The sequence below is a fragment of the Planktothrix serta PCC 8927 genome (assembly GCF_900010725.2).
Lineage (GTDB): Bacteria > Cyanobacteriota > Cyanobacteriia > Cyanobacteriales > Microcoleaceae > Planktothrix > Planktothrix serta.
Genome location: NZ_LR734829.1, coordinates 1 through 57,671, shown reverse-complemented (window position 1 = coordinate 57,671; position 57,671 = coordinate 1). Strand labels below are relative to the sequence as shown.

Below are 57,671 nucleotides of genomic sequence, written 5' to 3'. Positions count from 1 at the left end.
AATTAGCCATGCGTCTGCGTCAGACTTACCAAACCGAATTTTCCCTGCCCCAATTGTTTACCCACCGCACCCCACAAGCAATTGCTCGCTTACTCCCAACTTCTGCAACGGGGCAAAAAACAACCACCAATATCCCCAAAGCAGAACGCCAACGCCGTTTTATTCACTTAAGTGATGATGGCTTATTTCAAAAAGGAGACTCAAAACCATGAATACTAACGAACAAGATGACAACACGATATATCTCGTAGTGGTCAATCATGAAGAACAATATTCAATTTGGCCAAAATGGAAACAAGAATTACCATTAGGATGGAAAAGTGTTGGTAAAGAAGGTTTTAAAAAGGAATGTTTAGACTACATTGCCGAAGTATGGACTGATATGCGTCCTTTAAGTTTACGTCAGGCAATGAAAGAATCTGAAGAAGTTTCCCATTAAATTCTATTACCGTCATCCAACTGGCGGAGTGTCGGAAACTGATATCCAATCAAAGGTATTATCAACAGGAAAAAACCAACAATGACAAAGAGTAAACCAATACCACGACCTGGACCTGAGCCAATTAACTGACCGACCAGTTCTTTAGACCAAGGACCATCAAAAGCCATCAAAGGCTCGAAAATATAGTCAGCTAAAGGCCCAGCAAAAAGTGCTGCTATTGGTATAGCAGCACCCGATATTGCACCTGTTAAAGCAAAAACTCTTCCTTGGACATTTTCAACGACTCTTGTTTGAAAGAAGACTTGCACTAAGCCATTAAGAACAGGAGTAATGAAGAAGAATAATAAAGTAGAAAGACTAATTTCGATAAGAGAGGGACGAAATCCAGCAAAAGCAATACATAGCCCACTCAACGACATAGCAAATAGAACTAGGTTAATTAAGTTTTGTAAATTATATTTCCAAGTACTCATGACTATACTACCCAAAAGCATACCAACACCGCCGAGGAATGTGATTTTTCCCAAATTGCTTGGAGTCGTCATACAAAGAATTAGAGGGTAAACTAATACACTTACGAAGCCAATCAAGAATTGGTAAATAGTGTAGAGAATCAGAAAGCTCGGTAGACCGGGACAATTAATCAAATAAGTCCAGCCATAAACTATTTTTTCCCAAAAGGAAGTAGAATGAACATTCTCACCAATATCATTTGTTTGACTTATTTCACCAAACCGTAGTAAAAACAGAGGAACAAGGGCAATGATTAACGCAGATAAGTCTATCATAAGAATACCTTTTAGGCCGATAAAATCCAATAGAATCCCTGCAATTAAAGGTGAAATAATTTGCTGAATACCTATTCCCAATTGAACCATACCACTAGCTCTTCCTAAATCCTCCTGAGAGACTATAGAAGTAATGGCAGTTTTATAAGCAGGTGCATGAAAAGCACCAATGAGGGAAGCAAAGATATTTCTCAAATAGATGTACTCAATTTGTAGTTGACCACTGGTCACGATGAGTATCAAAATTAGACTAGATATACCTGCAAAAAGATGAGTGATAATCATTGTCCAACGACGATTCCAATGATCCACCAATGTTCCTGCTACAGGAGAAATGATAACGAGTGGAACTGTAGACGTAATTATTAGGAAGGCAAATTGAGTGGCTGAACCAGTTTGCTTAAACACGGATATATCGAGAGCAAAACCAGTCATCCAGATACTAATTAGAGACACTAGCTGACCGAACCAAATAAATGTAAAAATACGCATTTTTTTTGGGGACGAATTTTGGCAAGCAAAATTCATTGTAGCTTACAACAAATTTAACTATGAATCAATTTAGCTTAAGAGGGATTAAAGAGTTTTGGGGAATTGCCAAACTTTATTGGTTAGGCGATGAAAAACGAGGCGCACTCCTTTTACTTATCCTGCTTGGTGTTTTATTGCTCATGAACACTCAAGTCAAAGTATTATTGAACAACCTACAGGGAGATTTAATTTCTGCTCTTTCTGCCCGCGATCGGCTACGGTTTTGGCAAGGCATATTGTTTGCTTTTGGGGGTATAATCATTTTTGGGTTTCTCAACTCTGGCTATGGCTATGTCCGAGAGATAATAGGTATTTATTGGCGACGGTGGTTAACTCATCATTTACTTAACCAATATTTTAAAAATCGTGCTTTTTATGACCTAAATATCTTCTATAAGGAAATTGATAACCCAGACCAACGTATTTCTGAAGATGTTTCCAACTTCTGTCAGCAATCTGTGCAATTTTTGGTCAATTGTCTCGAATCTTTTTTTGTTGTTATTGCATTTAGCATCATTCTCTGGTCGATTTCTCAAAAGCTCGTTTTTGCTTTGGTCATTTATTCTCTATTAGCCTATATCATAACAATTGGTTTTTATGGCAAAAAGTTGACAAAATTGAATTTTGAACAGTTGAAAAAAGAAGCTAATTTTCGCTTTGGTTTAGTCCGTATCCGAGAAAATGCTGAGTCTATTGCTTTATATAATGGCATTTTGCCAGAATCTCATAAAGTCAAACTTATCTTTAATGAAGTTTTCAAGAATTTCAAGCAATTAATTTTATGGACAGAGGTTTATTTAAATATATTTAAGCATCAGTTTGGCTATCTCCCTTGGATTATACCAGCACTGATTCTGGGTAATCAAATTCTTTCAGGTGAAATTGAAGTAGGCAAAGTTACTGAAGCAGGAGGTGCTTTTGGACAAGTGGCTTTTTCTGTCAATTTGATTATGTATCAATTTGAAAAATTTACTAAATTTGCGGCTTCAATTAATCGTTTATATATCTTTTTAATCTATTTTAAACAACTGGAAAAAAATACTTCTCTTACTAAAAATATTGATATTGTCAACGACGATAATATAACCTTTACAAACTTGACTATTCAGACACCCAATTATCAAAAAACTCTCATAAGAAATATTTCTTTAACGCTGCCAATTGGTCAAGGATTATTAATTACAGGAAATAGTGGTTCTGGGAAAAGTTCTCTGTTGCGAACTTTAGCAGGTTTATGGGATTCGGGAACAGGTGTGATTGCCCGTCCGAATTTGGAAGAGATGCTATTTTTACCCCAGCGTCCTTACATGATATCAGGAACTCTGCGAGAGCAGCTTCTTTATCCTCGTGGTAAAACAGATTTGAGTGATGCAGAACTTTATCAAGTGCTTAAAAAGGTGAATTTGGCAGACTTAGTAGAAAGATTTGAGGGTTTGGATGTAGATAAAGATTGGACTGATATCCTTTCTTTAGGAGAGCAACAAAGATTAGCTTTTGCCAGAATATTAGTAACAAAACCCAAGTATGTCATTTTAGATGAAGCAACCAGTGCTTTAGATGCTGATAATGAAGAACAGCTTTATAATCTTTTAGTAGCAACAGGCGCAACGTTTATTAGTGTTGGTCATCGCCCTACCCTGAGAAAATTCCATCAGAGATTTTTCCATTTTTAATTTTGTTAACACTACCAGGTAATTTTTGTATGAGCCGTGTAATTATTATGAAATTTTAAACAGTGAGCCAAAGAACCAGTACGGTTCTAAAACTAGACCGAACAAAAATCTAATAATCTGATGTTTTGGAGGTAGCCAAGAAGTGGTCATGTGATGTATAGTATATGTCTGTGAGTTAGGTAAACTCTTAAAAATTTTCCCGTTAAGTTCCATAGGAGCACCTGGTTCAAATATGTATCCTGGACAAACAAGAATTTTGGGGCTTTCCTGTAATTGAGAAGCTATGATACAGTCATTTAACATGATCGGTCCGGTACTGTAGCCTATATAATAAGGCATTGTTTTATTGGCTGAATTGTCTTTGCGTTTTGGCAATTCCTCGAATACTTTTAGCCAAAGGGGATGCCCGGGAATGCTTCCCATAATAGCATTGCTAAAGCCAACTAATCTTGAGAGCACTAGCTCAAAATCTCCTAACAAACTATTAAGTGGCTTAAGGCATTCAATATCTATATCAATATAAAAACCTCCGTAGTGATAGAGGATAAAATAACGTATTGCATCCCAACGTTGAATGTTATAAGTGTAGGAATTATACACTGGGAGAAACCAGGAATAATGCTGTTCCATAAACTGATAAGATTTTGATTCATCCCAAAATTGATGTTCCCAATCCGGGTGATGTTGTAAAACTGTTTGATGATAGCGAAGATATTTTTGTGGTAGTGCTGCTGCTCCCGCAAAAAAAATCTGATGTATTATTTTGGGAATTTGGCTCATAAACTGCTATTTATTATTGATTTAAAATCGCACACCACCATCTACATCTATGATGCTACCAGTAAAATAGTCGCATTCAATAATGAAACGCATGGCTTGCCAAATTTCGTAAGGTTCAGCTATGCGACCCAGGGGAATTTGCTTAGTCATCTCAGCCAGTGCTTCGGTCGAAACTCGGCTCAGGATGGGGGTATTGGTTAATCCAGGTGCGATACCTGCTACCCGAAATCCAAACGGGGCTAACTCTAAAGCCCATGTGCGTGTGTCTGCATCTAATCCAGCCTTGGAAGCACTATAATTTGACTGACCGGGATTGCCTGACCTAGTGATAGAGGAAATATTGACTATCAAACTTGGCGTAATATTCTTCTCAATGACTGTTGCGGCAAATTCTCTAGCCATTAAAAAGGCACCTGTCAGATTCACATCAATGACTCGCTTCCATTGTGCTGTCGGTAGTTTACGGAGCCAACCTTCTTCATCTTGTGTGACGAGTAAGCCATCTCGTAGAATACCAGCGTTGTTCACTAGGGTATTAATATCTTGAATCTTTTCAAAAGCTTGGATAATAAAATCTTTTACTGATACTTCGTTAGCGACATCCAGATAAATTCCGTAAACTTTCCCGGAAAATTCGGCACTTTCTGCTTCCAATGCTTTTAACCCATCTACATCTAAATCACCACCTACTACCTTGGCTCCCGCACGGGCCAATTCTAAAGTTATGCAACGACCAATTCCGCTAGCAGAACCAGTGACTATAGCACGAATGTCTTCTAATTTCATAATGAATTTCTCTAGCCCTAAAATAATTTTTCTGATTGTGCTAAAAGCATGATAAGCTATTATAGTTCGATCAATAACATCTAAAGTCAGACTGTTGTTTACTAAACTTCTACTAAAGTAGTGTATACATGGAGAAACTATAGCTAAGTAACTTCCTGTATATTCTACAAAGTTGTTTACTGAATATTGAGAGCAATGTTTTCTGAATCAACGGATTTTGAATTTGTAGCTACCTTAGAAGCTAACTGGTTAATTATCCGCCAGGAGCTAGAGCAACTTCAGCCTAAAAATTTTATTGATTGGCCTGAGAAAGATATTTACAATCAAGGCTGGGAAGTTTTTGGACTGTATGCGTTTGGGCAAAGAATTGAAGATAATTGCCGCTTATGTCCCCAAACGACTCAATTGGTTGAAGGGATACCCGGTATGATGACTGCTGGATTTTCTTCCTTAGCGCCTGGAACTTATATTGGCCCTCACTTTGGCGTAACTCAAGCTGTACTCCGTTGTCATTTGGGTTTGATTGTGCCAGATGAATGTGGGATTAGAGTAGATAAAGAAACCAGAAGTTGGCAAGAAGGTAAATGCTTGGTATTTGATGACACATTAGAGCATGAAGCCTGGAATAAATCTGGGAAACCAAGGGTTGTTTTGTTGATAGATTTTCAAAGAGGCGAATTAAGGGCGAAAGAGCCGTTGGGAACTAACCAATCAGTTGATGAAGCGTATTGGTTAAAGATTTTGTCCCAAGTAGAAACTTCTGACAAACTATAAAAATTACGTTGAATTATGGAAGTTTATGTCCTACCACTGTCTTTAGCTCAAAGGCAAATATGGTTTAATGAAATATTAAGTCCAGGGAACATTGCTTACAACATTCCGATCGCTTTAAAGTTAGTTGGCGACCTTCATCAAGAAGCCTTAAAGCAGTCGTTCCATCAAATTATCTATCGTCATGAAGTTTTGAGGACGACATTTGCTATAGAGGATGGGGAACCTGTGCAACTTATCCATCCAGAAGGAGGATTTGAACTAGAGGAAAAAAGTCTGGAATTTTCTTTAGATGACCAGCCAGATCAGTTAAAAACAATCTTAGAAAGAGAGTCGCAAAGTCCCTTTAACCTTGTCAATGATTTTTTGATAAGGGGGGTCTTATATAGGATATCAAACCAAGATCATATTCTCCTAGTAAATTTACATCATATTATTAGTGATGGCTGGTCTTTAGGGATATTAGTACAGGAATTAGCGGAATTTTATCGTGCTTATTTGCAAGGCTCATCAGTTTCTTTACCCGAATTACCTATTCAGTATGGAGATTATGCTGAATGGCAAGTCACTTGGCTAAAAAGCCAGACTATTCAAGAACAAATAACATATTGGAAAAAAACTCTAACAACACCTCTGCCAAATTTAGAGTTACTTCTGGACAAAAAACGTCCACCATTACAAACTTTTCATGGTACGGTCTGGCGGCAAGTATTGCCTGTATCTCTCACCTCCAGCTTAGAAGCATTCGCAAAAGCGAATAATGCTACCTTTTTCATGGTAACACTAGCAGCTTATTACGTTTTGCTATATCGTTATACTGGTCAGAGTGATATTATCGTCGGTACAGTCAGCGCCAATCGACAACATAGCGAAATCACAACCCTCATAGGTTGTTTTGTTAACGCCTTACCCCTACGAGCAGATTTATCAGGTAGACCAACATTTCGGCAACTCCTGCAACAGATATCACTAACTTGTGTAGCAGCATTAGCAAATCAGGATGTTCCCTTAGAACTCATTGTAGAGGAACTCGAAATCCAGCGAAACCCTCAGCGATCGCCAATTTTTCAAACTCTGTTCGCCCTACAAAATGCACCTTTAGGGGAAATCCAGCTACCGGGAATCATAGCCACACCAATTTATATAGATAACGGCGGCGCTAAATTTGATTTGAGTCTAATGCTAGAACCGAGTGGATCGGGATGGCAAGTTGCACTAGAGTATAACACAGACTTGTTCACAGCACCAACAGCCCAGCGCCTCTTGACCCATTATCAACACCTGTTAACAGCAGTCCTGATAGACCCAGATGTTGATATTAACATATTACCAATATTAACCCACAGCGATCGCCAAGAACTTCTAACCTTGGGTTCGGGTCAAGAAACCACGCAAGAACAAGCAACAAACCTAGTAGAACTCTTTACTCACAGCGCCCATAAACACGCCAATCAAATTGCCATCAGCACCACAGACCAAGAAATAACCTATCAAGAACTCCACCAACAAGCTAGTCAACTTGCAGCCGTTCTGCAACAAAAAGGAATAGGAATAGAAACAAGAGTTGGCATTTACCTAGAACGAAGCACCAACTTAATCATAGCCTTACTCGCGGTATTGCTTTCCGGCGGGACTTATGTACCCTTAGACCCCCAATATCCTTCAGAACGGCTTAGGTTTATTGCTGAAGACAGTGGAATTACCCTGCTCCTAACCACAGAAAGTTTACTTTCTCACCTACCGATACAAGACCGCAAAATCTTAGTAATTGACCAGCTAGAACCTACCCAGGAATTCACTTTAACGACTCAAATCCTGCCTCAACAAGCAGCTTATATTATTTACACAAGTGGTTCAACCGGACAGCCAAAAGGATGTGTCATCACCCACAACAATGTTGTCCGATTAATGCGAAAAACAGATGACTGGTTTGGCTTCAATGAAAAAGACGTATGGACACTGTTTCACTCCTTCGCCTTTGACTTTTCCGTATGGGAAATATGGGGAGCATTATTATATGGTGGTAAACTCGTCATCGTTCAGTATTTAGAAAGCCGTTCTCCAGAAGCCTTTCGTAATCTTTTGCAGCGCCAAGGTGTCACTATTCTCAACCAGACTCCTTCGGCATTTCGGCAATTGATGCGTGCTGACCAAGCATTTCCAGACAAACTGGGATTACGAGTCATTATATTTGGTGGGGAAGCATTAGAATTGCAAAGCCTCAAACCTTGGATAGAACGCTACGGCGACAACTATCCCCGTTTGATTAATATGTATGGGATTACTGAGACGACAGTTCATGTAACCTATCGTCAAATCACGGCGGAAGATATTGATCAAAATCCGGGTAGCGTTATTGGGTTAACCATTCCTGACCTATCTCTACATATCCTAGATGATACTTTAGAACCTACACCTATAGGAGTAAGAGGAGAAATTTATGTAGGTGGTATGGGTCTCTCCAGAGGATATATCAACCAACCAACCCTCACTGCAACAAAGTTTATTCCCGACCCTTACAGTCTAGAACCAGGAGCGCGACTCTATCGCACCGGAGACTTAGCACGACGATTAGCATCTGGAGATATTGAATATCTGGGACGGAGTGACTTACAGGTAAAAATACGGGGTTTTCGGATTGAATTAGGGGAAATTGAAGCGGCTTTAACAGCATTCCCGGAAGTTGCAGAAGCCATAGTTATAGCTCATACTGTGACGACAGAGGATAAACGTTTAGTTGCATACATCGTCACAAATAGGCAAATGACAGCCGAGCAATTACGCACCACCCTCAAGGAGCAACTCCCTGATTATATGTTGCCCCAGGCATTCATGTTTCTCGACACTATGCCGTTGACTGCCCAAGGGAAAATTGACCGCCAAGCCTTACCGATTCCAGATTGGCATCAATCTGCCGCAAGACAAAGTTTCCTACCACCACAAACCGAAGCGGAAAAAGTGATTTGCGCTGTTTGGACGAAAGTTTTAGAAGTAGATGGGATTGGCGTTGAAGATAACTTTTTTGACCTTGGTGGTGATTCCATCTTAGCCTTGAAAGTTGTAGCAGAAATACGTCGCCAAGGGTGGCTATTAACGCCCAAAGAAATATTTCAAGAACAAACAGTCAAACGATTAGGAGTGGTTGTCGAAAGAGTTCATTCTTTGACCATTCCTGCCAGAACAGCTGAAGGAAGCGTTCTCCTAACTCCCATCCAAAAGTGGTTTTTTAGCCTCAATGTTGCCAATCCTCACCACTGGAACCAAGCCTTACTTTTTGAAGTTCACCAATCCTTAGAACCCACAACAATTGCCACAGCAATTCAAACGGTTGCTGCTCATCACGATACTTTCCGGTTACGGTTTGCAAAAGAGGAGGGAATTTGGCAGCAATTTTATGGGAGAAATGATGCCAATCTTTTTGCTTTTGCAACCTTAGATTTGAGCGACCAAGATGATTTAATGCAGAATGCAGCTAAGTCAAAAGCTGTTGAACATCTGCAAAAATCCTTGAATTTGAGTGATGGGCCTTTGGCTGCTGCTACTTATTTTTATCTAGGCTCAAACCGCTTACCTCAGCTTTTGGTCGTTATCCATCACTTAATAGTTGATGGTGTTTCTTGGCGAATTCTGCTGCAAGACATAAAGGAAGCAATCAATGGTAGCCAATTAGCTCCCGTATCCACATCTTTTCAGCAGTGGAGTGAATTTCTACAAAATTTTGCCAACTCCAGACATCTGCAAGCAGAAAGACAGTTTTGGATTGATACTGTCAAAACGGAAACTGCTACGTTACCTTTGGATTTTCCTAATGCTTTGATGGAAAATTTAGAAGGGACTGTTAAAAGAATTTCGCGGCAATTAACTACTGAACAAACCCAGATCTTTCTTACGCGAGCCAACAAAGCCTATCGGACTCAACCCCAAGAATTATTAATTGCTGCTTTGGGGAAAACCTTGAACCAAATTACCCAAAAAACGACTTTTCAAATTATCATGGAGGGGCATGGGAGGGATGAATTATCTTCAGATTTAGACATCACTCGCACCCTGGGTTGGTTCACAACTCTTTATCCTTTCTGTCTGGAGTTATCTAGTCAGGATTTGACTGTCAAGAATTTAGTCAGAACTGTTAAGGAGCAGGTACGTTCTGTTCCAAAATGCGGCTTTGGTTATGGTCTTTTAAGATATCTTAACCCTGAAACTGCTGATGATTTAGCTCTCGAATCACCAAGTCAAATCAGTTTTAATTATTTGGGTCAAGTACGAGGTGAGAGTGGTCAAAATAGGTTACTGAACTTATTAAATGAAGATGTAGAACTAACCCGTCATCCCGAAGGCAACTGCCCGCACATCATTGATGTTATGGCAATTGTTGTAGAAGGGCAATTGCGCGTTGATTGGTTGTATAGTTCTCAGTTGCATCAGGAAGAAACAGTGAATCAATGGGCCGAGAGTTTTCAGCAAAATTTAGCAGAAATACTTGCCCATTGTTGTGAAGTTAGTAAAAGTATCAGTGAATATACTCCCTCAGACTTTCCTTTAGTGCGGATTAGCCAGCCTAATTTAGATAGTTTGCAAGAAAGGTTTCCTCAACTGGAAGATGTATATCCTTTGTCCCCTTTACAGGAAGGAATGCTGTTTCATACAATTTTAAACTCAGAAGATGCGGTTTATTTTGAACAAGTAGCAGGCAAAATTACCGGAAAACTTGATGTTGAAAAACTTAATTCGGCTTGGCAGATAGTTATAAAAAGACATCCATCACTTCGTAGTGCTTTTATTTGGGATGGACAAAAAGAACCGCTACAAGTTGTTAATAAAGAAGTTAAATTTGACATTTTTCAACAAGATTGGTGTGATTTCTCAGTTGCAGAACAAGAAGGATTACGAGAGCAATATTTACTCAATGACCGTCAAAATGGATTTGTTTTGACGGCTGCGCCCTTGATGCGGTTTGCTGTTTTTCGCTTAGATAATTTTACTTGGCAATGGATTTGGAGCCACTGTCATATTATTCTTGATGGTTGGTCTTTACCAATAATTTTTAAAGAAGTGTTGACTGTTTATCAAGCCGCCTGTCAACAAACTCTGTTTTCTTTGCCACCTGTTCCTCCTTATCGGCATTATATTCAGTGGCTTTTAGAGCAAAATCCGCAGTCAGCTGGGGAATTCTGGCAAGAGGCTTTGGATGGTATTTCTACATCTACCCGAATTGCTTGGCAATTACCAAACGAGACAGAATCAGATACTTATGCGGAAGTAGAATTACGCCTTGATGCCCAACAATTTGCCCAGTTGCAACAGATGGCAAAAAGCTGTCGATTAACGCTCAATACGATCGCTCAAGGCGCTTGGGGACTCTGCTTACAAAAACATGGTGCAGGCGAAGATGTAGTATTTGGGGTCACAGTTTCTGGTCGTCCATCAGAACTGCAAGATGTAGAAAACATGGTAGGGTTATTTATCAACACTTTACCAATGCGAATCCGCCTCAACCCCGAAGTTACGGTAGCTACCTGGCTAGAAAAAATTCAGCAGCATCATACACAAATGAGGGAATATGAATATAGCAAGCTAATTGACATTCAAAAAGAGATTTCCGCTTCAGCAGGAGAACCCTTATTTGACAGCATTTTGGTATTTGAAAATTATCCAGTAGACAAAAGTTTAAAGGAACAAGGACGGGATTTTCAAGTCCATGATATCGAGTTCTATGAAAGAACAAATTACCCGTTAACATTAGGAGTTATTCCTGATGATGGTTTGTTGTTAAAGCTTAATTACCAGACAAAATATCTATCAGCGACAGCCGCAAATATTCTGCTGGGACGACTGCAAAATATCATGGTAAACCTGGCAAGATATCCAGATAGAGTGTTAGGAGAAATTACAGGTTTTTCAGCGCAAGATGCTGTAGACATGATAAATGCTGGAAAGGCAAAAAATATTACTTCGGGAGAATTCAAGGCAGCACATCAATTGGTTGAAGCACAAGCAGATTTAAGCCCTGATGCTGTAGCCTTAGTTTGTGATAACCAGGAAGTTACCTACGGAGAATTAGAAGAACGAGCAAATCAAATAGCCGCAAAATTGATCGAAGCAGGAGTTGGCTATGAAACTATCGTCGGGCTATATTTTCACCCATCAATTGCTTATATTATTGCTTTACTTGCTGTGTTGAAAGCAGGAGCAGCATTTCTCCCCTTGGAGAGCAGCTATCCAGAAGCGCGTCTGCAATTTATAGTGGAAGATAGTAAAACTCCTGTGATACTGACTTCAGAAAACCTATCACCAGGATTATTTTCTGATAAGGTCAAGGTCATAACTTTTAGCAAAGAGCCAGAAAAACCTACGCCTCACAGCACAAAACGTCTAAACAAAAAAATAAGTTCAGAAAACCTTGCTTACGTCATTTACACTTCTGGTTCTACAGGCAAACCAAAAGGAGTATTAGTTACCCATGCTGGGATTCAAAACTTAGTAAAAAGTCAAGCTTTGAGTTTTGGTGTCACAGCAGAGAGTCGCGTTTACCAATTTGCTTCTTTAAACTTTGATGCGGCTATATCTGAAATTTTTATGGCATTAGGGAGTGGAGCAACACTGTATCTCCAAAAAAATAACAACGCAGTGAGTTCAGCATTGTGGGCAAACCTCACAAAATGGCAAGTTACCCATTTAACTCTACCGCCTTCTCTTCTCGCCATCGTTGAACCATCAGAACTGCCTGAGTTATCAAGTCTGATTGTGGCTGGAGAAGCAGCAACATCTGAAGTGTTTCAACGTTGGGGAAAACGATCGGCAAGAGTGTTTAACGCCTACGGGCCGACAGAAGCAACTGTCTGCGCGAGTATCATGAACTGCTCCAATTTACTGGGTGAACCCAGTATTGGGAAAGCAATAGCCAATGTGGAAATATACCTCCTGGACTCTTTTTTGCAGCCAGTAGCACCGGGAGTTATCGGGGAAATCTATATTGGTGGTATTAGCCTAGCACGAGGTTATCTGAGTCGCCCTGAATTAACAGGGGAAGCTTTTATCCCTCACCCCTTCGCCACTAAGCCTGGGGCGAGACTGTACAGGACTGGTGATCGCGGCACCTACGACTCACAAGGAAATATCTGCTTTATTGGCAGAAAAGACTCCCAAATCAAACTGAACGGTTATCGCATAGAACTGGGTGAAATCGAGGCTACCTTAATTAAACACCCAACAGTAGACAGTGCAGTGGTGATGCTACGTCAAGACGTGCCAGGTCGCAAACGACTCGTTGCTTACGCCTGCATTACAAAAGATAGTCCCGCAACCAACGAATTACGAGACTACCTAGTACAGAAGCTGCCAGCCTATATGGTTCCCAGCACCATAGTACCCCTCAAACAATGGCCCCTTACCCCCAACGGCAAAATTGACCGCACTGCCCTTCCCACACCAGAACTAACAACTTTTGCAGCCACACCGAAAACTGCCACAGAAGAGATATTTGCTCAAATTTGGGTAGAAGTGCTGGGGTTAGAAACTGTTCATCCACAAGATAATTTCTTTGAGCTAGGAGGAGACTCAATCATGAGCTTGCAAGTTGTGTCTCGTGCTCGGACTGCTGGTTGGGAGATTAACCCGAAAGATATCTTTGAAGCTCAAACCCTCTCGCGCATAGCAGCAAGAGCCAAACCATTAAGCCAGCAAATCGAAGTTACGGAGCCCTTAACCGGGGTTGTTCCCCTTTCTCCAATTCAACACTGGTTTTTTGCTCAAAATTTACTCCATCCTCACCACTGGAATCAAGCAGTGGCTTTGAGTATTGACGAACCATTAAACATAGATGCCTTCTCTCGTACTTTAGACGCGATCGCATTTCATCACGACGTATTGCGGTTAAAATTTTCTCAAAATCAGGGTAAATGGGAACAATCTTACTCCGGTGCTGCAACTCGTCCCGCCTTGCGAGTCCTCGACTTTAGCAATTTACCGGAAGATGCTTTAACGGCAGCAGTGGAAACTGAGCACGAAAGTATTCAATTAGAGCAGTCGCCATTATTCAGAATTCTCTATGCTAAAAATCTTGCTAAGTATGGCAATGTCTTGTTTTTCTTGGCACATCATTTAATTGTCGATGGGGTATCCTGGCGAATTTTACTTGCAGATTTGAGCCAAGCTTACCAACAAGCTATAAATGATTTGCCTATTTCCCTACCATTGAAAACCTCTTCTTATCGCCAATGGACGACATCTTTAACAACCCTGGCTAACTCAAAAGAAATCATTGAGGACTTTCCATTTTGGCAAAACATTCTATCAACTCCGGTTGCAATTTTACCCGTAGATTATCCCTTATTACCCAATACCAATACAGTAGACAGTCAAGCGGTCAGATCTTGCCAATTGACTACCCAAGAAACAAACACTCTGGTCAAAGTGGCGATCGCCACCTATCATGCCAGCGTACAGGAAATTATGCTAGCGGCATTACTGAAAACTCTCTACGAAGTTTATCAATTAGAACCTTGGCTCATCGATTTAGAAGGACATGGGAGGGAAGAACTGCATGATCAATTAGATATTTCCAGAACCGTAGGCTGGTTTACTTCTATATACCCAATTCTTTTAAAGAAGCCTGCTGATTCAGACCAATACTCATTGCTCAAAGAAATCAAAACCCAATTGAGAACAATTCCTCATCATGGCATCAGCTTTGGATTGCTGCATTATCTGAATCAGGAAAAAAACTTACAGCAAATTGCCAACAATCAAAAAGCCTCGATTAGCTTCAACTACTTAGGTCAAATTGATAACTTAACCAAAAATCATTACCCATTCAAGATGAGTCATGCCCCCACAGGCACAGGTCTTTTTGGCAAACAAGAACGCTCCCACCTACTCGCAATTAATGCTCGCATCCAAAATGAATATCTCCAAGTGGATTGGTCTTATAGTCAACAGATTCATCATCCCCAGACTATCAATAGACTTGCTGAAGTCTATCTCAATAACCTCCGCTTGTATCTTACAGATTCGCCAGCGACAGATTCCTCATTTTATAGTGCTACTGACTTTCAATTAGTAAACTTGTCAGAAAGCGAACTAAATTCTCTACTAGAAGATCTAGAATAAATATTTAAAACAGGAGAAATTCTATGCCATTAAAAGCTCAAATCGAAGACATTTTCCCCCTAACTCCATTACAAAAAGGACTATTATTCCATTCACTTTATGAACCAGAATCAGGTATATATTTCGAGCAATTTCATTGCCGATTAGAAGGTGATGTCTCTGTTAGTGCTGTTCGCCAAGCATGGCAAACTCTCGTCAACCGTCATCCTATTTTACGGACGGCAATTATTACCAAAGGTCAAACAGAACCAGTACAAGTTGTCTTTCGTGAACTGGTATTTAATATTTTAGAAGAAGATTGGCGTGGTTTAAATAACTCTGCCCAAGCAACCCGCTTCACAGAATTTCTAGAAGCAGACAGAAGAAAGGGATTTATTCTTAATCGTCCGCCTTTAATGCGAGTTACCTTAATTCGTCTAGCTCAAGATTCTTGGCATTTAGTATGGAGTCACCATCATTTAATTTTAGATGGTTGGTCTTGGCCCTTGCTGTTACGCGAATTCTTAATGTTGCATAAAGCGAAGAGAGAAAATGTAGAAATCTCCCTACCAAATATCCGCCCTTACGGTGATTTTCTGGCTTGGCTCAAACAAAAAAATCCCCAGGATAGCGAAGCTTTTTGGCATCAATATATGGATGGATTTGAAAGTGCGACTCCGCTTTTAATGATATCTAAAACCAAGCCAGAAGGTGCTTTTCTTAAAGGAGAAATAAAACAACTATTGGCTTCAGAAGTAACAGAGTTATTGCAAAAATTAGCTCAAAATTGTCGGATCACTCTCAATACTGTGATTCAGGGGGCTTGGGCGATACTGCTAAACCGCTATAGCCGTAATCAAGACCTAGTTTATGGAATTACAGTAGCAGGACGACCCCCGGAATTACCAGGAGTAGAAGGGATGATCGGCCCCTTCATAAACACCTTACCATTGCGTGTTTTTATCTCCGAAAAAGAACCCCTTGATACTTGGTTACAAAACCTGCAAACACAGGTGGTTTTAATGCGTCAGTTTGAACACTCTAGCCTTTCAGATATTCAAGGATGGAGTGATGTGCCTAGAGGTCAGCCATTGTTTGAAAGTCTGCTGGCTTTTGAGAATTTTCCTGTTGATACATCGTTAAAAGCAGGAGACTTTGGCCTGAATGTGCCAGAGTGTTCTTTTTTTGAAACGACTCATTATCCATTAACTTTGGTAGTAGTACCGGGGAATGAATTATCTCTGAAATTAAGTTATAATGCCGATCGCTTTGATACGGTAGCTATGGAATTGCTGCTAAAGCAATTCTGTGATTTGCTCATTAATATGGCAAATAACGCTCAAGAACCTTTGCAGTCTTTATCTTTAAATGCTCAACTTATTCCAAAATTAGATCGGGAAGAAGAAACTCCAAAACCGATTTTAAAGAGTAGAGTAACCCTCAAAGAAAAATTTGCAAAAATCGTTAATCAATACCCTCAACGCACTGCACTCACGTTTGAAAATCAAAATTTGACATATCAAGAAATAGACACACAATCTAATCGCATTGCTCATTATCTCAAAAGGCAAGGTATTGGTGCAGAAAAACGGGTTGTGATTTGTTTGGAACGTTCTCCAGAATTAATTATTGCTATGCTGGCTGTTGTCAAAGCAGGAGGCGTATACGTTCCTGTTGACCCAGCTTATCCCCGTGAAAGAATTGAATTTACTGTTAGTGACTGTGAAGCAAAACTCATTCTCACCACAACCGCAATCCGTTCCCACCTACCAGAATCTCAGATCAAAATTTGTTTAGATGAGGAAGATGCACCTTTCTTAACAGAAAGCACTGAGCCTTTGTCAGAAACTCTTGATCCAAACTCAGGGGCTTATATCATATACACATCTGGTTCCACAGGACAACCCAAAGGCGTACTGATCACGCAACACAACCTTATCCGGCTGTTTCAGAGTACAGAACATTGGTTTGCTTTCAATGAGCAAGATGTTTGGACATTTTTTCATTCCTTTGCTTTTGACTTTTCTGTGTGGGAAATTTGGGGTGCTCTACTTTATGGTGGCAGAATAGCGATCGTTCCTCATTGTATCAGCCGTAATCCCCAAAGCTTTCTCCAACTCCTCCAACAAGAGCAAGTGACAGTTTTGAATCAAACACCCTCAGCCTTCGCTCAATTACTTGCCTGTAGAAGTCTTAGTGACAAATTATCTAAGTTACGCTACATTATCTTCGGTGGTGAAGCCTTAAACCTCCCAAGTTTGCGCCCTTGGTTTGAGCATTTCGGGGAAAATCAAACCCGCTTGGTGAATATGTACGGGATTACAGAAACCACCGTTCATGTCACCTACAGATTAATTACTAAACAAGATATAGACAACTCATCTGGTAGTTTAATTGGTCAACCTATACCAGACTTAGATCTCTATATCCTTGACCCTTATGGTAATCCCTTACCACCCGGAGTTATTGGTGAAATTTACATTGGCGGCGCAGGAGTTGCTAGTGGCTATATTAACCGACCAGAACTGACTGCTCAACGGTTTGTTAAGGACTGTTTTGCTGATTTATCAGTTAATTCAGATTCCCACTTGTATCGCAGTGGTGATTTAGGTCGCTTTCTGCCTAACGGTGATTTAGAATATTTAGGACGCATAGACAATCAAATAAAAATTCGTGGTTTCCGAATTGAAATCGGTGAAATCGAAGCTGCGATTTGCCAGTTCTCGGAAGTGCGTGAAGCTCTAGTTTTAACGAACTCCGACACTGAAACTGAGGAAAAATATTTAATTGCTTATATAGTTTGTTACCCAGAAAAGCAACCCAGCATCGAAACTCTACGAAAATACTTACAAACCAAACTGCCTGAATTCATGATACCAGCGCAGTTTGTCTACCTCGAAAAATTCCCACTAACTCATAACGGTAAAGTTGATAGAAAAGCTTTACCAAAACCAGAAACTAAGAGAGAAAATCTCGAAGTTTCTTTTATTCCTCCTGCTACACCTATTGAGGAAATTTTAGCGGATATCTGGCAACAAGTCTTAGGTGTAGAACAGGTCAGCAGATTTGATAATTATTTTGTCTTAGGCGGCGATTCTATCCGAAGTATTCGTGTTGTTTCTCTTGCCCAATCTCAAGGAATCAACCTAAAGCTAGAGCAAATTTTTTCTTATCCTGTGCTATCAGATTTAGCTGCTAGAGTGACTCAATCTGATGTGGTAGAAAATATAGATGACACACCCTTTGCTTTGATTTCAACAGCAGACCAAGAAAAATTGCTAGATTGGGCTGATAATGCTTATCCCTTAGCAAAACTGCAAACTGGGATGCTCTTTCATAGTGAATATTCAGAAGCTTCGACGACCTACCATGATGTTTTTAGCTTCCGCATTCGCATCCCCTTTGACATCAAAAATTGGGAAAAAGCATACACCCAAATAGTTGCTAGACATCGGGTATTACGGACAGCATTTTATTTAGCTGAATTTAGTCAACCCCTGCAAGTTGTTGTTAAACAAGTACCTGCAAAAGTTGGGTTTGAGGATATAACTCATTTATCAACAACAGCGCAGGATACTTATATTAAAAGTTTTATTGACCAAGAAAGAAAGAATCGCTTTGATTACAAACTTGCACCGTTAATGCGGTTTCATATTCATTTGCTTGATAAAAATGTGATGCAAGCAACTTTAACATTGCATCACGCGATCGCAGATGGATGGAGTTTAGCCAACCTCTTAACAGAATTAACAAGCTCATATCTCCATTTAACGAACAAAAATGTACCCCCCTTACCCCCCGCACCCCAATTAGAATATTCTCGGTTTATTGCTTTAGAACAACAAGCATTAAAAGACGACAAACAAAGAGAATTTTGGCAACAACAAATAGCAGGACTTCCCTTCACTCAACTACCCCGTCTGCATGAGACAAATTCATCAGAATCAAAACCAAAGACAGGGAAAATTGACATCATCTTACCAGATTCCCTTTCCCAAAGAGTAAAAAACCTCGCTCATCAATTGGGCGTACCTTTAAGAACTGTGTTATTGGCGCTCCATCTGCATATTCTGGCTGTTTTTTCAGGAGAAGAAGAAGTTGTTACAGGATTAGTCAGTAACAGCAGACCTACAGAAATTGATAGCGATCGCGTTTTAGGATTATTCCTCAATACATTGCCATTGCGTTTAAAATTACCTTCGGGGTCTTGGATTGACTTGATTCAAAAAACTTGGCGTGCTGAACAAGCATTAATGCCAAATCGTCATTTTCCTGCTTCAGAACTGCAAAGATTAAATGGGAATCAACCTTTCTATGAAACCTCTTTCAATTTTGTTCACTTCCATGTCTATGAAGGACTATTAAAATGGCGAGAAGTTGAACTGATTCAATCAGAATCTTTAGATGAAACAAATATTCCCTTTGCTGTTAGTTGGAGTGAGGAAGTCGCTACCGTTAGCCTAGCTTTAAATATCACATACAACACAGGGCAATTTAGCGATCGGCAAATCACCACCATCGCTCACCATTATCAACATAGCCTAGAAGCCTTAACCGCCGATCCTCACGCTCATCGCCTCATTTATGAGAATCATGAGCAGCTATGCGCCGATATTCCATATTCTCCCCCGCCTAGTCAATGGGTACATGAAAAAATTGCCCAACAAGCTGCCAAAACTCCAGATGCAACAGCAGTCATTTTTGAAGGTGACAGTTGGACTTATGCACAGTTAAATCAAAAAGCGAATCAGTTAGCCCGATTTTTGCTGAGTTGCGGTATTGGTCTAGATAAAGCGGTGGGTATTTGTCTAAAACCATCTTTAGAAATGATTTGTGCTTTACTTGCAGTCCTCAAAGTTGGCGGCTGTTATGTGCCGATCGATCCACAATATCCCCTTGCTCGCATTCAAAGAATGCTCCAAGATGCAGAAATCAGCCTTTTATTAAGCCACTCAGACTTACAAATCCCTGACCTAGCAGAAAGCGGGAGTCAAGTCCTTTTCCTTAATCACTGCACAGAAGAAATTAATCAACACCCTTCTGAAGACCTAAACCTGCCAATTTGGGGTGAAAATCTTGCTTATATTATTTTTACATCCGGCTCCACAGGACATCCCAAAAGCATAGCAATTTCCCATCAAGCATTAGCGTGTCATATAAACTGGTTTATTGACACTTTCAGTGTTAGTCCTCATGACATTATTTTTCAGAAAACTTCCCTTAGCTTTGACGCTTCCGTAGATGAACTTTGGGCACCTCTAATGGTTGGAGCAAAACTCTTAATTGGCAAACAAGGCGCACATCAAGACCCTGGCTATCTTGTGCAAAAGATAAAGAGTGAAGAAGTAACTTTGCTAGTTGTTGTACCGAGTTTATTAGAGGTGTTACTTGGGGAACCCGAATTTGCAGAATGCTCTAGTCTCCGTTTAATGTTTAGTGGTGGTGAAGCTCTAAAAACGAGAGTTTGGGAACAATTTTATAAGCTATTAGGGATTCCCTTAGTGAATATTTACGGCCCAGCAGAAACAACCGTTGAGTCAGTCTATCACACTTGCCGAGACAGGGAAAAAACAGCGACAATTCCCATCGGTCAACCAGTCAAAAATACGAGACTTTATATTCTCAACTCCCACTTACAACCCGTACCTATTGGCACCCCTGGAGAATTATTTATCGCAGGTTATCAGCTTGCTCGCGGTTACTGGAGGGCACCTCGAATAACCGCAGAAAACTTTTTACCAGACCCGTTTACAGAAAACGCAGGTTGCAGGATGTACCGAACAGGCGATCGCGCTCGTTATTTACCAGATGGAAACATTGAATTTCTCGGACGCGCCGACCAACAAGTTAAAGTCCGAGGATTCCGCATAGAAACTGGCGAAATAGTCGCAGCATTAGAAAAACAACCTTGGGTAACTTGCGCCGTTGTTAAAGCATTTTCTCTCCCCGACGAACCAAGCCGTCTCATTGCTTATTTAGAACTAAAAGAAACCCCAGCAAATTGGCAGAAAAAACTGCGGTTGGAGTTAGCCCAGAATCTGCCCAATTACATGATTCCTTCCCTCTTTATCAAGATTTCAAATTGGCTATTATTACCAAATGGTAAAATTGATATTAACTCTCTCCCTCATCCAGAAGCAAAAGATGCAGCTATTCGGGAGGAATATGTTGCTCCACAAAATGAAATTGAAAGTGTTTTAACCAATCTTTGGGAACAAGTATTACAAGTTTCTAGTATTGGTGTTAGTGATAACTTTTTTGAATTAGGCGGCGACTCAATTATGGGGTTACAAATTATTGCTAAAGCGAGAGATAAAGGTTTTTACTTTAGTCCCCAAGATTTGTTTAAATACCCCCAAGTTGCTGCATTGGCATCTCAAGTTAAGATATTAAATCATCGATCGATCGCAACATTGCCAAAAATTGAAGCAGGTGAAGTTCCTTTAACCCCAATCCAAAATTGGTTTTTTCAACAATCCCTCTTGGTTCCCGGACACTGGAATCAATCAATTCTATTAAATATCAAACCTGAGTTTGAATCATCGCAATTCCACACAGCTTTAACTCAAATTGCTAAAACTCACCCAGCTTTCCATCTACGATTTCGTCACACTGAAACTGGCTGGGTACAGGAATTAGCTAAAGATAATCATCCACTCAATTTTGATATCGTTGACCTTACACATATTCCCGAAAAAGAGTTATCCGAAAAACTGCCACCTATAGCCACTCAATTTCAAAGTCAACTTAATTTAGAAAGAGGGCCTCTGTTCCGTGCAGTCTATTTCAAAACAGAAGAAAACGCCCCTGACAAATTATTACTGATTATTCACCACCTGATTGTTGACGGTGTTTCTTGGCGGATTATTTTGCGAGATTTAGCATACTGTATTTTACATAACCCAGAGGAAATTGCTGCCAAGAGTGTGAGTTTTCCCCAGTGGAGTTATTATCTCCAGCATCAGACTCAAGATTATGATTGGGAGCAAGAACTTAATTTCTGGAAAACTCAAAGTGTAGATAATCCAACTTTACCGATCGACTTTCCTAAAAACATTTTAGATAACAAAGAAAGTTCGATCGGGCAAATTGAGTGTCATTTCACCAAAGAAGAAACCGACACTCTTTTATTGAAACTACCTCGTACCCACAAAGCACGCATACAGGAAGTTTTACTCACCGCCCTATTATTCGCCGTGACAGAATGGACAGGAGATCGGGAAATTACGATCGCCCTTGAAAGTCATGGAAGAGAAACTTTAACTAACCAGAAAACTTCCTCCGTTGTGGATATCTCTGATACTATAGGTTGGTTTACTTCACTATTCCCTTGCAAATTAGAAAAAATAGATAGTGATATTTTCAAAAATCTAGCAGCCATTCAAAAACACCTAGAGAACTTGCTGAATCACAGTTTTTCCTATGGAATTCTCAGCACAAAACCAGAATATTCCTTCCTGCTACCGCCAATTCCTCAAAGTATTTTGTTTAACTATTTGGGTCAGTTTGATGAAACTATCTCGAAATCAGCCCCCTTCACACCAGCAGTTGAAGAAGTTGGTTATTCTCGCCACCCAGAAAACCAACGCAGTGTTCCCCTAGAATTAACAGGATTGATCGTTCATGAAAAATTAGAGATCCGGTTTGTCTACAGCCAAGCATTACATCAAGAAGGAACGATTCGCCGTTTAGCAGATAGTTTTGATAAACATTTACATCATTTATTAGCAGAACGTCCCACACAACAATCTAGTTGGACTCCTGAAGATTTTCCCCTAGCAAAACTCAACTCAGAACAACTAATTATTGCCTTAGCAAAAACGAATGATGTTGAAGATATTTATCCTTTATCTTCAGTTCAAGAGGGAATACTTTTTCATACCAACTATCAATCTGGCACCGATGTTTATCTGCAACAGGTCAGTGGAGAAATTCAGGGTAAGTTAGATGTAGAAAAGTTTAAAACAGCTTGGGAATCTTGTATTAATCGTTATCCTAACTTACGTGCTTCCTTTGTTTGGCAAGATTTACCGCGATCGTTGCAACGAATACACCACTCGGTCAATTTACCTTTTATCTACGAAGACTGGCGCGAACACAGCACTGATGAACAAGTCAAAAAATGGTCGGTTTTATTAGCCACAGACCGCCAACAAGGTTTATTAACAGAAATAGCGCCATTGATGCGTATGACTTTAGTGAGAACTGAAGCAGAAAGTTGGCTATTCTGTTGGACTCATCATCATTTACTTTTAGATGGTTGGTCACTACCCCTAGTTTTCCGTGATGTCATTGCTTTTTATCAAGCGGATAAGAGCGATCGAGACTTGAACTTATCTAAACCTGCTGACTACCGCGATTTTATTGTTTGGTTAAATCAAAAAGAATCAGGAACAACTGAAGCCTTTTGGCGACAACAATTAAACGGATTATCCTCAGCAACAAGTTTTGGATTGGCATCACGAAAACCCAATGCTGTTGCTGAATATCAAACCTTACAAACAACTCTTAAAAAGGAAGTTTATACCCAACTCAAGGCTTATGCTCAAAAGAATCAAGTCACATTAAATACTTTGGTGCAAGCTGCTTGGAGTCTTTTGTTAAGTAAGTATAGCGGTGCTGATGAAGTCATTTATGGTGTTACTGTTTCAGGACGACCAACCGAATTATCAGGATTTACTGAGATGGTAGGTTTGTTTATTAATACCCTGCCTTTACATATCAAATTAAATTCAGCAAAACCTTTGCAAGATTGGCTCATAGAAATTCGTGACAGTTTAGCAGCAATCAATGAATATTCCTTCACTCCCTTAGTAGATATTCAAGCATGGAGTCAAATCAAGAGAGGAGAACCATTGTTTGAATCAATTGTCGTATATGAAAATTACCCAGTGTCAGAAGGTCTACGGCAACATTCAGGAGAATTGACGATTCATTCAATTGAATCTTTGGAAAAGAATCACTATCCTATTAGTCTTTACGCTTTACCAGGGGATGATTTAACTCTAAAAATTGCTTTTCAACCGCAGATTGGCAGTGCAACAGAACGAGAAAATCTCTTATCCCATTTAACGCAGATATTGACCAGTATTGCCATAGAAAAACCACAATTTCTGGGTGAAATTAACTTGTTATCGAAAGCAGCTGTAGATGAAAGCAATCAGTCTATTTTCCAACGCCCGATCGGATTAATACATCAACTCTTCAGCCAACAAGTTCAAAAGACACCCGAAGCGATCGCCATAGATCCTGACATAACTTACATAGAAATAGAGCATCAATCTAACCAAATTGCTCGCACACTCTTGCAACTAAATGTGACAAGGGAAACCTTAGTAGCAGTTTTTCTGGAACGTGAGGCAAGTTTGCCAATAGCACTGTTAGGAATTATGAAAGCAGGAGCCGCATACCTCCCTCTTGACGCAACCTTCCCTAGCGATACGCCTAACGGCACACTTGGCGATCGCATCTCTTGGATGCTTGCAGACAGTGGAGCATCTGTGATCGTTACCCAAGAGAAAATAGCCGATCAATTACCAAAAACCTCAGCAACAATGGTATTCCTAGATAAGCTATCTCCACAACCAGATACACCATTACCTGTGCTTTCTGAGAACAATCATTTAGCTTATCTCATCTATACATCTGGTTCCACTGGAAAACCCAAAGGAGTGCAAATTCAGCATGAATCCGTAGTTAATTTCCTCCTCAGTTTCCAAGAAAAACTACAACTAACCGATGGCGATACCTTAGTAGCAGTCACAACAGTTTCCTTCGACATTGCTGGCCTAGAATTGTTCTTACCACTCATAAGTGGTGCGAGATTAGTCATAGCTGATAAAGAAACCACCAGAGACGGCTTTAAATTAGCCCAACTCCTCCAAGCCAGACAAGCCACCATCATGCAAGCCACCCCAACCACCTGGAGACTGCTATTAGCAGCAGGTTGGCAGCCAGACAATGGTTTTCGTATTCTTTGTGGTGGGGAAGCTCTGCCAATAGAACTAGCTGAATCTCTGCTCAAATTTCAAATTCATCTGTGGAATGTTTATGGACCAACCGAAACCACAATTTGGTCTACTATCAAGGAAATTAAGAAACAAGAAGATGCACTTTCTATAGGTAAAGCAATTGCCAACACCTCAATTTATATTTTAGACAGCGCCGGAAATCCCGTCCCCGAAGGAATTGTTGGAGAATTGTTGATTGGAGGAATAGGATTAGCACGAGGCTATCGCCACAGACCAGATATCACAGCAGAAAAATTTATTCCCAATCCCTTTGCAGTCAATCCAGGCGAGCGACTGTATCGCACTGGAGATTTAGCACGTTGGCTACCAAATGGTGAAATAGAGTTTTTGGGACGCAGAGATTTTCAGGTCAAAATACGTGGTTTTCGGATCGAACTGGGGGAAATCGAAACAGTTTTAGAAAGTCATCCAGTTATTGCTCAAGCCATTGTCCAAGCTATTGACGATACTGACGCAGGTAAAAAGCTTGTTGGCTACTTGGTGATCAAAACCGAAGCTGAAAAACCGACCATAGAAGCTCTACAATCTTATCTATTGGCAAATCTGCCAGATTATATGTTGCCTTCAGCTTGGGTATTTCTTGAAGCAATGCCTCTGACACCTAATAATAAGGTCGATCGGCGATCGCTACCATCACCAAATCAGTCTACTTTTCAAAATGAATACATAGCACCAAGAAATACTGTTGAAGAAGTATTAACTTATATTTGGCAAGAAATTCTGCAAGTTGATCAAGTTGGAGTCATGGACAACTTTTTCCACCTTGGCGGGCATTCTCTCCGAGCCGCTCAAATTCATGCTCGTATTAAAAAAATCTTCTTGATTAATTTAGAATTACGTGAACTTTTTGACACCGTGACAATTGCAAAAATGGCAGAACTTTTACTCGCACGAGAACTCCAACCTGGACGTACTGAAAAAATAGCTAAGACATTTTTACGCCTCAAGCAAATGACACCAGAAGAAAAAGCCAAACTCCTCCAAGAAAAGCAGATGTCGCGGACTACGATATGTACAAGTGAACTAAAGCAGAAACAAAGAGAAGAGACTTAATAATAATCGTTCTTCTAGACTAAGGAATGAAAAATCAATAAATGGATTAATGAGTGAGTTGAGGTACGGCTCGATAGTTCCATTTGGGTAAATATTCATCAAAAACAATTTTCAGAGTTTTTTTGAAATGATCAGTTACCTTTCGACCCGTTTGATAGACTTGATCAACGACATTGACAACGACAGATAGCCCCGTATTGGTGCGAGTTTTTTCCATGAGAGTTTTGACCAAACCGAGACTGGTAAAAATCACTCCTTGACAAGCTCGAGTTAGATGAGGAAAAAGTCGATGTTCAATGGGATTATATTTATATGAAATCCTTAAATTAGTGCTACAGATGGCAAGGGAACAGGGAACAGGGAACAGGGAACAGGGGGAAAAGAAAATAGGGAATAGGGGATAGAAAAAATTGATTAGCCACCCGATCAAGTATTTGTAGCAAACATTTAAGAATTTCATATTAGATGTATAGGGAGGGTAATGAGCAATTCGGATCTCAATTCCAATTTCATCAACTAACTTTTGTAAATCTTGTTTAAAAATATAATGATTAGCATTATTACTACCACATTCACCAACCAAAAGAACAATCTTGAATTACTTTCGCAAGAGCTTTATTGATTTGACTATGCCAATAAAGATGATTCCGTCTAGGTTTAAGTGTTCGTAAAGTACGGAGGCGACTTCATCCTGTTTCCGCCATGTCTTAAAAAAGACAAAGTGTTAAAGCCTACAATCGAATCTCCAAAAGGAATTAAACCCAGTAAATAAACACAAAATAGACATAAAGGAAATAGTAAAGCAGTTTCGATTAAACCTGTCAATGCGTTGGTTGAAAAAGGAATTGCCAAGCTGTAGTGTAGCTCTCTTAAAATAAGAACATGAATTAAATAGATCCCAAATACGCTGGGAGTTAAAAATTTGCACCACTTAACTACCAGATTTTGTTCCGAAACAGATTCAGTGATGTAAACTAAGATACCAAAACATCCGATCGCTAGAGGAATAGTACTCACGCTGTTGTAATTGGTGCTGTAAAAATAGCCATTTGAATGAGTGGTGGTAATACACTCAACGTATTTTCCGCTTACATTACCTAAAAGACCGATGAAAAATAAACAAAGATATTGAATGATGGGAATTCGCTCAGATTGATACCGGATAAAATAATATCCGAATAGGTAGTATCCCAAATCAGGTATCCATTGGGTGGCAATGTTCCAGAGGAAAATACCGTTCATTACCTGGAAAATTTCCAAGATGGCCATCAAAGTGAAGATACCTGCGATCGCAAAAGCCTGTTGAGTTTGGGATAATTTAGCTAACCATAACCGCAGCCAAGGTGTTAACAGATATAAACCGATGATTGCTAATAGGAAGTAAAGATGCCATGAGATTTGGCCGATCCAAAAATCGTGCCAAATCTCAGTAGGGGTTTTGGAGAGATTCCAACGGAATTCCAATGGCATATAGATAGAGCCCCAAACGATCAAAGGAATTCCCACCTTTGGGAGGCGTTTTCGATAAAAATCAGACCAGGTTTCTTGATTGTTTTGGAACCCCATTAAAAGCATTCCACTGATAATGAAAAACGCTGGAACTGCCCAAATAAAAAGGCTCTGAGTGACATTGATAGACCACCAAGACCAGCCTATTTCAGTTGGATTGTATAAGCCTACTTGGACGACATGAATAAACATGACTCCCCAAATGGCTAATACCCTAATTACATCCCCACCCAACCAATATTTGCCCTGAAGTATAGCCATTGATTTCGTAGTCCTTTAAAAGGACAAAGCTAAATAAATTATTCAAAATTAACTTATTTTTGTAAATTGCCATAAACCTCCTGGCTCTATAGGAAATACAACTATTACCTTTAGAGCATAATTTTTATCTTGCTCTATTTGCTGAAATAAGCTATTGTTATGTTGCATAAAGAAAATCTGGGTATAATCTTGAGGAATAGGCTGAAAAACATCATTTACGACTGGCAACAAATCAACTTTTGACAAGTAATTGCTTAAAGCTAGTATTCCTCCCAAATTAACAGGAGATGGATTTATTACCAATAAGGAATTTTCTGAATTGTTAATAACCAAAGCTGTCTCAGTAATAAATTTTCCAGAGGTTTGCGTCCACCAATTTTCAGATTGAAAAAACTTGACATCAGAAATCAGTCCAACTGTCAACAGTATTGCTAAGGCAATTTGACTAATTCTTTTCCCTAAAATTGCTTCTTGCTCTTGGAAAAAGAGGTAAGCTATAAAGTAAGCTGTAAGAATTTCTAGACTCAAACACAAAGGTAATTGATAACGAATTTGAAGCGAACGTATTCCTCCCAAAAACAAGTCAGCGATAATTAATAATGTAGCAGGCAATCCACCAACTAAAGCAAGAAGTATCCAATTTTTATTGATCGATGATTTTACTAAAAAAGCTATCAAATAACTTACCAAAACTAAACTCAATACCAAAGCAAAAATAGTGTAAATCATAGATCCTTCTAGAGCAAAACTTATACCCATACCCAGATCTGAAGAAGTCAAATTAAAATCAAAAAATGTTCGAGCAATCCGAATCAAAAAAATAGCTATTAACTCAAAGGGATTTTCGACAAACCTGATTGACCAGCCTGAAGTTTGTTGAACTGCTGTATGAATGTAAGTTATCAGGACAACTAGCCAGGGCACAAACATAAGTAAGGCTCCACTGGTAAATAGTAAATAGTTCAACAAAGTTTTTGTGAAACGAAACTGTTGTTCAATAATGACATAAATACCATGAGCAATCATCACTAAAATTGTGAATAAATGAGTGTATAATCCCAGAGTCAATGTGAGTGTATAGGCAATCCAGTTTACTTTTCCTTTCTGCTTAACGGCTCGTAGTAAAGTAGCACTAGATAGGAGAATCTCCACCATCCATAAACCATATTGACGTGCTTCTTGAGCCAAGAAAAGCTGTAAGGGAGAAACAGCTATCAAGGCCATTGCTATCCACCCCACAACCGCAGATTCAAACATTTCTACACAGAGCCAATACGCACTGGGAAATATCAGTAAACTTAGGATAACTGATAAACTCCTTACCCCAGCAGGTGAATCTCCAAAGATTTGCGCCCATAATCTCACCAGGACATAGTAGAGAGGTGGATGTTGTGGGTCAGAAGTGATTAAATAATTCACAGTATCAAACACATTTTGATCGGGGTTTAGGTGTTGATATTTTTGTAATGCTGTAATAGGTATGAGGTCTTGGTGTTGGGCGAGTTCCTGTTGTATCTCTACCAGAGTATGACCAGAAATTGCTACGGATGTCCAGGTTTCATCGCCACAGTAAAACTTTTGGCCTAAATGAGCAAAGTGAAAAAATAACCCTAATCCGATGAGAATGAGTACTATGACTTTTAGTAGAATTGAAGGATGGGTCTTGATTCCTAACTGTGATTGAACCATTGCTGCTTCTTTATTCAACTTTTAGGGTTAATTATACTGTTTCAAACCCATATTCTTCTGAGTGTCGAAAATAAAAATAACTGTACAAACTAAGTGATACGATTAACATCAGTAAACCTTCTGTTATTAGCAGAAGTCCAATACCTCGGCCTGCACCAGTGCCAATGAGTTTACCGATAGTGGGAGCAAGTATACCATTCGATCGCAGCATAGGTTCTAAAATTGCATCAGCTAGTGGACTGGCACTAAGATTACCCAAAGCTGACCCTAAGCCCGTGATAGTGTAGAACAACGCTAGCACACGCCCCTGAACGCTTGGCTCTATACTATTTTGCCAAATTGTATTATTCGTACTTAAGACAATAGGCAGGGTAAAGAATGAAAGCGATATCCCTAAAGTAATCAGCCAGATAGATGGTCTTAAGCCTGCAATCATCAAAGCAATACCATTTAACGCAGAAAACAAAAACAAGGAAGAAACAGATTTTTTCTCTCCTCCCCAGACACTCATAACAATGCTACCAGCAACCATTCCACAGCCAGCAACTGACATGACACTACCAAAAGTTGTCGCTGTGGCAAAAGATAATATCAGAGGATTAATTAAGACTGTCGTCATCCCATTAATTAGGGAAACAAGCGTCATAAATATTAATATTATTTTTAAAATAAGGCGTGAAGAAATATTTTCCCAACCATAAATAATGTCATAAATAACAGCCATTATTCCCGTTTTTGATATCATTTTAGGCTCTGGCTGGGGAATGTTAATGATTGATAATGTTAATAATCCGATAAAGTAGCTAGCAAAATCAATGAGCAGTAGACCTTGAAGCTGTAAATTGACGATAATCACACCTGCTAAGACTGGTGCCGCTAGCTGTCCTACTGCTGAACTAAATTGTATCAAACCGTTAGCTCTGCCAATCTGTTCCCTAGGAACCATCATTGGTAAAGCAGCAGCTTTTGCTGTCATCTGAAAAGAACCACAGACTGATGTAAAAAATGCAGCTATATAAGTATGCCAAAGTTGTAGATTGTCAGTCCATAGGAGTAAAGCCAGTGTGAGTGTAATAATAGATGCTCCTATTTCACTCAATATAATTGTGGTTTTGCGATGCCATTTGTCTACTATAACACCCACAAATGGCGTAATGAGAACACCTGGTAAGGTAGTAAAAAATAACACTAAACTTAATTGGGTCACTGTATGAGTGGTTTGGTAAACCCAGATACCTAAACCAAATCCCGTCAAGCGTGTTCCAACTTCAGATAGGGATTGACCTAACCAAAACAGAAGAAAAGTACGGAATTCACGAATGAAAGACATAATTTGATTTTCACATTCCATAGCTATTAATAGTCTAAATTTGCCAGAAAAAACAGCCCAATTCTAAGAGAATGTAAATTCTCCTAGCTAAATTGTATACCAATAAGAATAACAACCTTTATTTTGCTTAATTCACTATCATACGACGGATAAACTCCAAAATCCTCATACCATGAAACAATCTCGTCAATGCCATCTTACTTGCTAAACAATGGAATGATGTTCTCTTAGATGTTTACATTGATATCTTTAAAGATATTGTGGTTGATGTCAAGCTTGGCATTCCCCCCTCGGTGGCGATTCGCTTTCAATAGTCTACTTTCAGTAGACCGAAAAGTTTTGCGATCGCTCCAGGAGATCGGGTTTTTCTCAGCTGAAAGGCTCAAGGAAATGTATTGCCGAATACATTTCCTCTGATAGAGCAGCGAAGTATTACACCCGACAATACTTGGGAAGTGTGGGCAAAATAGATCGGGGAATAGTATCAGTTAATGCTTACGGTGTTTATAAAAATGTATAGGCGATCGCTACCAACAAAACAAGACGAGTTAAGCGTTCAACTGATGCTTTAGATCCTTCAAGATTATAACCCCCACTTTTACAATCTTTGAACATCGCTTTGATCAATGTCCCTGACAATAATCTATTATACAAAAACTAACGGTTTGAATCCTCAGATATTGGGTTTTCAGTTTGCTTCTGGTTCTGATAAAATAGCCGATGTAGTCTCGGTTTTAATAAATGTGGTTTGGCTCAAATCAGTTCCCGCTAAATTGGCTTGATTCAAATTAACAGCAAAGAAAATTACCCCTTTTAAATTAGCGCCTTTTAAATTAGCATCCTCCAGATCCGTATAAATTAATTTAGCCCCTCTTAAATCTGCTCCTCTTAAATCTGCCCCTTTCAAATTCGTTTTAAATAATTTAGCACAGGTTAAATCTGCTTTTCTTAAATCGGCATAAATTAGTTTAGCACTCGACAAATCTGCCCCACTTAAATTGGTTTGAATTAAGTTAGCAAATAAATGAGAATTACTTAAATCTGCCCCACTTAAATTGGCTGATTTAAGATTAGTTTGCCAAAGTAAAATACTTTTTAATACCGCGCCGCGTAAATCCGCACCTTGCAAATTTACCCCAATAAAACCCCGTTTTCCTGCTGCATAACGATCTAACAGTTCACGAGGACTCATTAAAACCGAGGTGGGACTGTGTTCTGTTGGCTTCATGGGATTTATGATTAAGGGTTTATAACTATACCTCTGTTTTGACACTCCCCAGCCTGAAGGCTTATGGATTCTTGGTTCAACGAAACCACTTAATCAAAGTACCTTGCAGTGCTTTAACCAGAGGTGGGATTCACGCCCTTGCGTAAATTCGGATATGCCCTACCCTATTCGCATTACTGCGAGTTCTTTTTTGACTTGAAACAAATTTGTTTCAAAAAACTGGCTGTCTAGTACCCACGAATCTTTTACCCACTGCTGGGGAAACTAGAACTGTGCAGTAGAACCCTATAGATTCAATTGTCAAGGTGAGCGCGTTTTGCTGTTAGGCAACTAGGTTTTTAGACAGGTTATTTACCTTTCCTGTTACCGCAAATAGTAGCACAATCAGAGGTCAATAGACAACCTAATATAAAGCCTAACTAGGTATTAGGGGTTTTAAACCCATTTTTCTGATAACTCAAAGTGGAGACGGGGTAATCCTTTAATTTTTATCCACCGAGAGACTCAGACTAATGTTATTACCAAAAGAAAATTTCTGATCAGGATTATCAGGGTTTTGGCAAATTATCCTATCAGTATTTTCTACAACAAAAAGTATAAAAGAATACTTGTATTGTAAAGTTTGGGAGAATTGAGCGATCGCTATTTTTAATCACCTCATCGCTCAAACCTCAATTTAATCGTTATCCTAGAATTTGGCATCAAGTCAGCGATTAACTTTAACCCTCAAAAACACTGAATTAAATGCTACTTAAATAGATTCCCATTGTTAATGCTGTCCTAGAGACTGCCAAACAGACTTGAGGGAATTTTGAGTCTGTTTTAAGACTTGATGAAACGGTTTTTGCGCCTGAATAAATACACGAGCACAATTGCGCCCCGGCATCCCTGAAATTGAACCGCCGGGATGAGTCCCTGCACCCGTTAAAAATAAACCTTGAATGGGGGTGGTATAATTCGCCAATTCCGGCAGGGGACGGAAAAAAATCATCTGATCTAAGGTCATATCAAGATGATAACAATTACCTTTATAAGATCCTAACCGTTCTCCTAATTCCGCCGGACTTTCCACCCGCCGCGCTAAAATTGAATGCTTGAGATTAGGAGCGTATTCAGCAATTTTATCCAGCACCCGATCAGCTACTTTATATTTTAACTCATCCGTCCATCCGGTTCCATTTAACCCCGTTCCTTCGGCTCCAGCTATTTGATAAGGGGCAAAAAATTCAATCCATAAGGTATGTTTTCCTTCAGGAGCCATAGAAGGATCTAATACCGTTGGGACGACTAAATAAACAGAAGGATCATGATCAGGAATTTCCCCAACCGTACATAAATTATGGGCTTTTTCAACATGATTAACAGAATCAGCAATTAACACTGATCCAATTAAATAACTATCTTGATGATTATAAGCATCAAATCGTAAAGGTTCCGATAAAGCACAATCAATTTTAAGGATTGTTTCATTATTATTAATCATTTTGCGATCTAATCGTTCTCGCAAATTTGGGTCGGCTGCGTCTATATCTCCCGCATCCACACATTGTAAAAATAACCGTCGAGCATCAATATTAGAAATCACTCCCCGTTTAGCTCGATATTCTTGAATTTCTGATACTCTCACGCCAACCACACGACCGTTATCAATTAATAGTTTTTGCACCGGAGTTTCGGTTAGAATAACGCCCCCTAAATGTTTAACTAAATTGACTAAGGCTTGAGTCAACGCGCCTGTACCCCCACGAGGGCGAGACATCCCCGGATGATGACGCATGGCTAACATACTCGCCCCCACAGAAATACCTTTTTGAGAAGGAGGAGCGCCAATTTCTGCGGCTAATCTTGCTAAAGGTGCTTTAACAATTTCGGTATCAAACCATTCATTAACTAAATCCTCTGGACTAATTAACATGGTTCTAACAAAATCTAAGATTTTATCCGTTCCTCCAAAAACGGCTAATAAATCCCTAAAGGAATCAGAATCAAAGTTTTTAGCAATATCAAGAATTGCAGTTGGAGGCGCATTAAATAAAGGACTAACAGCACTCATAATTCGTTGCCAATATTCAACAAATTCTTTATATTTTTGAGCATCCCGTTCACTATATCGAGCTATTTCTGCACAGGTTTTTTCAACGGAACGATGAGCTAAAAAATACCGTCCATCGGGATGCGGACAAAACACAACGGGGTCACAATATAAATACTCTAAACCATATTTTGTTAATTCTAATTCCTGAACAATGGGGCCAAGATGGATAAATTCATGATCAATAGCACAGAGGTTAAACTTAAATCCAGGTGCTTCTTTAGGGATAACTTCTTCTGTGGTAGCCGCCCCCCCAGGAACGGGACGTTTTTCTAACAGCAAAACACTATATCCGGCTTTGAGAAGATAAGCCGCACAAACTAACCCATTATGACCTGCACCAATTATAATCACATCATAAGTAGACATCAGAAAACCCCAGTATTGATCACTGGGTTTAGTTTATCAATAGATTCTACTCTTTCATAGTCCCTCAAGTAAAATATAGAGGAAAATTTATATCTTTTGGAAGAAGGATGATTTATTTAAGATCATTATATTAGTAAAAAGACACTAAAAATTTGATCTATAATTAGGAGAAAAAGATGAGTCAAAATCAAACTGAAGATTCAAAGACTTTACCCCAAGAGGTTGCCGAAAATCCAGGCGCGAGAGCCGCCGCCATTCATAGTAATCCTACCATTACTCAAGAAGAAGCAAAAAATGCCGCCGAAGGAAAAAGTCCCAATGGTGCTGGCGGCGTGGCTCCCAGTTCGGCTGAGTCTTACGTTCCCAGTTCTTCTGACCCTAACCCAACAAATCTTCCTAGTACCACTTAAGCTCAAGGAGTTAAGAGAAACCCCACCTCAATTGTTCCGCTTTGGGAAAGACTGGGGTGGGGTTAGGGGTCAATAAAAGCTAAAAAAAATTCTAAAAAATTCTTACCTCTGGACTTAAAGACAAGTCATGCAGAGTTGGCAATTGAATTAAAAAATGCTAGAATCTAATATAAGATTATAAGTTTTTCAATCGTCGCCAATCGCCTAAGTTACGACACTGCCGAAAGAGGGAAAAAGCGGTTCCAAAGGAGCACTCATGACGGATGGAAAAGTCACGAATTGTTGTAACAACTTCCAGCACTGTATCAGGATCGGCATCAAGTTGAAGATGAACTTGCTCCAGCAGGGAGACAACATTTTCAGCAGGTAAACACAGACTTAGAACTTCTTTGACTTGCGCGTATTTGTTGTTCACGGGCTACGGTTTGGGTAAGGGGGAGACTAATTAGAATGATTCTATCTTAGGATAGATGAAAAAACTTGAAAGTTATTATAAAGGATCATTTCAAAAATTCAGAAGTTGAGTTCGCTATTATTATTTTAATTAACCTTTAAACAGAGAATTAATAGCCACAATTAACAATCAGTAATAAATTGAAAAGACTATGACAAACGTGAAAATACAAACCAGTAAAAGTTATCAGGAGTTTTTAATTGAACAGTTAAAAGATCCTGAACACGCTGCACTTTATATTGAAGCCTGCTTAGAAGAACAGCATCCAGAACCGGAATTACTGAGAAATGTCTTGAGAAATGTGATAGAAGCTCAAGAACAAAATAACACTCTATCTGAATCTTCAAAGTTATCTCATCAAAAACTCGATCAAATCTTAACAGAAAGCGGTTGTGCTGAAATTTATGCTTTTGTTGAAGTTTTAAATACTTTAGGGTTTCAAATTTCGATCAGTTTGAAAGAAACAGAATAATAAACAGGTTAAAGGTTAATCGTTATTGTGTTTGTGCAATAACTCAATGCTTAATCCAAATCATAGGCTGATAAGCATTGTTGGTTTTTTGCTGAAAATCTTGATACTTATCTAAAGGAGTTTTTATTAAAAAACTATAATGATTGTTGAGATTATCAATATAACTCTGGGAATATAATTTATACAAGCTAATAATCTCTTGTATCTCTGACTCCGTTAAAATTCTTCGAGGATTAAATAAACATTCTTGATAAATAAAATAGAGAAGGGCTTTAGATAATAAAAGATGATTAATTTCACGAGCCTCTTGAATCCGATTTTTTTGTCTAGTTAGATTTTGCTGTTTTAAGTAAATCGCTGTCAGATAAGCTTTGAATAAATTTATATAAGCTGAGTAGATAATATAAATCTGATCTAAGGATAAGCTAATTTGATCTCGATTGTTGTGAAGGCTAATTAATTCTCTTAGATGATTTTCCTGTCTATCTAATAATAGTTCTATACTTAACGCTGTATTTTCACTCAGCCCATAATCTTCTAAAAGCTGAATCAAGGTTAATGAATTTTTGATTAATAGTTTACTCTCGGATAAAAGTTTACGCTGTTCATTTTTGATCAAGCTTTCTATTTGATTTTGAACAATAAATAATTGCTTATCCAGGTTGTCTAACTTGGAGCTAATCAGATAATAGCCAACTAAATTAACACCTAAATTCATTCCTGATAGAGCAATATTAATCCCAGATAAACTATGAATCTGTTTAACAAGGGTTAATGTTTTTTTGATATCAATCGAGTTAACAATAATAGTCCCAGCAGACGATAGTACAATTTCCGCATAGGTCGCTACATCACTACAAGCTAAGATTTGCTCGGCGTGAGCAATAACTTCCTGAGTAGCAGCATTCCTAGCAATACCACTAGCAAAGTTAATTGTTACCTCTCCTAAATCATTCAGTTGAGGAAATTGTTTTAAAAGCTGGTCATACATATTATTAATTTCCTGGTAATGTGGGCATTCGGTTTTGATATATGCTAGTATAAATAAAAAGTATTGTCATCACCAATAACACTTCATCCCTTTGCTGGAAAAACTTAGAACCTGCTAATAATGTTGCCACTAAACCAACACCTCCAGCAATTCCCCATCCAATAGGGCCTGCTACAACTGCTAAACCTCCTAGAAATGCAGCCAAATTTATCCCAAAAACACCTAAAATTGCTGGCAGTACAACAGTGACGAGGAAACCTGTTGATAAATAGTGAAATGACAAACCAGCGACTATAGGTAGTGCAGCACCTAAAGCTACTGGGGTAGCACCACCTAAAATAGCTTCTATCATAGCTTTATTTAATATTTCATCCGTTAGCTTAGCATGATACTTAACAGCAGTTTCTTCCTGAATTTTTTTGATTAATTGTTGTTTTTCTTTCTCTCCTAATGATTTAAACACAAATAACAAAAGATTGCGTGAAATCGCTTCTAATTGGTCTCTAATTTCACTCACTTCAGTAACCGTATGAATTTTTAAAATTTGTGCTAAAATTAGATCCTTTTGTTCACTCAACTCATCATTTTTTTCATTTTTGTTTTCTAAAATAAATTTTTTAATGTACTTTCGCCAACAACCGATAATATCTCGATCATTAATTTCTTTCAGGCTTTTTACAGACTTAGTATGGTTTTGCAGAAAACCGTAAATTGTATTTATCATTTCCTGTCGTTTAGGAGGAAAAATATTAATATTGATCAGATTAAGGTTGTTAAAAATATTTCTGAGTTGTTCGTCTTTTAGAGACTCTAAATCAGATTTTATAAAAGCATTCATAATCGAACCCCTGGTTAATCATCAACATGAGCCACTGTATATTTTATTTATAATCTATCTAAACGTCAAGCAAATTTAAAATTTAACTTTTAATACAGTCTTTATTAGCAAATCTATGTATTTATACGGATTGATAACAGCATGAAAATTTCCGTATTTATACGGATGACCAAAACCAGAGTTATATATTAATATATTAAAGAGTTTAGCAAAAAATAGCTTTTATCCAAAACATTATCGATTTTTACAAAAATCACAATAGAGTTTTGATACAGTTGCTAAAAACCAAACTCAAACAGGTTCAATAGTAATATTAAGGAGTAATTATGAGCGATAAGTTTGCTAAAAAAGTTGCTAAAGAATCTATTCTTGCTTTTGCAAAAGGTTTCTTTTCCAGACTAGGAGATATTGTCGCAATGGTTTTATTTCCATTCAATGTAATGCTAGGATTAGGGGGGAAATTTCTAGGATTTGTAATTATGATTTTAGGTTTATTCGTGGATGCTCCTGATAGTAATGATGCTCCTGATAGTAATATTGGAGATATTTGATCTTCTAATATTAATTTTGTTTGGTGTAGAGCGATCGCCCTTTTTAAAAGAGCGATCGCTTTTTAGGGTACTAAAACACAACAACAACTATCTACAAAATATATTCTGTATTATTCAGACAGTAACTTACACAGTTTTTGAGTAATTTGTTCTTGTGTATCTTCGGATAATTGACCGAGTTCACGCAAGATAATAGATGATCGAACTGTGACTAAAAAATCTAACTTGATCGTTGAAGGTTTGTGTAACCCAGAGGCTTTAAAATCAGGGTGATCTGTATTTAGTAAAACATCTGATTCTGTTATATTAGTTGGAGTTGTACTGGTAATCAACGCTAGAATAATATGATTATACTGCCCAATTTGATTGGTAAGACAAAACGCAGGACGGACTTTTGTTGCAGATAAATCATCAAATGGAAAATGCACTAATACAACTTTACCTTTAGTCATAAAACGGCTTTCCATCACTAATGGTGTAAATATCTTCTTCAGGGTTTTTTAGAAAGTCAAAGGCGGGATTGTTAGCAACTGCATGAAGCCATTCTTGAGTATTAGGTTCACTATAATTCTGTAAATCTTCTCGATCTTTCCACATTCCAACACCAGGATCATCTTTAATAGAAATAGAAGACTGTTGAATTGATAGTTGCTGATTTGCTAATCGTTTTTCTAAGTTTTGTCTTTCTTCCGGTGTTAATGAAGAAATGATTTGAACTAAAGAATCGATGAGTTTATGGTTCATATTCTTTTAATTTCTCAATAATCCTATATTAATTATAGCGCGATCGCTCCCTTGTTTTCACACTTCAGGGCTACTAAAGATTAAATTAAAATTTAACTAAATAAATAAGTTAATTGAAACTTGAAAATAATCAGCCAGTGCTTTTGCTTGCATCTTACTAATAGAACGTTTACCATTAACAACTTCAGAGACAACATCACTTGAGCCAATAGCACCAACTAAATCCTTTTCACAAGTTCCACTGATTTCCATCAAATGTTGTAGGATCTCGTGGGGTGCAGATTCATCGATGGGATACTGTTCTGATTCGTAGGTTTCAACTAACTGAACCAGCAATTTTAATAATGCTCGTTCTTCAGGAGTGCGAGTTTTAGCAAAGGTTAATCGTTCAACAATAGCTAAAATACGATCATACTCCTCCTCCGTTTCAATCACTTGAGGAGTGACTTCAGCTAACAGATTTCTATAAACAGCTTTATCAATAGTAAGGGTCATTTTTCCATTTGCCTTTGTCATATTCGGCATGAGTCAGAAAATATTTGTAGTAAACGATCTGTTCTTCGTAGTCGATACCTACAATTAATCGATAATTGTTACCTTTGATGTTAAATACAGTAAAATTACTCACGGCTTCAGCATCTCGGTAAATTTTACGAACATCTTCTAGGTTCTTCCAATTGGCTTTTTTGACAACTGCATACCAATCATCAATCTGCTTTTTGACATCAGAATATTTTGCAGTATCAGTACGAAGATTCCGTATTGATATTAAATGGAACATAATCTTTAAACTTAATTATTTTTTTCATAGGCTTATCAATTTTTTATCTGAATTTATTTTAATTGTATCATTTATTCAATATATCGTCAAGTCTTTACACTTATTAATGATTTGAACTAAAGAATCGATGAGTTTATGGTTCATATTCTTTCAATTCCTCAATAATCCTATATTAATTATAGCGCGATCGCCCTTTTTAAAAGAGCGATCGCCTTTTAATGCGCTAAAGCGCAACTACTAGCTTATTCAACGCCTTCAATGGGTGCAAAACCTTGACGTTGAATGTTTTCAGTGATGTGACGGGGTTCTAAGAATTGTAATAAATAATCGGGGCCACCCGCCTTAGATCCAACACCCGAAAGTTTAAACCCACCGAAGGGTTGACGGGAAACAATAGCCCCCGTAATTCCTCGGTTAATATACAAATTTCCTACTTCAAATTCCGCTTTTGCCTTGCTAATATGGGACGGAGTTCGTGAATATAAACCCCCCGTTAATGCAAAATTAGTCCCATTAGCAATAGTCAACGCTTCCTCAAAATTTTGGGCTTTAATCACGGATAAAACCGGGCCAAAAATTTCCTCTTGGGCGATTTTTGCCGTCGGTAAAACATTAATAAAAACCGTTGGGCCGACAAAATAACCCGTTTCTGGTACAGACACTTGGATCGCTAATTCTGCTTCTTGTTTACCAATCTCAATATACTCCTTAATCTTCTGTTGAGCATTGGCATCAATCACCGGGCCAACCTGCGTACTCAGTAACGCCGCATCCCCCACATTTAAAGACCGTACTGCCTCTGTTAAACGGTTAACAAACGCCTGATAAACAGGTTCCAACACCACCACGCGGGAACAGGCGGAACATTTTTGACCCGTATACCCAAAGGCAGAATAGACCACCCCCGCCACCGCTTGGTCAAGGTCGGCACTTTCATCAACAATAATGGCATTTTTGCCCCCCATTTCGGCAACAACCCGCTTCAGATGTTTCTGTCCGGGTTTCAGCAGTGCCGCTTCTGCATAAATCCGACATCCCACCTCTTGGGAACCCGTGAAGGTAATCATGTGAACGTCCGGGTGTTGTACCATGTAGGAACCCACCGTTGAACCTTTTCCGGGTACATATTGGAACACTCCCGGTGGCACACCTGCATCGACTAACACTTCGGTAATTTTAGCAGCAATCACCGATGAAACTTCCGCAGGCTTGAGTAACGTGCAGTTACCCGTGACTAAGGATGCGACCGTCATCCCAACGGGAATGGCGAGGGGGAAATTCCAGGGGGAAATAATCAGAGAAATGCCACGTGGCTGATAGTTATAACGGTTGGTTTCTCCGGCGGTATCATACTGGTAGCCCTGATCTAACCGTTCCATTTCATCGGCATAATAGCGACAAAAATCAATCGCTTCCGATATCTCAGCATCGCACTGGTGCAGGGGTTTGCCGACTTCATACACCATCCAAGCACTGAACTCCGCCCGTCGTTGTTCAAACAGTTCGGCAGCTTTCCGCAGCACACCCGCCCGTTCTCGGACTGGAGTATGCCGCCATGCAGGGAATGCAGCTTTGGCGGCTTGAATAGCGGTTTCCGCCTGTTCAACACTAATTAACCCGACTTTCCCAACAATTTCTGAGGGGTTGGAGGGGTTTACCGAGTCTACAATTTGCACGGTATTGACATATTGACCATTAATTAACGGGTTGTAAGTTTGTCCCAATTGATGATAGACAATTTCTAAGGCGCGTAACCCTTTATCGCGTAAAGCAGCATTAGAAAAGTTCGTATCGGCTGAATTTGGAAATACGGGTTTCCAGGTATCAAAAATATTGCTATTTGGGTTATCTTTTGGAGGTGATAATAACTCCTCAATGGGGCGATTTTCTGAACTTTGACGCACAAAGGAACTATTAGCCGTATTTTCTAATAACCGCCGAATTAAATAAGACATTCCGGGTAATAAATCCCCATAAGGGCAATACATTCTGACCCGATATCCTTTCTGAACTAAGGCTTTAGCGAGTTGATCTCCCATGCCATATAATACCTGCATTTCAAAGGCACGACTAGGGACATTTAAGGTTTCAGCAATGGCGATCGCTCTAGCTTGAGAACGAACATTATGGCTACCAATAGCTGAATAAATATATTGATGATTTTCTAACATCAATTGGGTCAACCGTTCAAAATTAGCATCCGTTGCAGCTTTATCATTATAGACAGGTTGGGGCCAGTCATTCTGCATGGATTTAATTGTTTCTTGATCCCAATAAGCCCCTTTAACCAGTCGAATACTCAGGGGATATCCCCGCAACTTCAGCCATTCTATAATTCCTTCTAAATCCTTTTGAGACTCCCGCAAATAGGCTTGTACCGTCATCCCAATATCCGTGCGGCTGCGGAATTCTTCTTCCATCAACAGATTTTTTAAAATGCTGAAGGTTAAATCTTTATAGGCGTATTGTTCCATATCAAAATGAACAGCAGCCCCCAATTCTTTCGCCCGACGTAATAAAATTCGGATACGTTTACCAACTTTTTCTTCACTTCCTTTAGCATCTAAGGGGTCAAATTGAGAATAAAAAGCCGTTAATTTAACGGAAACTTGAACTTGAGGAATAGGCTGTCCATCGGCTTGATCAATTTGGGGAATATTCTGCCATCTTTTCGCAGCATTGCTGAGGTTTTCTATCAATTCTAAATAATTATTGAGGTAAGATTCTGCCTCAGTTTCGGTAATAACAGCTTCCCCTAATAAATCAACAGTAAACGCCATTTTATCTTTGCGTAACTGTTCTAAAGTTCTAATCACTTTGGGAATATTTTCCCCAGCAATATATTTTTGAGCTAAGGTTTCTACCGCCGGAGCTACTGTTGTTGCCGCCAGTTGTCCGGCTACGGAGTCGGGGTTAGCAAAATTAAGTAATTTTTTGAGAAAATCGGGGAGTTCGACTGCTTCTGTTGTCAGATATTCCTGTAAATGTGCGGCAATTTCGGGTCTACTCCGCAGCGCTGGTAAACAATCAATAAAATGAAATAATTGCACCCGTAAACCAGGGTTTGCCATTGTCCAGTCGAGGAGTTTATCATCTAAGCGCATTTGGTCTTGTAACTGACCCAACAATGAGCGTTTTTTCTCCTGGGTCGCCGCCAGCAGTTGTTTAGCAATCTCTTGTGTTTTGGCTTCGTAGGTGTCAGGGTATTGTGCAACCACTGTTTAAAGTCTCCAATAACGATACAGCATGACAAAGGGGAGAAAATATCAGGAAGTTCTGACAATTCTTTCCCCTCGTTAGTGTTTTGGTTCATTTCTTCTATTGTAGGGCTAAAGGGGTGACTGGATTTACAGTGTTAAATTAGATTTATAATTTGATTAACAATTCTATCAACATCTTGAATTAATAATCTAGCCTGAGTTATGGTAATTTGCTCTTGAGGTGCTTTATAAGTATCATCAGATTGAAACTCAGGATAGAGAAACTTTTCTCGATAAATTTTCTTCGCACTCATAGACAATGATTCCCTGTTGAAATTCCTGTATTAAGTTTGGTTTAATATCAGCATAGTTAAAAACATGAAAAATAGGCATCAGCAAAAATTCAACATAAAAGTCTGCAAAAACTTCTGATAATTCCCAAACAATTTGATTTTCATGTTCAAAATTGCCTAAAATCCAAATATTGACTGTTTCCTGTTCATGTTTTTGGATAATGACATGAGGACTAATTTCTGAACGATAATAATTTTTATACAAATTTTCAACAATAATTAAATCAATCCCATCTAACTGTTTAATGATATTGATTTCAGCAGAAATACTGTTGTTAATCCTCTGATAAAATCCTAGAAAATCATCAGGGTATGATTTCAGGGGAATTGTTAACTCCTTAATTGTATCTCTAATATTGTCTATATCAATAACAATCATATCAACTCTCCTGATTAAACTAAGGTATTGATTAGTAATGACTTATTCTTGAGTCGTGTTCACCTCATGTTCAAAATAAGAGCGCAGTACGGTATTCATCATCGATTGATAGCCTTTTCCTTTTTCTCGAATTTCACAGAACTTTTAGGCTGCTTTTATATTGACTTCAACACGAATATCCATACCTGCTTTAGCTATCATTATCACTAATTTATCAATACTAAATCTTTCGATATCGCCATTCATCAAATCACTAATGCGAGGTTGAGTCTCGCCAAAAAATACAGCAGCTTGCTTTTGAGTCCATCCTTTTGTCTGAATAAAATGTTTAATTGTTAACATGAGATCAGCACGAATTTTGAGATTGAGAGCTTCTTCAGGCGCAAAGCCTAAATCTTCAAATACATTAGTGCGACCTTGAATAATTTCAGGAACTTGATTCTGGCTCATTTGTCCATTCCTTGTTTATGAAACTGTCGGTATTGCAACATTTGTTGATAACGCTTTTGTCCAATTTCTATATCTATTTTTGAGGTTTTTTGAGTCTTCTTTTGGAAAGCATGGAGTACATAAATAGCTTCCTCAAACCGGGCAACATAGAAGATGCGATAAGCATCATTAACTCGAATACGGATTTCTTCAACTCCTAAACCAACAATAGACATTGGTTTAAAGTCGGAAGGTGTCTCTCCTCTCTGAATAGCACGAAGCTGAAAACCAGCTTTACGACGGGCTGACTCTGGAAAATTTGATAAATCTTCTAGGGATGATCCTATCCAGCGAATGGGTTTATCAGTCATATCTTAGTATATACCTTATTTGGTATATACTAAGATATGACGGTGCGATCGCATTGTAAGAACTCCGAGGCTTACACAACGGGCACAGCTATTTTTCGGGTAGCGAAATTCATCAAGAATAGAGGTAGAGTCTCCAACAAAAATAGCAGGCTTTGCCTGCTAGAAACTATTGCCAGGTCAAACCTAGCAACGAGGAAAATCAAGGATTGACTAATAATACATAAAACCGCTTATTTCTCTTTAGCCAATAGGCGATCGCTTCTGAAAAAATATCCTGTAAAATTTGCCAATCATTAGGATAATTCTCAGCAAAATTTTGCCATTGATCATAAACAAGCAAATAAGATGAAGCTTCAAACCAACTAAGATCAGTTAGACAATCTTGCCAAGCATCCCAATTATAGCCAAAATATTCGGGTAAATTCATCACCGTGCTGGCTGTTTTTAGAAAATCAGCTTTATTGTTAATTGTGCTACCGTCAAAATAAAATAACTGACAGTTATAGTTTTGACAAAGTTTAGATAATTCCTCAGCCGAAATATCTAAGGGAAACTGATAAATATTAGGCTGACTTTTACCCTGGATAAGATCTAATATTTGATTCATTGTCTTAAAACCCTCAAAAAACTTTGATAATGGTCGCTGGTGTAATAAATTTCCCCCTGACTACCGACAACAAAGCGCCTTGCTCCCCGATGGCTTACCCCTGGAGTTGGTATGGTATATTCCCGATAATAGCCATTGGGTTTATTGGGTAATAATTTTTCTCGATTAAAGAAAGTTGAGCCATCTTTTTCTGGGTAAGGAAAAGGGCCACCTTGAGCAATTAATTTTAAAGTATTCCGGGCTTCTGCTGGAAGTTGACTCAAATTAACTGTCGGAACTTGAGCAATGATTGTTGTTTCCGTAGCGGAAACGGGAGAAAAGTGAAAATGATGGGTAATCGTAACGGTAAAACCGACTAAGCAGGCTAGGAAAAAAATCAATCCTTTTCTCAAAAAAGACATGGTTTTTGACTTACTACGTCCAGAATATTATTGATAATATCATGATTATAGCTATTAAAAGCATATTTTTATTAATTTTTTATAAGGAAATGTCGATATATGTCATAAAAGTTGCATTATATTGAATAAGTTTGTAAAAAGTTAGAGAAATTGAAAACCTAGAATTTATCTGCACTATTTCTCTAAATAGGAACACCTTCAATATGTTAAAAAAATCTTCAACTTGGCGATATTTGTGGATTGTACTTATATTTTCCTGGGGTCTTCAGGCTTGTCAGTTCTCGTCTCCACCCCCTAAACCCGATCCCGTCTTTAACCTAACATCAAATGCCAATATAAACTATCAACAACTCAAACAATTATTAGCAGAGTATCGCTGGAAAGAAGCGGATCAAGAAACCTTTAGAATTTTACTCAAACTGAGTAACCGACAAGCAGAAGGTTGGTTAAGTCAAGCTGATGTAGAAGGTTTAGTTTGTGAGGATTTACAAACCATAAATCGATTGTGGAATTATTATAGTGATGGTCGGTTTGGGTTTAACCAACAGGAAAAAATTTGGACATCTTTAGGGGGGATAATTGGTAACTATACCCCGGAGATGGCTGAGAAATTTGGCGATCGCGTCGGTTGGCGTCGGGGAGGTCAGTGGCTTAAATACGATCAACTGAATTTTTCTGATCACGCACCCGATGGACATTTACCCGCCACCACCGGAAACGGGGTCAGTGGGGGTGTTTGGAATGGGGTCGCCTCCATGACCCATCGAGTTAAATACTGTGCTGTCATTGATGCGTTAGCAACGGGTCAATGGATAAAAGCAGACTTAAAAACCTTAGAATTGTTTGAAAAGTACCGAATTCCGATTGAAAATTATCCTCATGTTCCGGCTCCCTTGGTAATTTCTGAAATTCCCTGTTCGGAACTCCAGGGGGTTGATCAGCTATGGGTGAAATACTCTAAGGGGCGGTTTGGTTTAAGTGTTCAAGGTAAAATTTTAAAATCCATCGGTAATTCTTCGGAGAAACTCGAAGACCGTTATGAACAATTTGAACAAGCGGTGGGTTGGCGTATTGATCCTCGTGATATGACCTATGAGAAAGGTGATCCCAAAACGGTTCCCTTGGGACATTTTCCCTATCGATTAGGTCACAGTTATGATACCTTTGGTTCGGGTTTTAACCGGACTTGGCGACTGTTAATTAACCCTAATTGTGGGTTTTAAGTCTGTTATCGTCTTCTCCGACTTCGACTTCGACTTCGACTTCGACTTGAACTTGTAGAAGAAGTATTTCTCTTCTTGATTAAAATTAGCGATCGCAGATTGATAACTATTTAATCGCGCATAAACAGCCCCTGGTTTCTAGGTTCTACCTATCTTGAATTTCGCTATTAACACAAACTTTAGCCAGGTAGATAAATGCGATCCCATTTTCCTGCGTATTCAGTTTTATTATTTTATTAGAAAAATGGTTAATTTTAAAATTACAACTCAATTAAAATATTAATGTTAAGAACCAAATATCTATCTACAGAGGGATTTATCTCTTCTGTTTGAGAAATTAACCTCAAAAGGGTTAACATCTGTTAAAAAAAAGATTAAGATCAGGTTAGCCTTCAAGTTCCAGAGAACAACCACCAGGCACAAATCTCTAGTATTGTTAGTTTTTTGATCACCCTTTCTTCCCTTGCTTTTATTCCCATGAAAGGATATTTTCTTGTGTCTAATTTTAGAAAAATTATCCCGAATCAAACAACTTTAACATTACTGAAGTTGTATGCACCCTTTTTAATTGTATTATTGATTGTGGCATGGCAACAACGTGTTCCCGTTCATATATTAACAAGAGATATTTTTTCGATAACAAAAGTGCCTAGTTATACCGGATTAATTTCTAATTTTGGTATTTTAACCTGGTGCTTTAGTTGGGCTATTTGTACTTTCACTTTTTTCCTGATTAAGCCCAGACATAATCTTGATAAACAAATCAAAAATTTTATTGGATTATCGGGATTAATTTCTTTGTGGCTGATGCTAGATGATTTATTGATGCTGCATGAGCAATGGTTGCCCTATCTTCTCCGAATTTCAGAAGATATAGTTATAGTAGCAGAATTAATTTGGGTTATTTTTCATTTAATCTATTTTAGAAAAATTATCTTAAAATTTACTCAATTCAAAATTTTAGCCCTAGCTCTGCTCCTCTTTATTGTTTCAATCTTTTTAGATTTTTTACCTATAAAAATTGATTATATAGGGTTCAAAAGTGACTGGTTTTTTCTATTAGAAGATGGAAGTAAATTAATGGGGATTATAACGTGGTGTTTTTATTTTTGTGGCGTTTGTTACCAACAATTAATCAAATATAGCAATCCTATTTGATTGGTGTTAAAAATTTTTGAGCAAAAGGGATTGATTCAGGAGAGCCGTAGGTTTAAGAATATTTAGTTAAATAAATATTAAGAAGGGATTGGTTTTTGGTTAAGTATAGGTTAACATAAGGTAAATGTAGCTTAATCCCCGGAAATCTCAACTGCATTCTTCCTCATTTTCCGGTGAAAATTAAGCCGTAAAATAAGAGGTTTTCAATGTAGGCAATTCAATCCTCAGCTTGATATTCCATTCCGCCTAATTGAACTATCAAACTGTCATATATTTTGACGCTGATCACTGCTTTCAAGATCAGCTTGTATCCGCTCCCAGACAGTTGTATAATTGGCAGCCATCCCCCTTGCACTCAGGAGTTTAATTCTAAGTGCAAGACAACTCATTTCTGGCAGGATTTGCACCCTAATGATTAAGAGACGCCAATTTATTCCTCTGTTTTTATCAGGGATTACCTTTTCTTTAGTAGTAGCCTGTAATTCCTCTCAACCCTCTGGAAATAACACTGTTCCCAGTCAAAATTCTAATGGAATTCCCATTGGAGTTGTCCTAGCTCAAACCAGTAACGCCGCATTATTAGGACAAGAACAAGTCATCGGCGCGAAAATGGCAGAAAAGTATTTTAATCAACAAGGAGGTGTGAATGGAACTCCGATTAAATTAGCGTTTCAAGATGGGGGAGGCGATGAACAAGGCGCTATTAATGCCTTTAATACTTTAATTACTCAAGAGAAAGTTGTGGGAATTTTAGGCCCTTCTTTATCCCAACAAGCCTTTGCCGCTGACCCCATTGCCGAACGAGCAAAAGTCCCCGTTTTAGGCCCTTCTAATACCGCTAAAGGAGTTCCTCAAATTGGGGATTATATTGCCAGGGTTTCGGCACCTGTTGCGGTTGTCGCCCCTAACGCGGTACAAGCAGCATTAAAAATTAATCCTAATCTTAAAAAAGTAGCCGTTTTATTCGCTCAAAATGATGCTTTTAGTAAATCAGAAACGGAAACTTTTCAACAAACCGTTAAAGATTTAAACCTAGATTTAGTCACGGTGCAAAAATTCCAAACCACAGACACCGATTTTCAGAACCAAGCCACCGCCACGATTAATTTAAACCCCGATTTAATTATTATTTCGGGACTAGCTGCTGATGGTGGAAACTTAATTAAACAGTTACGACAACTGGGTTATCAAGGATTAATTATTGGCGGCAATGGTTTAAATACTTCTAATATTTTCTCCGTCTGTCAAAAAGAATGTGATGGTGTGATTATTGCTCAAGCTTATAGTCCTGAAATTGATAATCCAATTAATAAAACCTTTCGGGAAACTTATCAAGCTGAAAATAAAAAAGAACCGCCTCAATTTACCGCCCAAGCTTTCGCAGGAATTCAAGTATTTGTAGATGCTTTGAAAACCGTTGACCAGAAGAATAAAGTTAGTAGTTTATCCTTAGAACAGCTAAGAGATCAATTAAATCAAGCCATTTTAGCAGGAAAATATCAAACAGTTTTAGGCAATATTTCCTTTACTCCTGAAGGGGAAGTAGTACAAGAACAATTTTATGTTGCTCAAATTAAAATGGATGAAACGGGAAAAAATGGCAAATTCACCTATTTAAAATAATCCCTATCTTCTGGTTCCCCTGGTTCTACCAGGGAACACAATTAAGGAGGCTCTGCCTCCAGTGAAAATAGCAGGCGGAGCCTGTAATAAGACATTGCTAGGTAGAACCTAGCAACGAGAGATGAGAGAAGAAAAAACCTTATATTGATAATAATTATGGATTTTAATTTTTTTCTGCAATCTTTTTTAAATGGTTTATCCATTGGTAGTGTTTACGCTATTTTTGCTTTAGGGTATACTCTGGTTTTTTCAATTTTAGGGGTGATTAATTTTGCTCATGGGGCTATTTTTACCCTAGGAGCTTATTTTACCTATATATTATCCGGGGGTGTTTTTGGGTTTAATGGATTATTAGCAAATGGAAAATTACCCTTTCAATTGCCGTTTTTTTTAGCCTTAATTTTAGGCAGTATTCTAGCAGGATTAGCATCTGTTATCTTAGAACGATTAGCCTTTAAACCGTTAAGAGTTAGAGGGGCTGATCCTTTATTAACCCTCGTTTCTAGTTTAGGGGCTGCGGTCGTTATTGTCAACGTAATTCAATATTTAGTTGGGGCAGAAATTTACACCTTTCCTGATAATATTTATGGCAATATCCCCGCAGCAATTAATTTTGGGACAGCGACTCGACCGATTATGATTAGAACCGTACAAGTGATTATTTTTTCAGTTTGTGCGGTTATCGTTGGGTTATTAACTTATTTTGTTAATAGTACAAAACTTGGGAAAGCTTTACAAGCAGTCGCAGAAGATGAAGTTACCGCTAGTTTATTAGGAATTAACACCGAACAATTTATTGTATTAACGTTTTTTGTGAGTGGTGTCTTAGCAGGATTAGCAGGAACTTTAGTGGGTTCTAGTGTTAGTATTGCGGGGCCATATTTTGGGATTGGTTTTGGGTTAAAAGGGTTAGGGGTGATTGTTTTAGGGGGGTTAGGGAGTATTCCCGGATCGGTGATTGGGGGGTTATTATTAGGATTAGCAGAAGCTTTTGTTCCGTCGGATTTTTCCGGTTATCGAGAAGCGATCGCTTTTGCTATTCTATTTATTATGCTATTAGTTCGACCCCAAGGATTATTCGGACGTAAACGCATTCAAAAGGTATAATTACAATTCATGATTAATTTTTTTAACACCTATGGTTTTTTAATCGTTTCCATGCTCTTTGGATCGGTTTTGGGGTTGTCTGTTTATTTACCTTTAATGGCGGGTCAACTCTCCTTAGCAACCCCTGGATTTTATGCGTTAGGTGGTTATATTGCCGCGATTTTATCAACGCAAGTGTTTAAATTTACAGGGCCGATTTTTCCCTGGCATTTTCTATTTTTAGAACTGCTAATAACTGCCCTAATTTCTGCTATTTTAGCTGTAGGATTAGGCATTCCAGTGTTGAGATTACGGGGAATTTATTTAGCAATTTCAACCATTGCTTTTGTAGAAATTTTAAGGGTTTTAGCCTTGAATTTAGAAATAACAGGCGGGGCTGTAGGTATCTTTGGAATTCCTCAACCCTTTACAACTTCTCTGGAATATTTATGGGTTGCGATTCCCTTATTAATTCTAAGCATGGTCTTCTTATATCGCTTAGAAAAAATTAAAGCGGGACGAGCTTTTAGTGCGATTCGAGAAGATGAATTAGCCGCCGATTCAATGGGAGTTAACCCCACTTATTATAAAGTATTATCCTTTACTTTGGGGGCAATTTTAGCCGGATTAGTGGGAACGATTAGCGCCCATTTTCTCAATACTTGGAATGCTCGTCAAGGAACCTTTGATAGTAGTATTATTTATTTAGCTTTTGTCTTAATTGGAGGATCAAGAACCTTTTGGGGGCCAGTTTTAGGAGGAATTATTTTGACCGCCTTACCTGAAGTTTTACGGGGAATGGGAGGAATAAGCAGTTTACCCTTATGGTTAGCTCAATTTCTGCGAGATGGTCGTTTAATTATTTTTGGGGTGTTATTGGTTTTAGGATCAATTTTCTATCCTCAAGGCTTAATTACTCCTGAATTATTAAATAAAATTTCTCGAAATAATCCTTTTCGAGGAATTTTGAAAAAACAATCTATTAAAGGTTAACCGATGAGTTCATCAACAGTACAACCGATTTTAGAGGTACAAGGTTTAACCCGATATTTCGGGGGTTTATTAGCCGTTGATCAGGTGTCTTTCACGGTTCAAAATCAAGAAATATTTGGTTTAATTGGCCCTAATGGAGCCGGAAAAACAACTTTATTTAATTTAATTACTGGGTTAATTCCGCCTTCAAAAGGATCATTAATTTATCAAAATAATCCCATAACTCAATTAAAACCTTATCAAATTGCAGAACAAGGAATAGCCAGAACTTTTCAAAATCTGCGGTTATTTGGTAATTTATCGGCTTTAGAAAATGTTGCGATCGCTCGTCATACTCACAACAAATCTAATCTGATTTCAGGGATTTTAGGCTTACCCCAAGCCGTTCAAATCGAACAAAAAAACTATCAAAAAGCTAGGGAATTATTAGCGATTTTGGGATTAGCAGATCGGGCTGAACAAAAAGCCTGTAATTTTGCTTATGGCGACCAAAGACGCTTAGAAATTGCCCGTGCGTTAGCCTTAGAACCGAAATTATTATTATTAGATGAACCAGCGGCGGGGATGAACCCTAGTGAGAAAAAAGAATTGAGTGATTTAATTCGACATATTGCGAAACAATTCCAATTAACAGTAATTTTAATAGAACATCATGTCCCCTTAGTCATGGGGTTGTGCGATCGCATTGCAGTTTTAGACTTTGGTAAACTCATTGCATTAGGAGAACCGGAAATAGTAAGAAATAATTCTGCGGTCATTGAAGCTTATTTAGGAGATGAATAAATTATGTTAGAATTAGTGAATGTATCCGTTAATTATGGCTCTATTCAAGCCTTAAAAGACATTAATATTGTGGTAAACCAAGGGGAAATTGTCACCTTAATTGGAGCCAATGGAGCCGGAAAAAGTACCACGTTAAAAACGATTTCTCGCTTAATTAATCCCCATCAAGGAAAACTAATTTATCAAGGAAAAGATATTACTAATTTACGTCCTGATCAAGTGGTTAAAAGAGGAATCGCCCAAAGTCCAGAAGGTCGGAGAATACTATCTCGACAAACGATATTAACGAATTTAGAATTAGGGGCTTATACCCGCAGCGATCGCTTAGGAATTAAAGCGGATATTGAAAAACAATTTCTCACCTTTCCTCGGTTAGCAGAACGAAAACATCAATTAGCAGGAACTCTAAGCGGTGGAGAACAACAAATGTTAGCGATCGCCCGTGCGGTCATGAGTCGTCCTCAGCTATTATTATTAGATGAACCCAGTTTAGGATTAGCCCCCCAAATTGTTCGAGAAATTTTCTCAGTTATTCGTCAACTGAATCAATCTGGTGTTACGATTTTATTAGTGGAGCAAAATGCCCATTTAGCCTTAGAAATTGCGGATCGAGGTTATGTTTTAGAAGCGGGTTGTTTAACCTTAACTGGAAAAGCTTCTGATTTATTAATGGATGAACGAGTCAAACAAGCCTATTTAGGTTAAAAGAATATTATACAATGACTATTGATAAAAAATATTATGCCAAATTATAAAAAACAAAAGGGTTGTCAAACGATGGTACGTCGCAGCTTTTTATTATTAATTGGGTTCTTAATTTTCAAGGGTTTAAAAGCTTTTTTCTCAATTGCTGAAAACCGCGATCGCACATTACAATTGATCAATCAATTCAAACAAACCTATTTTTCAGAACGATTTGCTACTACTCCTCCTACACCTCAATCTTCAATTTCTACTCCTACAATTGTTAAAACACCTATTCTCAATACCCCCACACCCCAACCCCTGATTATTCCAAACTCTCCTTCTCCTAGTCCTAACAATTCTGCTGTTTTATTAAACGGGATACAACCTGTACAAATTCTTCAAAAAACATTATTTGGGATTCCGTTTTATCAAACCATTATTAATTTAACTGATCCTGAAAATTTGATAACCATTGGGTTAGCTAATAACGCACCTCAAGCGAATAGTAGTCAAAAATCTTTCGGAGATGAATCCTTTTTAAACTTTGTCAAACGGTATCCGGCGGCGGTCGTTGCTAATGGGACTTTTTTTAGTAAAGATGCTCAAAAACGAGTCATGGGAAATATAGTTGGGGAAGGCAAATTTTTAAAATATAGTCGTTGGGAAAATTTTGGGACAACGTTAGGATTAAAAGCCGGAAATCGACCGGAAATGATCACAACTAGACTCGAAGGAAAGCCAGAATGGAATCAACATTGGTTTTCTTTAACCTGTGGCCCTCGATTAATAAAACAGGGTAAAATTTGGTTAGCACCCAAAACAGAAGGGTTTAATGATCCTCATGTTTTAGATCGAGGATATCGTACCGCTATTGGATTTTCTCAAACCGGAAAAGAACTCTTTTTAGTTTCTTTTTTAGCGAGTTTAACATTACAACAAGAAGCAGAAGTCATGAAAACAATTGGATGTTATGAAGCGATGAATTTAGATGGCGGTGCGTCGGAAGGGTTAGCTTATCACGGAGATATGTATATTAATCCAGGGCGAAATTTAACGAATGTGATTGTGATTTATGATCGCAATTATCCCGCCCCAACTCAACTTAAAACCGCTTGGAAACAGTTCCAAGCTGGTCAACGTCCCCTCATTCCCATTAATAGTTAAATTCTTATTGAGGATGAACACTTCCATCGGGTAAAATCGCCCCTTGTAATTTAGCTCCTGTTAATTTTACCATAATTTTATCGCCTATTCCTACTTTTGCCCCGGTTAAATTGGCACATCTTAAATCAGCCCCACTTAAATCAGCCCCAATTAAATTAGCTTCTTGTAAATTCGCATAGGTTAAATTCGCCTGTAAAAAATTAGCTCTAAATAAATTTGCTTTATACAAACAAGCACCACTTAAGTTAACTTTATGTAAAAACGCATCACTTAAATCAGCTTCACTTAAGTCCGCACCGCTTAAATTTCGACTAGAAAAATCCCGTTCTTTTAAATCTTCCCCTTTAAAACTTAATCCACTTAATTCTGTGGGTTTAGGGGGAGGGGGTGGTGGAGAAGGTGGTGTTTGCGGTTGAGAATTAACAGAAGTTGGAGAACGCTGAAAAGTTGCATTTTCAGGAGTTTTTACACGGCTTTGATAGGTCGAAGATTGATAGGAAGAAGAGGCTCGTTGATGGGTGTTGGAAGTCGAATGTCCTGACCCATTGGAGGAAGAACGAGGATAAGCTTCTGAACGCTGAACTGTTGATGAGCGTTGAGTTGAATTTGATGAAGAACGACGCAATAAAGAGCGCAATTTCTCTCGCGCTTGATTAAGTTCTTTGAGTTTTTCCTCAGCGATTTTTCTTAATCGTTGATTGTCTTCAGGAATGCGATCGGGATGCCAAATAAATGCCAAGTCTTTATAAGCCTGATCCACCAATTCTAAGGAGGCACCAGGCTTAAGATCTAACACTTTATAATAGTAATTCAACTCACCCGGAGTTATCATGGCAGGAGTCCGCAATTAAGGATTTAGCATTTATAATTAAGAATCAGAAAATAAAAATCTTTTCGATTCCAAATTTTGATCCTAGTTTGTGATTCAATCAACAAAAGAGGAGATAGTAACTGCAATCTATATTAGCGCTATAGCTTAACATACTCCTCTCTCCCTCAGCATTTTTTATCGGCGAAATACCCCTAAACCATTGTGAACGGGGGCGGCAGTATCGGGAATTCGGTTTAAAAGTTGACCTCCTAAGACTAAACTGGTGGAACTTCCTCCGTCTAAATTTAGCGCATCTGTGGCGCCTAATTGCTGCATTAGGAGCGCCATTTCTGTTAATTTAGCACCGACACCCCCCACACGGTTATGGACGGTGGCAATTAACCATTCTCCCTTGGCCGTAACCCCGACACTGCTACGAATTGCAGACTGATCAGCAAACCAAATATTAAACCCTTCGGCGATCGCATCAACAACTACTTGTCCATTTTGTAATAGTAATGGCCCCCCGCCTAAAATATGGGGAAAAGCATTAAAATCCGAGGGTGTTGTTTGGGATTCTATCGTGATAGATGTACCGATAGAAAACGAACTTAAAACACTCCGAAATGATCGCAAAGTTAATAAATAACCATTTTTAGGAATTGCAATGGCAGTGGTCGTATTTGTCTGTTCAAGTTGTTGTTTAACGATATTATTTTCCACAACAATTATAATTTCATTCCCCGCTAAAGGGGTATAACTTTCGCCCCATTCAGGAGTATATCGAGCAATTCCAGCTTTCACATAACCTGTATTCAGTAATTCACAATCTAACCGTTGTCCTGATGAAGTAATTAAGGTTTCTTTTAAACTTAAACGAGCAATTTTAACTTGTCCCGAATCATTCCAAGCGATCGCTCCTCGGTTTAAAATCGGCCCCGAAAACCATTGATTATCCCGCCGAATTGCCCCTAAAGGTAAAAGATTATTGCGGTTAAAATAGCCACCATTAATTGCTCCTAAACATTGACAATTATCTACGGTTTTCGCCAAACTGTCAATTCCCTTCATTCCCGTTTGGTTTGTCCAAATTGGACGTAAATTCAAACTCGAACCCGGAGTTAGCATTAACCAAACAACCGGAAAACGGCTATTATTTAAAGTCATATATTGTTGTCGCCAGCGCAGTCCTTTTGTCCAAGTAATATCGCGTGAAATTAAAGCATCCTGGCGTAATTCAATAACAATTCGATTCGGATTATTTAGACTAGAAACCTTCACCCCATAACCATCGGGTAAAGTTCCTTGAATCACCGTTTGATTATTAGCAATTTTAACAATCGGACGAGCAGGTTTTTGGGCATTTCCTCCCGTTTCTCCTTCATTTTGTTGTTCAGAATTGTCAGAAGGCGGTGTAGGTTGAGATTGTTCTTGGAAGGGTTTAGCAATTGTTGGATTCGTAATCGCATCTACAACGACTTCCCATTGAGTATTTTGTTGATAAAGTTCCCAAGGAGTTGGTTGATTTAAAGTAACAGTCATTTGAGAACGATTAGCAGGTTCTTCAAAGGTTAAAGTTTGCACAGTTCCCAATTTAGAAATAACGTTAAGAGTTTGGTCTTCAATCTCTAAATCCCATCCCGATAATTCCGCCAACGAATTAATTTTTAAATAGCGACATTCGGCATCAAAAGTTGTTGGGAGGTTATAAGAATTTGCAGAAAACCAACTCACAGCTTGCTGGCTTTCCTCCGTCGTATTTAAGGGATTTATCCCTAAAACTTGCATGATTCCTTTGTCACTAATTCCCGTATTTGTAGCAATTCCTGAACTCCATTGACTCCAAGGTAACTTCCATTTTCGCCCATTGACAGACAGGTGGGTTCCTGTGCGAATAATTCCCCGTTTAGATAATTCTACAATATATTGACAAATGATCGGATCAGCTTTTTTAAGCAGGACTAAAGCTTGATAAATAATCGCAGCAACTTCTCCTCGTGTTGCGGTTAAATTAGGATTAAACGCTTCAGGATTAGGATAATTCACAACCCATTGAGAACGAGTTGCTGTAATAATTGCTTGAGTCGCATAATTAGGAATTTGATCCGCATCAGTATAAATATCTTCTAAGTTTAAATGCTCACCTTTGGCTAAGTTTAAACCCGAAACTAACGCTAATAAAACTTGTAAGCGCGTGACGGGATTTTGAGGGTAAAACCGTCCATCAGGGAACCCCGAAATAAATCCAGATTCATAAGCCGTTTGAATTGCTTTTGCAGCCCAAAAATCCCTCGAAACATCACTAAATTGAACATATTGACGTTTAGCAGATGTGGGAAATGTCGCCTGTAAAAGCGTTGCAAATTCCGCACGAGTTAAATTTTGATCCGGGCGAAATGTGTTATCCTTAAACCCATTAATGAAACCTTGAGCTTGCAAACGTTGAATAAAAGGACGCGCCCAATGTTGGGTGATATCTAAAAAAATAGGTTGTGAACTGTTCATATTATTGAGTTAACAATCAAAGAGATAGACCTAATACAGTAAGATTATTTCACCGAATGGACTCTCCATTCCGTATAAGTTTTTGAGTTCTATATTTAATATGAAGTTCTTAAATGTTGGCTAATCACTTTTTTCTATCCCTTATTCCCTATTTTCTTTTCCCCCCTATTCCCTATTCCCTATTCCCTATTCCCTATTCCCTATTCCCTGTTCCCTGTTCCCTGTTCCCTGTTCCCT

The 57,671-nt window shown here is 38.6% G+C and carries 42 protein-coding genes (1 of these 42 running past the window's edge); 17 read left to right on the top strand and 25 right to left on the bottom strand.

What is annotated here, in order from left to right; all coding sequences use genetic code 11:
• Both PL8927_RS02450 and PL8927_RS02445 read left to right on the top strand, forming a co-directional pair.
• On the top strand, positions 1–212 hold the final stretch of the coding sequence (locus tag PL8927_RS02450) for a non-ribosomal peptide synthetase (protein ID WP_083617265.1). It extends 6,235 nt beyond the left edge of the window; only the last 212 of its 6,447 coding nucleotides appear in the window; its start codon lies beyond the left edge, outside the window; it ends in the stop codon at positions 210–212.
• Positions 209–439, top strand: coding sequence for an MbtH family protein (locus tag PL8927_RS02445; protein ID WP_083617262.1), 231 nt, complete (start codon positions 209–211; stop codon positions 437–439). Before PL8927_RS02450 ends, PL8927_RS02445 begins: the two co-directional genes overlap by 4 nt.
• On the opposite strand, the gene PL8927_RS02440 is transcribed toward PL8927_RS02445, so the two are convergent.
• Positions 436–1,722, bottom strand: a complete 1,287-nt coding sequence (locus PL8927_RS02440; RefSeq protein ID WP_083617260.1) for an MFS transporter — start codon at positions 1,720–1,722, stop codon at positions 436–438. The genes PL8927_RS02445 and PL8927_RS02440 overlap by 4 nt on opposite strands.
• A 59-nt stretch (positions 1,723–1,781) precedes the next feature.
• Between PL8927_RS02440 and PL8927_RS02435 the strand changes: the two genes are divergently transcribed.
• Positions 1,782–3,434 (top strand): ABC transporter ATP-binding protein/permease, encoded by a 1,653-nt coding sequence (locus PL8927_RS02435; RefSeq protein WP_083617257.1) that lies wholly within the window; start codon positions 1,782–1,784, stop codon positions 3,432–3,434.
• 45 nt (positions 3,435–3,479) lie between these two features.
• Here PL8927_RS02435 and PL8927_RS02430 read toward each other — a convergent pair whose 3' ends face one another.
• The gene (locus PL8927_RS02430) at positions 3,480–4,214 is read right to left on the bottom strand and encodes a glycosyltransferase family 32 protein (RefSeq protein WP_083617253.1); all 735 of its coding nucleotides are present in this window, start codon (positions 4,212–4,214) and stop codon (positions 3,480–3,482) included.
• 21 nt (positions 4,215–4,235) lie between these two features.
• Entirely contained in the window at positions 4,236–5,000 is a 765-nt protein-coding gene (locus PL8927_RS02425) for an SDR family oxidoreductase (RefSeq protein ID WP_083617250.1), read from the bottom strand.
• Positions 5,001–5,195: 195 nt separating this feature from the next.
• Here PL8927_RS02425 and PL8927_RS02420 point away from each other — a divergent pair, with 195 nt between their 5' ends.
• From PL8927_RS02420 to PL8927_RS02410, 3 genes are read left to right on the top strand one after another with little or no spacing between them, the layout of a single operon-like run.
• Entirely contained in the window at positions 5,196–5,774 is a 579-nt protein-coding gene (locus PL8927_RS02420) for an aspartyl/asparaginyl beta-hydroxylase domain-containing protein (protein ID WP_083617247.1), read from the top strand.
• A 15-nt stretch (positions 5,775–5,789) separates the two neighbouring features.
• Positions 5,790–14,879, top strand: a complete 9,090-nt coding sequence (locus PL8927_RS02415; protein WP_083617244.1) for a non-ribosomal peptide synthetase — start codon at positions 5,790–5,792, stop codon at positions 14,877–14,879.
• 23 nt (positions 14,880–14,902) lie between these two features.
• The gene (locus PL8927_RS02410; protein ID WP_083617241.1) at positions 14,903–25,942 is read left to right on the top strand and encodes a non-ribosomal peptide synthetase; all 11,040 of its coding nucleotides are present in this window, start codon (positions 14,903–14,905) and stop codon (positions 25,940–25,942) included.
• A 46-nt stretch (positions 25,943–25,988) separates the two neighbouring features.
• On the opposite strand, the gene PL8927_RS28330 is transcribed toward PL8927_RS02410, so the two are convergent.
• From PL8927_RS28330 to crtO, 6 genes are all read right to left on the bottom strand, one after another.
• A complete protein-coding gene (locus tag PL8927_RS28330) occupies positions 25,989–26,525 on the bottom strand; it encodes an ISAzo13-like element transposase-related protein (protein WP_083617240.1) in 537 nt (178 codons plus the stop codon).
• Positions 26,526–26,599: 74 nt separating this feature from the next.
• A complete protein-coding gene (locus PL8927_RS02395) occupies positions 26,600–27,712 on the bottom strand; it encodes an acyltransferase (protein WP_083617238.1) in 1,113 nt (370 codons plus the stop codon).
• Between the two features lie 48 nt (positions 27,713–27,760).
• A complete protein-coding gene (locus PL8927_RS02390) occupies positions 27,761–29,419 on the bottom strand; it encodes a glycosyltransferase family 39 protein (RefSeq protein ID WP_231505890.1) in 1,659 nt (552 codons plus the stop codon).
• Positions 29,420–29,432: 13 nt separating this feature from the next.
• Positions 29,433–30,752, bottom strand: a complete 1,320-nt coding sequence (locus PL8927_RS02385) for an MFS transporter (protein WP_083617232.1) — start codon at positions 30,750–30,752, stop codon at positions 29,433–29,435.
• A 667-nt stretch (positions 30,753–31,419) separates the two neighbouring features.
• On the bottom strand, positions 31,420–31,959 hold the full coding sequence (locus PL8927_RS02380) for a pentapeptide repeat-containing protein (protein ID WP_083617228.1): 540 nt from the start codon (positions 31,957–31,959) through the stop codon (positions 31,420–31,422).
• Between the two features lie 769 nt (positions 31,960–32,728).
• Positions 32,729–34,420 carry a beta-carotene ketolase CrtO gene (crtO, locus tag PL8927_RS02375; protein ID WP_083617227.1) on the bottom strand — a complete coding sequence of 564 codons (1,692 nt, stop codon included), beginning with the start codon at positions 34,418–34,420 and terminating at the stop codon, positions 32,729–32,731.
• Positions 34,421–34,596: 176 nt separating this feature from the next.
• On the opposite strand from crtO, the gene PL8927_RS02370 reads away from it, so the two are divergent.
• Complete coding sequence (locus PL8927_RS02370; protein ID WP_083617224.1) at positions 34,597–34,830, top strand: hypothetical protein; 234 nt, start codon at positions 34,597–34,599, stop codon at positions 34,828–34,830.
• 175 nt (positions 34,831–35,005) lie between these two features.
• Here the strand turns inward: PL8927_RS02370 and PL8927_RS02365 are convergent, their stop codons facing one another.
• Positions 35,006–35,245: a hypothetical protein gene (locus PL8927_RS02365; protein ID WP_156093076.1), complete on the bottom strand. Its 240-nt coding sequence runs from the start codon at positions 35,243–35,245 to the stop codon at positions 35,006–35,008.
• Positions 35,246–35,435: 190 nt separating this feature from the next.
• On the opposite strand from PL8927_RS02365, the gene PL8927_RS02360 reads away from it, so the two are divergent.
• On the top strand, positions 35,436–35,756 hold the full coding sequence (locus tag PL8927_RS02360) for a helix-turn-helix domain-containing transcriptional regulator (RefSeq protein ID WP_197047292.1): 321 nt from the start codon (positions 35,436–35,438) through the stop codon (positions 35,754–35,756).
• 43 nt (positions 35,757–35,799) lie between these two features.
• Here PL8927_RS02360 and PL8927_RS02355 read toward each other — a convergent pair whose 3' ends face one another.
• Together PL8927_RS02355 and PL8927_RS02350 are read right to left on the bottom strand one after the other, a co-directional pair.
• The gene (locus PL8927_RS02355; RefSeq protein WP_083617222.1) at positions 35,800–36,747 is read right to left on the bottom strand and encodes a hypothetical protein; all 948 of its coding nucleotides are present in this window, start codon (positions 36,745–36,747) and stop codon (positions 35,800–35,802) included.
• Positions 36,748–36,751: 4 nt separating this feature from the next.
• Positions 36,752–37,585: a VIT1/CCC1 transporter family protein gene (locus PL8927_RS02350; protein ID WP_083617219.1), complete on the bottom strand. Its 834-nt coding sequence runs from the start codon at positions 37,583–37,585 to the stop codon at positions 36,752–36,754.
• A gap of 326 nt (positions 37,586–37,911) precedes the next feature.
• Here PL8927_RS02350 and PL8927_RS02345 point away from each other — a divergent pair, with 326 nt between their 5' ends.
• Positions 37,912–38,136, top strand: a complete 225-nt coding sequence (locus PL8927_RS02345; protein WP_083617216.1) for a hypothetical protein — start codon at positions 37,912–37,914, stop codon at positions 38,134–38,136.
• Between the two features lie 110 nt (positions 38,137–38,246).
• Here the strand turns inward: PL8927_RS02345 and PL8927_RS02340 are convergent, their stop codons facing one another.
• The 11 genes from PL8927_RS02340 to PL8927_RS02290 form a co-directional block, all read right to left on the bottom strand.
• A complete protein-coding gene (locus PL8927_RS02340) occupies positions 38,247–38,588 on the bottom strand; it encodes a type II toxin-antitoxin system PemK/MazF family toxin (protein ID WP_083617210.1) in 342 nt (113 codons plus the stop codon).
• Positions 38,581–38,880 (bottom strand): hypothetical protein, encoded by a 300-nt coding sequence (locus PL8927_RS02335; protein WP_156093075.1) that lies wholly within the window; start codon positions 38,878–38,880, stop codon positions 38,581–38,583. The genes PL8927_RS02340 and PL8927_RS02335 overlap by 8 nt, the downstream gene beginning before the upstream one ends.
• Before the next feature lie 96 nt (positions 38,881–38,976).
• Positions 38,977–39,375: a helix-turn-helix domain-containing protein gene (locus tag PL8927_RS02330; protein WP_083617207.1), complete on the bottom strand. Its 399-nt coding sequence runs from the start codon at positions 39,373–39,375 to the stop codon at positions 38,977–38,979.
• Positions 39,359–39,661 (bottom strand): type II toxin-antitoxin system HigB family toxin, encoded by a 303-nt coding sequence (locus tag PL8927_RS02325; protein WP_083617205.1) that lies wholly within the window; start codon positions 39,659–39,661, stop codon positions 39,359–39,361. Before PL8927_RS02325 ends, PL8927_RS02330 begins: the two co-directional genes overlap by 17 nt.
• A gap of 242 nt (positions 39,662–39,903) precedes the next feature.
• The gene (gene pruA, locus PL8927_RS02320) at positions 39,904–42,879 is read right to left on the bottom strand and encodes an L-glutamate gamma-semialdehyde dehydrogenase (protein WP_083617202.1); all 2,976 of its coding nucleotides are present in this window, start codon (positions 42,877–42,879) and stop codon (positions 39,904–39,906) included.
• Positions 42,880–43,016: 137 nt separating this feature from the next.
• A complete protein-coding gene (locus PL8927_RS02315) occupies positions 43,017–43,175 on the bottom strand; it encodes a hypothetical protein (RefSeq protein ID WP_156093074.1) in 159 nt (52 codons plus the stop codon).
• Complete coding sequence (locus tag PL8927_RS02310; protein ID WP_083617199.1) at positions 43,132–43,593, bottom strand: hypothetical protein; 462 nt, start codon at positions 43,591–43,593, stop codon at positions 43,132–43,134. Before PL8927_RS02310 ends, PL8927_RS02315 begins: the two co-directional genes overlap by 44 nt.
• A gap of 144 nt (positions 43,594–43,737) precedes the next feature.
• On the bottom strand, positions 43,738–44,043 hold the full coding sequence (locus PL8927_RS02305; protein WP_072716898.1) for a helix-turn-helix domain-containing protein: 306 nt from the start codon (positions 44,041–44,043) through the stop codon (positions 43,738–43,740).
• Positions 44,040–44,393: a type II toxin-antitoxin system RelE/ParE family toxin gene (locus PL8927_RS02300; protein WP_083617196.1), complete on the bottom strand. Its 354-nt coding sequence runs from the start codon at positions 44,391–44,393 to the stop codon at positions 44,040–44,042. The genes PL8927_RS02305 and PL8927_RS02300 overlap by 4 nt, the downstream gene beginning before the upstream one ends.
• A gap of 199 nt (positions 44,394–44,592) precedes the next feature.
• The gene (locus PL8927_RS02295; RefSeq protein ID WP_083617193.1) at positions 44,593–45,000 is read right to left on the bottom strand and encodes a barstar family protein; all 408 of its coding nucleotides are present in this window, start codon (positions 44,998–45,000) and stop codon (positions 44,593–44,595) included.
• Positions 44,997–45,401, bottom strand: a complete 405-nt coding sequence (locus tag PL8927_RS02290) for a ribonuclease domain-containing protein (protein WP_083617190.1) — start codon at positions 45,399–45,401, stop codon at positions 44,997–44,999. Before PL8927_RS02290 ends, PL8927_RS02295 begins: the two co-directional genes overlap by 4 nt.
• 203 nt (positions 45,402–45,604) lie before the next feature.
• Between PL8927_RS02290 and PL8927_RS02285 the strand changes: the two genes are divergently transcribed.
• The 8 genes from PL8927_RS02285 to PL8927_RS02250 all read left to right on the top strand — a co-directional run bounded on the left by PL8927_RS02285 (position 45,605) and on the right by PL8927_RS02250 (position 54,118).
• Complete coding sequence (locus PL8927_RS02285; protein WP_083617189.1) at positions 45,605–46,624, top strand: GUN4 domain-containing protein; 1,020 nt, start codon at positions 45,605–45,607, stop codon at positions 46,622–46,624.
• Between the two features lie 582 nt (positions 46,625–47,206).
• Positions 47,207–47,782 carry a hypothetical protein gene (locus PL8927_RS02280; protein WP_156093073.1) on the top strand — a complete coding sequence of 192 codons (576 nt, stop codon included), beginning with the start codon at positions 47,207–47,209 and terminating at the stop codon, positions 47,780–47,782.
• Positions 47,783–48,193: 411 nt separating this feature from the next.
• Entirely contained in the window at positions 48,194–49,405 is a 1,212-nt protein-coding gene (locus PL8927_RS02275) for an ABC transporter substrate-binding protein (protein ID WP_083617184.1), read from the top strand.
• Positions 49,406–49,561: 156 nt separating this feature from the next.
• Positions 49,562–50,512 carry a branched-chain amino acid ABC transporter permease gene (locus PL8927_RS02270; RefSeq protein ID WP_083617181.1) on the top strand — a complete coding sequence of 317 codons (951 nt, stop codon included), beginning with the start codon at positions 49,562–49,564 and terminating at the stop codon, positions 50,510–50,512.
• 9 nt (positions 50,513–50,521) lie between these two features.
• Complete coding sequence (locus tag PL8927_RS02265) at positions 50,522–51,484, top strand: branched-chain amino acid ABC transporter permease (protein WP_083617179.1); 963 nt, start codon at positions 50,522–50,524, stop codon at positions 51,482–51,484.
• Positions 51,485–51,487: 3 nt separating this feature from the next.
• On the top strand, positions 51,488–52,267 hold the full coding sequence (locus tag PL8927_RS02260; protein ID WP_083617177.1) for an ABC transporter ATP-binding protein: 780 nt from the start codon (positions 51,488–51,490) through the stop codon (positions 52,265–52,267).
• A gap of 3 nt (positions 52,268–52,270) precedes the next feature.
• Positions 52,271–52,972, top strand: a complete 702-nt coding sequence (locus PL8927_RS02255) for an ABC transporter ATP-binding protein (RefSeq protein ID WP_083617173.1) — start codon at positions 52,271–52,273, stop codon at positions 52,970–52,972.
• A gap of 36 nt (positions 52,973–53,008) precedes the next feature.
• Entirely contained in the window at positions 53,009–54,118 is a 1,110-nt protein-coding gene (locus tag PL8927_RS02250) for a phosphodiester glycosidase family protein (RefSeq protein ID WP_083617170.1), read from the top strand.
• 4 nt (positions 54,119–54,122) lie between these two features.
• On the opposite strand, the gene PL8927_RS02245 is transcribed toward PL8927_RS02250, so the two are convergent.
• Together PL8927_RS02245 and PL8927_RS02240 are read right to left on the bottom strand one after the other, a co-directional pair.
• Positions 54,123–54,950 carry a pentapeptide repeat-containing protein gene (locus PL8927_RS02245; protein WP_083617168.1) on the bottom strand — a complete coding sequence of 276 codons (828 nt, stop codon included), beginning with the start codon at positions 54,948–54,950 and terminating at the stop codon, positions 54,123–54,125.
• A gap of 174 nt (positions 54,951–55,124) precedes the next feature.
• Positions 55,125–57,434, bottom strand: a complete 2,310-nt coding sequence (locus PL8927_RS02240) for a phosphodiester glycosidase family protein (protein WP_083617165.1) — start codon at positions 57,432–57,434, stop codon at positions 55,125–55,127.
• Positions 57,435–57,671: the final 237 nt, after the last annotated feature.

What these genes read in the sequence shown, in the direction of transcription:
- PL8927_RS02385 (WP_083617232.1), bottom strand. Translation starts at nt 30,752, where the DNA reads ATGGAATGTGAAAATCAAATTATGTCTTTCATTCGTGAATTCCGTACT.
- PL8927_RS02380 (WP_083617228.1), bottom strand. Translation starts at nt 31,959, where the DNA reads ATGAAGCCAACAGAACACAGTCCCACCTCGGTTTTAATGAGTCCTCGT.
- PL8927_RS02315 (WP_156093074.1), bottom strand. Translation starts at nt 43,175, where the DNA reads ATGAGTGCGAAGAAAATTTATCGAGAAAAGTTTCTCTATCCTGAGTTT.
- PL8927_RS02420 (WP_083617247.1), top strand. Translation starts at nt 5,196, where the DNA reads ATGTTTTCTGAATCAACGGATTTTGAATTTGTAGCTACCTTAGAAGCT.
- PL8927_RS02435 (WP_083617257.1), top strand. Translation starts at nt 1,782, where the DNA reads ATGAATCAATTTAGCTTAAGAGGGATTAAAGAGTTTTGGGGAATTGCC.
- PL8927_RS02290 (WP_083617190.1), bottom strand. Translation starts at nt 45,401, where the DNA reads ATGTCTTTTTTGAGAAAAGGATTGATTTTTTTCCTAGCCTGCTTAGTC.
- PL8927_RS02255 (WP_083617173.1), top strand. Translation starts at nt 52,271, where the DNA reads ATGTTAGAATTAGTGAATGTATCCGTTAATTATGGCTCTATTCAAGCC.
- PL8927_RS02335 (WP_156093075.1), bottom strand. Translation starts at nt 38,880, where the DNA reads ATGAACCATAAACTCATCGATTCTTTAGTTCAAATCATTTCTTCATTA.
- PL8927_RS02410 (WP_083617241.1), top strand. Translation starts at nt 14,903, where the DNA reads ATGCCATTAAAAGCTCAAATCGAAGACATTTTCCCCCTAACTCCATTA.
- PL8927_RS02265 (WP_083617179.1), top strand. Translation starts at nt 50,522, where the DNA reads ATGATTAATTTTTTTAACACCTATGGTTTTTTAATCGTTTCCATGCTC.
- crtO (WP_083617227.1), bottom strand. Translation starts at nt 34,420, where the DNA reads ATGTCTACTTATGATGTGATTATAATTGGTGCAGGTCATAATGGGTTA.
- PL8927_RS02310 (WP_083617199.1), bottom strand. Translation starts at nt 43,593, where the DNA reads ATGATTGTTATTGATATAGACAATATTAGAGATACAATTAAGGAGTTA.
- PL8927_RS02275 (WP_083617184.1), top strand. Translation starts at nt 48,194, where the DNA reads ATGATTAAGAGACGCCAATTTATTCCTCTGTTTTTATCAGGGATTACC.
- PL8927_RS02415 (WP_083617244.1), top strand. Translation starts at nt 5,790, where the DNA reads ATGGAAGTTTATGTCCTACCACTGTCTTTAGCTCAAAGGCAAATATGG.
- PL8927_RS02270 (WP_083617181.1), top strand. Translation starts at nt 49,562, where the DNA reads ATGGATTTTAATTTTTTTCTGCAATCTTTTTTAAATGGTTTATCCATT.
- PL8927_RS02445 (WP_083617262.1), top strand. Translation starts at nt 209, where the DNA reads ATGAATACTAACGAACAAGATGACAACACGATATATCTCGTAGTGGTC.
- PL8927_RS02430 (WP_083617253.1), bottom strand. Translation starts at nt 4,214, where the DNA reads ATGAGCCAAATTCCCAAAATAATACATCAGATTTTTTTTGCGGGAGCA.
- PL8927_RS02295 (WP_083617193.1), bottom strand. Translation starts at nt 45,000, where the DNA reads ATGAATCAAATATTAGATCTTATCCAGGGTAAAAGTCAGCCTAATATT.
- PL8927_RS02300 (WP_083617196.1), bottom strand. Translation starts at nt 44,393, where the DNA reads ATGACTGATAAACCCATTCGCTGGATAGGATCATCCCTAGAAGATTTA.
- PL8927_RS02245 (WP_083617168.1), bottom strand. Translation starts at nt 54,950, where the DNA reads ATGATAACTCCGGGTGAGTTGAATTACTATTATAAAGTGTTAGATCTT.
- PL8927_RS02355 (WP_083617222.1), bottom strand. Translation starts at nt 36,747, where the DNA reads ATGTATGACCAGCTTTTAAAACAATTTCCTCAACTGAATGATTTAGGA.
- PL8927_RS02440 (WP_083617260.1), bottom strand. Translation starts at nt 1,722, where the DNA reads ATGCGTATTTTTACATTTATTTGGTTCGGTCAGCTAGTGTCTCTAATT.
- PL8927_RS02340 (WP_083617210.1), bottom strand. Translation starts at nt 38,588, where the DNA reads ATGACTAAAGGTAAAGTTGTATTAGTGCATTTTCCATTTGATGATTTA.
- PL8927_RS02425 (WP_083617250.1), bottom strand. Translation starts at nt 5,000, where the DNA reads ATGAAATTAGAAGACATTCGTGCTATAGTCACTGGTTCTGCTAGCGGA.
- PL8927_RS02240 (WP_083617165.1), bottom strand. Translation starts at nt 57,434, where the DNA reads ATGAACAGTTCACAACCTATTTTTTTAGATATCACCCAACATTGGGCG.
- PL8927_RS02345 (WP_083617216.1), top strand. Translation starts at nt 37,912, where the DNA reads ATGAGCGATAAGTTTGCTAAAAAAGTTGCTAAAGAATCTATTCTTGCT.
- PL8927_RS02250 (WP_083617170.1), top strand. Translation starts at nt 53,009, where the DNA reads ATGCCAAATTATAAAAAACAAAAGGGTTGTCAAACGATGGTACGTCGC.
- PL8927_RS02285 (WP_083617189.1), top strand. Translation starts at nt 45,605, where the DNA reads ATGTTAAAAAAATCTTCAACTTGGCGATATTTGTGGATTGTACTTATA.
- PL8927_RS02325 (WP_083617205.1), bottom strand. Translation starts at nt 39,661, where the DNA reads ATGTTCCATTTAATATCAATACGGAATCTTCGTACTGATACTGCAAAA.
- PL8927_RS02360 (WP_197047292.1), top strand. Translation starts at nt 35,436, where the DNA reads ATGACAAACGTGAAAATACAAACCAGTAAAAGTTATCAGGAGTTTTTA.
- PL8927_RS02330 (WP_083617207.1), bottom strand. Translation starts at nt 39,375, where the DNA reads ATGACCCTTACTATTGATAAAGCTGTTTATAGAAATCTGTTAGCTGAA.
- PL8927_RS02260 (WP_083617177.1), top strand. Translation starts at nt 51,488, where the DNA reads ATGAGTTCATCAACAGTACAACCGATTTTAGAGGTACAAGGTTTAACC.
- PL8927_RS02395 (WP_083617238.1), bottom strand. Translation starts at nt 27,712, where the DNA reads ATGGCTATACTTCAGGGCAAATATTGGTTGGGTGGGGATGTAATTAGG.
- PL8927_RS02370 (WP_083617224.1), top strand. Translation starts at nt 34,597, where the DNA reads ATGAGTCAAAATCAAACTGAAGATTCAAAGACTTTACCCCAAGAGGTT.
- PL8927_RS02350 (WP_083617219.1), bottom strand. Translation starts at nt 37,585, where the DNA reads ATGAATGCTTTTATAAAATCTGATTTAGAGTCTCTAAAAGACGAACAA.
- PL8927_RS02305 (WP_072716898.1), bottom strand. Translation starts at nt 44,043, where the DNA reads ATGAGCCAGAATCAAGTTCCTGAAATTATTCAAGGTCGCACTAATGTA.